Annotated in this window: 29 protein-coding genes (1 of these 29 cut by a window edge); 18 read left to right on the top strand and 11 right to left on the bottom strand. The window is 69.8% G+C overall.

The window, feature by feature from the left end:
• Positions 1–125: 125 nt before the first annotated feature.
• Both COA07_RS10065 and COA07_RS10070 read right to left on the bottom strand, forming a co-directional pair.
• Complete coding sequence (locus tag COA07_RS10065; protein WP_066709305.1) at positions 126–2,687, bottom strand: TonB-dependent receptor; 2,562 nt, start codon at positions 2,685–2,687, stop codon at positions 126–128.
• Positions 2,688–2,832: 145 nt separating this feature from the next.
• On the bottom strand, positions 2,833–3,516 hold the full coding sequence (locus COA07_RS10070; RefSeq protein ID WP_096640931.1) for a Crp/Fnr family transcriptional regulator: 684 nt from the start codon (positions 3,514–3,516) through the stop codon (positions 2,833–2,835).
• A gap of 73 nt (positions 3,517–3,589) precedes the next feature.
• Here COA07_RS10070 and COA07_RS10075 point away from each other — a divergent pair, with 73 nt between their 5' ends.
• Positions 3,590–4,423: a TauD/TfdA dioxygenase family protein gene (locus COA07_RS10075; protein WP_066713537.1), complete on the top strand. Its 834-nt coding sequence runs from the start codon at positions 3,590–3,592 to the stop codon at positions 4,421–4,423.
• Positions 4,424–4,427: 4 nt separating this feature from the next.
• Here COA07_RS10075 and COA07_RS10080 read toward each other — a convergent pair whose 3' ends face one another.
• A complete protein-coding gene (locus tag COA07_RS10080; protein WP_141396505.1) occupies positions 4,428–5,867 on the bottom strand; it encodes a TolC family outer membrane protein in 1,440 nt (479 codons plus the stop codon).
• 83 nt (positions 5,868–5,950) lie between these two features.
• Complete coding sequence (locus COA07_RS10085) at positions 5,951–7,321, bottom strand: HlyD family type I secretion periplasmic adaptor subunit (RefSeq protein ID WP_169924232.1); 1,371 nt, start codon at positions 7,319–7,321, stop codon at positions 5,951–5,953.
• A gap of 221 nt (positions 7,322–7,542) precedes the next feature.
• On the opposite strand from COA07_RS10085, the gene COA07_RS10090 reads away from it, so the two are divergent.
• From COA07_RS10090 to COA07_RS18275, 5 genes are all read left to right on the top strand, one after another.
• Positions 7,543–9,648 (top strand): ATP-binding cassette domain-containing protein, encoded by a 2,106-nt coding sequence (locus COA07_RS10090; protein ID WP_066711398.1) that lies wholly within the window; start codon positions 7,543–7,545, stop codon positions 9,646–9,648.
• Between the two features lie 84 nt (positions 9,649–9,732).
• Positions 9,733–10,491, top strand: coding sequence for a hypothetical protein (locus tag COA07_RS10095; protein WP_066711397.1), 759 nt, complete (start codon positions 9,733–9,735; stop codon positions 10,489–10,491).
• Positions 10,492–10,502: 11 nt separating this feature from the next.
• The gene (locus COA07_RS18265; protein ID WP_066711396.1) at positions 10,503–12,125 is read left to right on the top strand and encodes a coiled-coil domain-containing protein; all 1,623 of its coding nucleotides are present in this window, start codon (positions 10,503–10,505) and stop codon (positions 12,123–12,125) included.
• A 5-nt stretch (positions 12,126–12,130) separates the two neighbouring features.
• Positions 12,131–12,508, top strand: a complete 378-nt coding sequence (locus COA07_RS18270; protein WP_169803537.1) for a PilZ domain-containing protein — start codon at positions 12,131–12,133, stop codon at positions 12,506–12,508.
• A 234-nt stretch (positions 12,509–12,742) separates the two neighbouring features.
• Positions 12,743–33,598, top strand: a complete 20,856-nt coding sequence (locus tag COA07_RS18275; protein WP_096640935.1) for a cadherin domain-containing protein — start codon at positions 12,743–12,745, stop codon at positions 33,596–33,598.
• 25 nt (positions 33,599–33,623) lie between these two features.
• Here the strand turns inward: COA07_RS18275 and COA07_RS10110 are convergent, their stop codons facing one another.
• Both COA07_RS10110 and COA07_RS10115 read right to left on the bottom strand, forming a co-directional pair.
• On the bottom strand, positions 33,624–34,589 hold the full coding sequence (locus tag COA07_RS10110) for a FecR family protein (protein ID WP_096640937.1): 966 nt from the start codon (positions 34,587–34,589) through the stop codon (positions 33,624–33,626).
• Positions 34,586–35,140: an RNA polymerase sigma factor gene (locus tag COA07_RS10115; RefSeq protein WP_066710197.1), complete on the bottom strand. Its 555-nt coding sequence runs from the start codon at positions 35,138–35,140 to the stop codon at positions 34,586–34,588. Before COA07_RS10115 ends, COA07_RS10110 begins: the two co-directional genes overlap by 4 nt.
• Before the next feature lie 163 nt (positions 35,141–35,303).
• Here COA07_RS10115 and COA07_RS10120 point away from each other — a divergent pair, with 163 nt between their 5' ends.
• The 9 genes from COA07_RS10120 (at position 35,304) to COA07_RS10160 (ending at position 47,893) form a co-directional block, all read left to right on the top strand.
• Positions 35,304–38,714, top strand: coding sequence for a TonB-dependent receptor (locus COA07_RS10120; protein ID WP_245842107.1), 3,411 nt, complete (start codon positions 35,304–35,306; stop codon positions 38,712–38,714).
• 15 nt (positions 38,715–38,729) lie between these two features.
• Positions 38,730–40,478 carry a gamma-glutamyltransferase gene (ggt, locus tag COA07_RS10125; protein ID WP_066710190.1) on the top strand — a complete coding sequence of 583 codons (1,749 nt, stop codon included), beginning with the start codon at positions 38,730–38,732 and terminating at the stop codon, positions 40,476–40,478.
• A 49-nt stretch (positions 40,479–40,527) separates the two neighbouring features.
• The gene (locus COA07_RS10130; protein ID WP_083956828.1) at positions 40,528–41,322 is read left to right on the top strand and encodes a thymidylate synthase; all 795 of its coding nucleotides are present in this window, start codon (positions 40,528–40,530) and stop codon (positions 41,320–41,322) included.
• A gap of 224 nt (positions 41,323–41,546) precedes the next feature.
• Positions 41,547–42,014, top strand: coding sequence for a dihydrofolate reductase (locus COA07_RS10135; protein ID WP_066710185.1), 468 nt, complete (start codon positions 41,547–41,549; stop codon positions 42,012–42,014).
• A gap of 34 nt (positions 42,015–42,048) precedes the next feature.
• Complete coding sequence (locus COA07_RS10140; RefSeq protein ID WP_066710182.1) at positions 42,049–43,200, top strand: dipeptidase; 1,152 nt, start codon at positions 42,049–42,051, stop codon at positions 43,198–43,200.
• Between the two features lie 10 nt (positions 43,201–43,210).
• Positions 43,211–44,137 carry a bifunctional riboflavin kinase/FAD synthetase gene (locus tag COA07_RS10145; RefSeq protein ID WP_066710180.1) on the top strand — a complete coding sequence of 309 codons (927 nt, stop codon included), beginning with the start codon at positions 43,211–43,213 and terminating at the stop codon, positions 44,135–44,137.
• Positions 44,138–44,161: 24 nt separating this feature from the next.
• Complete coding sequence (gene ileS / locus COA07_RS10150) at positions 44,162–46,936, top strand: isoleucine--tRNA ligase (protein ID WP_066710178.1); 2,775 nt, start codon at positions 44,162–44,164, stop codon at positions 46,934–46,936.
• Positions 46,933–47,442 carry a signal peptidase II gene (gene lspA, locus COA07_RS10155; protein WP_066710174.1) on the top strand — a complete coding sequence of 170 codons (510 nt, stop codon included), beginning with the start codon at positions 46,933–46,935 and terminating at the stop codon, positions 47,440–47,442. Before ileS ends, lspA begins: the two co-directional genes overlap by 4 nt.
• Positions 47,435–47,893: a DUF3035 domain-containing protein gene (locus COA07_RS10160; RefSeq protein WP_096640939.1), complete on the top strand. Its 459-nt coding sequence runs from the start codon at positions 47,435–47,437 to the stop codon at positions 47,891–47,893. Before lspA ends, COA07_RS10160 begins: the two co-directional genes overlap by 8 nt.
• 333 nt (positions 47,894–48,226) lie before the next feature.
• On the opposite strand, the gene COA07_RS10165 is transcribed toward COA07_RS10160, so the two are convergent.
• Genes COA07_RS10165 through COA07_RS10175 form a run of 3 tightly spaced genes read right to left on the bottom strand, consistent with a single transcriptional unit; the run spans position 48,227 to position 51,554 of the window.
• The gene (locus tag COA07_RS10165; protein WP_245842108.1) at positions 48,227–49,507 is read right to left on the bottom strand and encodes a mechanosensitive ion channel family protein; all 1,281 of its coding nucleotides are present in this window, start codon (positions 49,505–49,507) and stop codon (positions 48,227–48,229) included.
• Positions 49,504–50,709: a cystathionine beta-lyase gene (gene metC / locus COA07_RS10170; RefSeq protein WP_066711523.1), complete on the bottom strand. Its 1,206-nt coding sequence runs from the start codon at positions 50,707–50,709 to the stop codon at positions 49,504–49,506. The genes COA07_RS10165 and metC overlap by 4 nt, the downstream gene beginning before the upstream one ends.
• Positions 50,706–51,554: a sulfurtransferase gene (locus COA07_RS10175; protein ID WP_066711522.1), complete on the bottom strand. Its 849-nt coding sequence runs from the start codon at positions 51,552–51,554 to the stop codon at positions 50,706–50,708. The genes metC and COA07_RS10175 overlap by 4 nt, the downstream gene beginning before the upstream one ends.
• A gap of 74 nt (positions 51,555–51,628) precedes the next feature.
• On the opposite strand from COA07_RS10175, the gene queF reads away from it, so the two are divergent.
• The 3 genes from queF (at position 51,629) to COA07_RS10190 (ending at position 55,853) form a co-directional block, all read left to right on the top strand.
• Positions 51,629–52,075, top strand: a complete 447-nt coding sequence (gene queF / locus COA07_RS10180) for a preQ(1) synthase (protein ID WP_066711521.1) — start codon at positions 51,629–51,631, stop codon at positions 52,073–52,075.
• A gap of 169 nt (positions 52,076–52,244) precedes the next feature.
• A complete protein-coding gene (locus COA07_RS10185) occupies positions 52,245–54,521 on the top strand; it encodes a glycosyltransferase family 4 protein (protein ID WP_066711520.1) in 2,277 nt (758 codons plus the stop codon).
• A gap of 48 nt (positions 54,522–54,569) precedes the next feature.
• A complete protein-coding gene (locus COA07_RS10190; protein ID WP_066711519.1) occupies positions 54,570–55,853 on the top strand; it encodes a glycoside hydrolase family 130 protein in 1,284 nt (427 codons plus the stop codon).
• Here COA07_RS10190 and COA07_RS10195 read toward each other — a convergent pair.
• Together COA07_RS10195 and COA07_RS10200 are read right to left on the bottom strand one after the other, a co-directional pair.
• Entirely contained in the window at positions 55,825–57,135 is a 1,311-nt protein-coding gene (locus COA07_RS10195) for a hypothetical protein (protein WP_096640941.1), read from the bottom strand. The two genes, COA07_RS10190 and COA07_RS10195, sit on opposite strands and share 29 nt — an antisense overlap.
• Positions 57,132–57,671, bottom strand: the end of a protein-coding gene (locus tag COA07_RS10200; RefSeq protein ID WP_066711453.1) for an OPT family oligopeptide transporter. 1,422 nt of this gene lie beyond the right edge of the window; only the last 540 of its 1,962 coding nucleotides appear in the window; its start codon lies off the right edge, out of view; its stop codon occupies positions 57,132–57,134. Before COA07_RS10200 ends, COA07_RS10195 begins: the two co-directional genes overlap by 4 nt.

A 57,671-nucleotide genomic window follows, 5' to 3' on the forward strand; every position in this document is an offset into this window, starting at 1 on the left:
GTCGGGCAGGGCAGGCTAATGTCACCGCAGCGGCCGGGCCGCGAGGAATGCGGGCATGTGCTCCGGCGCCATCATGGCCGGACCGGCGGCCCCGATCGCGTCGCGACCGGGGCGCGCCTGGTTGGTCAATAGGCCGCGGACAGCGTCAGGAACCATTGCCGCGGCGGGATCGGATAGGCCGAATAGTTGTTCGTGGCCGATCCGATCGACAGCGTCGACTGCCCCTTGCGGTCGGCCAGGTTGGTGACGTTGAGCGCCAGTTCGGTCTTGCGGAGCGGCAGGATATCGTCGGGCACGCGCGCCGCGATGCGCAGCGAGGCCAGGAAGTAGGACGGCACGCGCACGTCGTTGCTGAACGTGGCGAAGCGCGCGCCGACATAATCGCCGATCACTTGCGTTTCGACCGGCCCCAGCGACAGGGTGGCGACCGTCTTGTTCATCCACTTCGGGATGCCGGGCAGCTGCTTGCCGCAGGTGGGGACGATGCCGCCGGTGACGAGATAGCCGCCGATGCACGTATCCGTCGCCGCGCCGATCCCGCTGGCGGTCGAGGTATAGTCGCGCTGGTATTTCGACAGATTGTACGACGTGGCGTTGTAGAGCGAGAAGATCCGCCCGGCGCGCAACGTGAAGGCGGCGTCGACGCCATCGGTCTTCACGTTGCCCACGTTGACCAGGATCGAGGTGCCGCCGGTGATCGCGCCGCCGGCGATGCCGCCGGGGTTGGTGGAGATCGCCAGCAACCGGTCCTGGAAATCGACGTGATAGTAATTGACCTGCGCGTTTAGCGTCACGCCGCCGCCCAGCTCGCGCCGCGAACGCACGCCCGCTTCGTAAGTCCAGCTGCTTTCGGGGCGGCCGCTCTGCGCGAAGGCGTTGAACGCGGCCTGGCTGCCGGTGAACCACGGGCCGCCGCCGCCGGCGAGATAGGCCTGATACTGGCGCAGGTTCTTCTGCGCGTTGGCGTACAGTTGCTCATGGCCGTTCACGTCGAACGTCGCGCCGACCGCCGGCAGGAACCAGCGCAGCGTGTCGATCCGCCCTTCAGGCAGCCCGCCCGCCAGCCCGGACAGCGACCCGGCCCGCGGCTGCACCGGGTAGCGGCCGGTGGCCCATTGCGCGCTGGTCTTGAACCCGGCCTGGATCAGCAGCCGGTCGAGCGCCTGCCAGCTGTCCTGCAGGTGAAGCTGCAGCTGCTCGATCGTGGCCTCGCCCTGATATTGCGTGAACAGCGGCTGCGCAACCTCCAGCGGGCGGATGTACGGCGTGCTGTTGCCCGGGTTGTTGACGTCGACCGCATACCAGCGGCGCCATTGCGTGGTGCTGTTGTGTTCGAACCAGCCGCCCAGCTCGATCTTGTGCGCACCCAGTTCGACGTCGAGCGCGGAGATCACGCCCCAGCGGTCGATGCGATATTCGGTGGTGCGGGTAATCAGCCCCGACCCGCCCGTCGCCGTCACCAGCGCCGCGCCGGCCGCCGCGGCCTGATCCGCGGTCAGCGCGGTGCACGCCGACGGCCGCACGCCGTTGTTGTTCGCCGAGAAGCGGCAGTTGGTCGGCAGGGTGGCGTACGCCGGGTCGAGATACGGCTGCGCCGTGGCGATCGACTGGCCGAGCGGGCCGGCGACCACGCCGACGCCGTCGTTGTGGTGATAATAAGCGGTGTTCGACCACGTCGCGTTCGGCGTCAGCCGCGCGTCGTACCGGCCGTACGCCAGATAATCGGTCCGCTGCGCGTCGGAATAGTAATTGCGATAATTGCCGCCCTGCGCCGCCGGCGAATTGCCGAGCGTGCTGAGGTAATTGCCGCGGTAGCCGTTGAAATCGGGGTAGAAGAACGGCTTGGTATAGGGCGTGTAGAGCTGCACCGCACTGGCGGTGCCGCCGGCGGAAGGCTTGAAGAAGGTGGTCGCGTCCTCGTTCGGCTGGGTCATGTCGTTATAGTCGAAGTACAGCGTCAGCTTGCCGATGCTGTCGTCGTGGACGAACTTGGCATTCGCCTGCCACCCGCCCTGGATGCCGTTGAAGTCCCACGCGCGCGCACGCTGGCGGACGCCGGACACATAGGCGGTGTTGTTCCCGCCGAACGTGCCGGTATCCACCCGCACGAAGGTGCGCGACGTGTCGTAGCTGCCGACGGTCTGCGCCGCCTGGATCCCCGGCACGGCAAGCGGGTTCGACGAATAGGTTTCGACGGTGCCGCCCAGGTTGCTGTTCGATGCGGTGGCCAGGTCGCCCGCGCCGGTGGCGACGATCACGCGGCTGACGTTTTCCGAGATGACCGCGCGTTGCGGCGACAGGCCGTTGTAATTGCCGTAGCTCTGGTCGCCCAGCGGGATGCCGTCCATCGTATAGCCGAGCTGGTTCGCGGCGAAGCCGTGGATGAACAGCTGGGCGTTCTGCTCGTTGTTCCCCCACGGATCGGCGGTGATGTAGAGCACGCCGGGCAGCGTCTGGATCGCCTTCAGCGGGCTGACGCCGGGCAGGATCTTCTGCATTTCGGTGCCGGGCAGTTCGACGGCGGTACGCGTCTGCCCGCCGGTCACGACGATCGTCGGCGCCTCCGCGCCGCCGTCGGTGGCAGGTTCGGATGCGACCGCGGGGGTGCCGGCCTGCTGAGCGGCGGCGGCGGCGGGCGTCAGCGCGGCGAGTGTCACGGCGATCAGCGACACGGACGGTTGGATCATTTCTGCTTCTTTCCCCGGCGCGGCAACGATGGTTGCGGCTGCGCACGCCCTAGGCGGGGTTGGCAGCAGATTGGTGACGGTCGGGTCACGGTTTCATGACCGGTTCGGGTCGGTTCGATGACGCGCGACGCCGGGCGTGCGCGGATCAATATCGCCCCTGCGCGCGGGCCGCGTCGGCGGCGCCGAAGGACGCCAGCACCCCGGCGTCGATCAGACGGATGCATCCGTAGCCGCGCGCGATCGCGCCGGCCGCCTCCAGCGTCGCCAAGTGCGCGTTGGTGGTCTTGCGCGACAGGCCGCACAGCTCGGCGAGGTCCGCCTGCGACAGCGGCGCGACGCCGCTTTCCGCGAACGGGCGCAGCCGCGCGGCGATGCGCGCGACCGGCGGCAGCGCCAGCATCTCCGCCAGGCCGTGGACGCTGGCGTCGAGCTGGGCGTAGACCAGCGTGCTGACCGCGTGCCAGATCGCGGGCTGTTCCACCGCGATCCGCCCCAGCGCGCTGTCGCCGACGGTCGCGACCCGGCTGGGCGGCCCGGCGCGCGCGGTGACGATGCGCGGGCCGCCGCCGTGCCGGCGCGACTGGCCGAACGCGGCGCCGGCGCGCGCGACGCCGATCAGGACCAAGCGGTCGCCGACCATCGTTTCCAGCCGCAACATCCCATCCAGCACCATGACGACGCCGGTATCCTCATCGCCCTGGCCGTACACCCACTGACCGGCCGCCAGCGCGCGGGGCGACGCCGCGGCGGCGACCGCGCCGCGCAGCGCGGCGGGCAGGGCGGCGAACCAGCGGTTCCCGGCAAGGTGATCGGCGACGTCCACCGCCACAATGTAACGATGGTGGCATTTGCTGGCGAGGGCGCCTGCTACATCCGCGACATCAAGAACGAGGAGAAAGTGGATGGCCGCAGTGACATGGCACCCGTTGTCGGAGCATGTCGGCGTCGAGGCGCGCGACGTCGATCTGAACGCGCTGGACGACGACACGTTCGGCGCGTTGCGCGCGGCGGTCGCGGACCATGGCGTCCTGTTCATCCGCGACCAGTCGCTGACCCCCGAACAGCATATCGCCTTCGCGCGGCGCTGGGGTCCTATCGACATCAACCGCTATTTCCCGGCCAATGGCGGCCACCCCGAAATCGCCGAGGTGCGCAAGGCGGAGAACCAGCAGACCAATATCGGCGGCGGCTGGCATACCGACCACAGTTACGACCCGGTCCCTGCGATGGGGTCGATCCTGCTGGCGCGCGAGACGCCGCCGACCGGCGGCGACACGCTGTTCGCCGGATTGGGCGCGGCGTTCGACAGCCTGTCGGAGGGGATGAAGGCGACGCTGCGCGGCCTGCGCGCGGTCCATTCGGCGGACCATATCTACAGCGCCGACGGCATCTATGCGAAGACCGACCAGGCCGCCGACCTGAAGGGGCATGACGAACGCACCCATGCCGAACATCCGGTGGTGATCCGCCACCCGGCGACCGGGCGCGAGATATTGTACGTCAACCCCGCCTTCACGCTGCACTTCGCCGGCTGGACGCGCGCGGAAAGCCTGCCGCTGCTGACCTATCTGTATCAGGTGGCGATGCAGGAGCGGTTCCACTGCCGCGTCAGCTGGGCGCCGGGGTCGATCGCAATCTGGGACAATCGGTCGACCTGGCATTGCGCGATGAACGACTATCAGGGCCACCGGCGCCTGATGCATCGCATCACGATCGCCGGCGAGCCGCTGGTGTAGGGGCTTACAGGTTCGGGCCGACGCGGGCGGGCGGGCGGGGCACGACGATCTCGCGCCCGTATTTGGTCAGCGGCTGTCCCCCGCTGACGAAATCGAACAGCCCGGCCAGCTTCTGCAGCACGCGCAGCCCGCTGACCTGTTTCTGCGTATAGTTGGTCAGCCGGTTCAGCCGCGCCTGGAACAGTGCCTGCTGCGTGTCGAGCAGGTCGAAGACCGAGCGATTGCCCGAGCGGAATTGCTCGCGGTACAGCGTCACCACCTTTTCCGCGGCGGCGACCTGCGATTCGATCGTCGCCATCTTGTCGTTGGCGGCGGCGAGCGACTGGAAGTCGATGCGCAGATCCTGCTCGACGTTGCGGCGCACGCGATCCACCTCATAGTCCGATTCGCGCACGCGTGCCTCGATCCGGCGCATCAGCGCATAGTCGGCGCCGCCGCGCAGGATGTTGTAGGACAGCGTGACGACGACGCGCGCATCCTCGTTGCGGCCGGTGCGGCCCATCACCTCGTTGCGAAGGTTCGCCTGTGCGTCCAGCCCGATGCGCGGGTAGAAGCTGGCCTTCTGGCTGAGCAGCTGCCTTTCGATCGAACGGCGGTTCTGCACCGCCTGCGCCAGTTCGGGGTTGTGATCCTCGATCATCTGCACCGCCGCATCGGCATCGGCCGGCAGCGCGGTGTCGACCGCGGGCAGGTCGGTGGCGCGCCCGGGCAGGTGCCCGGTCAGGCGGCGATAGGCCTCGCGCTGCTGCTGCAACTGGCTCTGCGCGTCCAGCAGCTGCGCCTGAAGGTTGTCCTGCCGCACCTGTGCGCGGCTGACGTCGGCGGCGGTGGTGAGGCCCAGGTCCTTCTGCACCTGGATCGTGCGCGACATCTTCGCCTGGGTGGCGATCTCCTCCTCGATCAGTTCGACGGTGCGCTGCTTTTCCAGCAGGCTGAGATACGCTGCGGTGGTTTCGAACGCGATCCGCTCGATCTGTTCGCGCGTGTTCCATTCCGCGCTGGAGAAGGCGGCGCGCGCGCGCTTCACGTCGTTGATCGTCGCGCCGAAGTCCCAGATGTTCTGGTGGAGCGTCAGCACCCCTTCGCTACGGCGCAGCATCGTATTGTCGGTCGCCTGATAGGGCAGGACATATTCCGGCCCGCTGGCCAGCGACAGGTCGACGCGCGGCAGATAGGCGGCGCGCGCCTCGCCGATCGCGTAGCGCGCGTCGTCCTGGCGGGCGAGCGCGATCTGGATGTCCGGGTTCTTGCGCAGCAACTCGACGATCGCGGCGCGCAGCGGCTCGCTCTCGCCCGGTCGGGCGAGCGCCGCGGGGTCGGCGGGCGCGGCCACGACGGGCGCGTCCTGCGCGACGGCGGCGGATGCGCCGCACAGCACGGCACCGGCGAGCAGCACCGCGCCCAGGCGATGCCCCGCGCGCGCGGGGCGTGACGGACTGGACATCAAAATTCCCCCGGTCTTCGTTCGATGGGCCATGCGGCGACCGCACGGGGCGGCCGGCGGGGCGGCTGGGACGGGCGGCGCGGTCATTCGCGCAGCGCCCCGTCGCGGATGCGGATGAATGGCCCCAGGATATAGTCGAGGATGCTCTGGTGGCCCGAGCGGATGTCGACCTCCGCGGTCATGCCCGGCAGCACCGGCTTTTCCGGGCCGAACCGGCCGGTGTCCGCGCGCAGGCGCACGCGATAGTATAGCTCGCCCTTGGGATCCTGGATCGCGTCGGGCGAAATGTCGTCGACGGTGGCGTCCAGGCCGCCGTAGATCGCCGAATCATAGGCGGAGATCTTCGCCACCGCGGGCAACCCCGGCCAGATGTTGCCGCGGTCGCGCGGCGCGACGCGCGCCTCGATCACCACCAGCTTGTCCGCGGGAACGATCTCCACCAGCGGATCGCCCGGCTTGGCGACGCCGCCGACGGTCTGCACCAGGATCTTGTTGACGTAGCCGTCCATCGGCGCGCGCACCTCCTCGCGGAAGTTGCGGTCCTGATAGGCGTTGAGCGCCTGACCGGCCTTCGACACCTCCAGCCGCAGCGTCGCGGCCTTCTCGCGCGTGTCGGTCAGGTACCGGGTCCATGCCTCTCCGCGCTTGGCGACGGTTTCCGACAGATCCGCCTGCGATTTGGGGATCGAGGTCATCGCGTCGGAAATGCGCGTGCGCAGCTGTTGCAGGTCGGTCTGCTTTTCCAGCACCGCGGTTTCCGACACGGCTTCCGCCAGCAACGCCTTTTGCAGGCGGTCGAGCTGGTTCTGGACCATCCGCTCCTCCGCGCGCAGGCTCGCGATGCGCGACTGCGCGCTGCCGATCTCGGCGCGATAGCCCTGGATCTGGCGATCGAAGACGCTCATCTGCTGCTGGATGTCGGCATGGCGCGATCGGAAGAACGCTTCTTCCGATGCGGCGATCTCCGGCGCCAGCCGCGCCAATTCCCTGGGCGTCGTGAAGGACGAGGCGCCGGCGGCCTCCGCCTCCAGCCGGGCCAGCGCGATATGGCGCGCGGCGACGTCGGTCTGGGCGTTGTTCAGCTCCGCGCTCGACTGCTGGTTCGACAGTTTGAGCAGGACGTCGCCCTTGCGGACGCGCTGCCCCTCACGCACCAGTATCTGTTTGACGATGCCACCTTCCAGATGCTGGACGACCTGGTTCTGCACCGACGGCAGCACGCGGCCCGCGCCGCGCGTGACCTTGTCGATCTGGAAGAAGGTGGCCCAAGCGATCGCGATCACCAGCAGCACGCCCATGACCTTCAGCAGGCGGCGCGACGGTTCGGTGCGCACCCGCGCGCTCCACGGATGCAGCCCGTCGATCACCGCGGTGCGCGCATCGCTGTCCGAAAAGGATTGCCGGTTCTGGACTATATGCTTGAAAGAATCCGTCCAGCGGATGCTCCCTGGCATGTCGGCAGAGCTGCTCATCATCATTCCCGTCGAAGTTACGGTCCATGTAATCGGCAGCTGTTTACGAAGTGTTATCCTTAAAAAGGCTTAAACCATCCCACGTTTGTGGAGAAACGCACGTGGCGGTTCGGTGGGATAACGTCGGTCGGATAGTAAAGCGCCGTGTCGACAGCCTTCGCGGCAAGTCGACGGGGCAGTGGAAATCCGATGATTTCAATGGGATGCTGCTAGTCGAGGCGCTGGTCGGCATCGCATCTTCGGCGGGCAAGGCGATCGACGCCGCCGGGCTGACAGCGGCGCTGCCGACCGCGCACGGCGATCTCGATCCGCGATTCGCACCGATCGCGATGGCGCGGATCGACCTGGACGCACGCTGGGTGGCGCGGCCGATCCGCGAACTGGCGCCGGTCGACCTGCCCGCGATCGTGCGGCTGCCGGACGACCGGTTCGTGATGATCACCGCGATGCCCGCGCCGGGTGTCGTGACGCTGATCGACGGCGACGGCGAGCGCAGCGTGCTGCTGGAGGAATTCGCCCCCGCCGTGACCGGCGACCTGTTGATGATCGGGCATATCGATCCTGCCAACGGCAGCCTGGTCGGCGACGAGCGCGAGCGTATCCGCGCCAACCCGCGGCTGTGGCTGATCTCCAGCTTCCTGACGGAACGGCGCAATTTCATCCAGCTGTTGGGCGCGGCGCTGTTCCTGAACCTGTGCGGTTTCGCGATCCCGCTGTACATGCGCGCGATCTACGACCGCGTGGTGCCCAACCTGGCGCTGGAATCGCTGTGGGCGCTGTCGTCGGGGATCGTGCTGGTGCTGATCTTCGAATGCCTGTTCAAGCAGATCCGATCGACCTTCATCGACGCGATCGGGCTGCGCATCGGGCAGGCGATCCAGCATCGCGCGATGTCGTCGATCCTGCAGGCGCGGATCGACAAGTCCAACTGGACCGTCGGCAGCATGATGACCGCGCTGCGCGATATCGAATCCATGGCGATGCTGGTGCCGACCGCGATCGTGACCTTCTGCATCGACATTCCGTTCTTCTTCCTGTTCCTGGCGCTGATCGCGATGATCGGCGGCTGGACGGTGCTGGCGCCGGTACTGGGCGCGCTGGCGATGCTGGCGGCGGGCGCGGTGTCCGCCTATGCGCTGAAGTTCGGGGCGAAGCGCAGCAACAAGCTGCTCCAGGCGCGCAACAACCTGGTCGCCGACGTCGTCGCCAGCCTGCACACGATCAAGAGCAACCAGGCCGAGGGGCGTTTCCTGCGCCGCTGGGACAATCTGTCCGACCATGTCGGCATGACCGGCAAGGCGACGCGCGCGTGGGTGGACCTGCCGTCCACCGCCTCCGCGTTCATCGTGCAGGCGGTGACGGTGGTGATCGTTGTCATCAGCATCTACCAGATCCAGGCCGGCGTGATGACCGCGGGCGCGCTGATCGCGTGCAACATGCTGGCGGGACGGGCGATGGGACCGATCTCGGCCGCGATCATGGTGGTGTCGAAAAGCTACCAGAGCCTGGGGCAGTTCGCCGCGCTGGCCGAGCTGCTGGCGCTGGAGCCGGAGAGCGAGACGTCCGACGCGGCGGTGCAGGGGCGCCCGTTCCAGGGGCGGATCGCGTTCCAGGAAGTCGGCTACGTCTATCCCGACACCAACGTGTCGGTGCTGCGCGACATCGATGTCGAGGTAAAGCCGGGCGAGAAGATCGGCATCATCGGTGCGGCCGGATCGGGCAAGTCGACGCTGCTGAAGCTGATGGGCGGGCTGATCGCGCCGGGCGCGGGACGCGTGCTGGTCGACGGCCATGCGATCGAGCAATTCTCCGCCGCGCAGCTGCGCGAGAACATCGCCTTCGCCACGCAGGAGGCCGTGCTGTTCGACGACAGCATCTACGAGAATATCGTGCTGGGCGCGCCCAGCCCCGACCCGGCGCTGCTGGAGCGTGCGGTGCATACCGCGGGCGTCCACCATTTCGCCGCACGGTCGAAGGAAGGGCTGAGCCGCTCCGTCGGCGTCGGCGGCTGCCGCCTGTCGGGCGGGCAGCGGCAGGCGGTGGTGCTGGCGCGCGCGTTCATGCGCGACCCGCGCATCCTGCTGCTGGACGAACCGACCGCGGCGATGGACGTCGACGGCGAACATGCGGTGATCCGCGGGCTGCGTGAATTCGGCGCGGGCCGAACGATGATCATCGCCACGCACCGGTTCGCGGTGCTCGAACTGGTCGATCGCGTCATCTGGATGGAGGACGGGCGGATCATGAGCGATCTGCCGCGCCGGGAGATGCTGGAGAGCCTGCGCCAGCAGAAGGCGAAGGCGGCCTGACCCGCGCGCATCGCAAACACGGTTATCGGAACGTTAGCGAAATGTTCGTAAGAGGCGGCATGACGCTCGGGGCGGAGGCATAAGGTGGCAGGCGCATCGGAAGACGGCGAGGCAAATCACTGGCCGGCGTTCGTCGACGTGCTGACGGCCGTCATCATGGTCGTCACCTTCCTGCTGGTCATCATGAGCGCGGCGATCATGCACCTGTCCAAGCGCACCGTGGAGGTGATGCAGCAGAAGATCGAACTGTTGCAGGACAGCCGCCGCGCCGCCGAGGCGGTGCGGACCGGAAAATCGCCCGCCGACGGCGGTGGCACGCAGGACACCGGGGCGATCGGGCTGAAGCCGATATCGTCGCCGCGCGACGCGGCGGCCGGCTCCTCGATCGCGCAGCTCGGGTCGCCGCTGGTGTCCGAAACGATCGTCAACGGCAAGGACAGCCTGTCGATCCTGACGCGCGACACGCCGGACACGCAGCGCATCCGCGTGAAGTCCGCCGAACAGCCCAAGGAGACGCGCGGCGCGCAGGTCACGTCGTCGTCCACGCTGCTGCGGGTCGATTTCGATGCCGACGCGATCCGCTACACCGACGAGGATGCCAGGAAGGTGCTCGACTTCCTGAAGGGGTCGGTGCGGCCGGGCACCAAGTACGAGGTCTGGTCGATGGTCGGCGGCGCCGGATCGGTGTCCGAACCGATGCGCATCGCCTTCTACCGCGCGGCGACCACGCGCAACCTGCTGATCCAGGCGGGCATCAAGCCGGGCGACATCGTCACGCAGAGCCGCGTGGTCGATCCGACGTCGGGCGACGGCAACAGCGTGCGTATCGTGGTGAAGAACTGAGGGCGACCGGGATGGAACGAAAGATACGCTCCGAACTGATCAAGATGATCGTCATCATGACGATCCTCCTGTCGATCGGCGCCTATGCCCACGAGTTCGTCATCGCCGGCATCAAGGCAAAGGCGGCGCTGAACCTGTCGATCTTCGCGCTGTTCGGCGTGGCGGCGGGGCTGGCGTTCCGCAACGTCCTGGGGCTGCGCAACGAAGTGACCGCGCTGCACGCGTTGCAGACCGATTTCGACAGCGGCCGGCGCCGCGACGACGAGCGAATCTATACCCAGCCGGCGATCATCTTCCGCGAACCCGTCCTGCTGGGGCAGGGATACCGGCTGATCACCGAGCAATTGTCCAAGCAGGACGATTTCCAGATGCCCTCGGGCGTCGTGGAATCGCTGGTGCACAGCGTCGACCAGCGGATCGGCGACCGCAAGTCGGTGGTCGCCTATTTCGCGGGGCTGATGGTCTTCATGGGCCTGATCGGCGCGTTCATGGGGCTGATGCACACGGTCGGGTCGGTCGGCGACCTGATCGGCGGCATGGACATGTCGGGCAAGGGCGGCGACGACGCGATCGCCAAGATGATCGAGGGCATGAAGGCACCGCTGCGCGGCATGTCGGTGGGGTTCAGCTCGTCGCTGTTCGGCCTGTCGACGTCGATGGTGCTGGGCGCGCTCGAACGCTGCATGACCACCGCGGCCAAGGCGCTGCGCGACGAATACGAACACTGGCTGTCGAACCTGGCCAAGCTGGAAAGCACCGAGGCGGGCGAGGGCGATGCCGGCGGCATGGCGCGCGTGACGCAGGCGATTGAGGTGGCGGCGCGCCAGCTGGCGACGCTGCACACCACTGTCGAGGACAATCGCCGGCGCGAGGCGGCGACGCAGGCGTCGCTGGCCGAATTGGGCGAGGCGATGGTCGCGCTGACCCGGACGGTCGATCGCGTCGGCGATCCCGCGCCGCTGGTGGAACCGATCGCGCGGACCGTGACCGAGGTCGTGCGCCAGCAGACGCGGCTGGTCGCCGAGATGGAATTGCTGTTCGAACAGGCGCGCGAGGATCGCGCGGTGATCCGCACGACGCTGGACGCGATCGCCCGCGCGACCGCGGCGCAGGCCGAGGCGGCGCGCGACGGTGCGGTGGTGGAGCGGCTCGACCGGCTGATCGCCGCGCAAGAGGTGGCCGCGCAGCAGGATCCGGTGGTGATCGAATGGGGCGGCGGCGGTGCCGCCGACGCGCCGCGTGGCGCCCGATCGTTGCAGGAGCGGCTGCGCCAGGTGTTCGGCGCCCGGCGCGACGATGCCGCCACCAGCCGTGCGCAGCGGCGGATGGCGCAGCGGGTCGAGGCGCTGATCGAGCGGCAGCGGCAACTGGAACACGAATGGCGCGACGAAGCCGTGCGGCTGCGGCGCGGGGCGGAGGCGGACAGCGCCGCGGCGGCCGAACTGCGCCGCGCGCTGGAAAGCGAGCGCGAGCGGCTGGCCGTGCTGGCCGAACTGGTGGAGCAGGACGACGCGCCGGTCGACATCGACGCCGCGCTGGAAAGGGCGCGGCTGCAGATGGAGTTGCTGGCGATCAAGTCCGGCCGGTTGCGCGACGCGCGCGCGCCGATGGCCCAGAAGACCGCGAAGGGGTGACCGACATGCCGCTTTCCCACGACATCGCCGCGCCCGCGGGCGCCCCGGAGGTCGTCCGCGCGCCCGTCGCGATGCGCCGCGGCCTGTTCCGGCGCAACAAGCCGAGCCGTTACTACCGGCGCGTCGACTGCTATGCCGAAGCATCGCTGCTGATGATCAGCAGCCGCGTGACCGTGGACGGGCGCGTGCTGGACATTTCGCAGAAGGGTTGCCTGTTTCGCCCCGGCCTGCGGTATCTGCTGCATCGGATGGACACCCCGATCCGCCTGATGATCGGCGACGTCGAGATCGACGGCCGGATCGTCAATACCATCACGCGCGGCTACGGCGTCGTTTTCGACATGGAGATTTCGGACGATCTGTTGCGTACCATTGTCGACTGACGGGTCGCTGCTGCGGCGCGCCCGGCGCATTACTATTCTGAAATTGCTTGAAATTAGTCCCGCAAGGATCAATTAACCACGTTTGGCTATCCTCTACCCTCGAACAGAGGTGGAAGAACCGGCGTCATGGCAGGCAACGCGACGAAATCTCCCGCAGGGCCGGCAGGCGGAAAGGCCAACCCGCTTGCCCCCGCACATGCCGCCGTCGAGGGACCGTCCGGGATCGACACCGCCATGGCCGCGTCCGTGGGCGCGGAGATCAAGTCGCTGTCCGCGCTGAAGGTCGTCCAGCTCGGTCCGGACGGGCATGCCAGGCTCGACATTCCCTATTCGCCGTTCAAGGCGCAGATCGTCGACGTCGATATCGTGCTGGTGTTCGCCGACGGCAGCCGCATCGTCATTCCGGGCATGGCGCTGACGTCCTTTTCGGGCCAGGCGGTCGCGATCGACTTCCTCGACAAGAGCTTCACCGCCACCGACCTGATCGGCACGGTCGGCGAGATCAAGGAACAGAGCCAGCTGTTCAAGCTGAACCTGTCGTCCGAAGATGCGGACACGCCGAAGAAGGAAGCGCCCGACGACAAGGCAAAGTCGCCCGAGGTCCAGCCGCAGGACGCCACGCAGGCGCAGGAAGCCGAGCAGAAGCAGGAGAACGAGCGGCACACGTCCGACGAGCAGGGCAAGCGGCTGACCGAGAAGCTCAGCGATACGCTGGCGTCCTCCGCGCCGCCGCCCAGCGCGGCCCCGGTGCCCAGCTCGCCCACCCCGTCAGATGGCAAGAACAACGGATCGGGTTCGGGCATCGGGCTGGGCAAGCTGGTGCCCACGCTGAGTTTCGAGCTTTTCAACAAGGAAGGCGTCCACACCGCCACCGAGGGCAAGGTCAACGTCGTCACCGGATCGACCGGCGGCACCGGATCGTCGACCAGCGTCAATTACACCGCGCAGTCCGCGCGCGAGACGATCACCGGCACCGGCAGCGCCGACCGTATCTACGCCGACAGCCCGGCGCAGGCGCCGTCGGGTACGTCGCTGCGCACGCTGCACGTCAGCGCGATGGTGCCGGCCAAGGGGCTGTCGCTGCTCCAGGTGCTCGTCCCTTCGCTGCCTGAAGGCTATGCGGTCGAGAATGCGAAGCTGACCGACAAGGGCTGGGTCATCACGGCCGAGCAGGGCAATATCAAGGTCGTCACCAGCTACACCGACGCCAATGGCGTCGTCGTCACCTATCCGCCCGGCGAGACGCATTTCAGCTTCGACATCCAGCTGACCTATGCGCTGCCCGACGCGGGGAAGACTCCGGCGGCGAACGGCTTCCAGTCGGAATTCTTCCTGCCCGTCGACCTGGGGCTGTCGACGGACGGCACCAATTACACCTATGCGGTCGAGGTATCGTCGCGCTTCGGCATCAAGGTCGTCACCGGCGATGCCGACATGAAGGCGACCGACCCGGTCACGGGCGCGCCGATCTACGTGCTGTTTTCCAACCCGCCGGGTAACGTCATCGACGCGGGCGATGGCGACGACGTGGTGATCGCGGGCGCCGGTGCCGACCAGATCGAGGGCGGCGGCGGGACCGACACGGTCAGCTATGAGATGTCCAACGTCGCGGTCACGGCGGACCTGAAGGCGGGCACCGGCAAGGGCGGCTATGCCGAGGGTGATACCTATGCCCATGTCGAGAACCTGACCGGATCGGCGTTCGACGACACGCTGACCGGCGCCGACGGCGACAATGTCATCGACGGCGGCGCGGGCGCTGACACGATCGACGGCGGGGCGGGGACCGACACAATATCCTATGCCGCCGCCTTCGCGAACGAGAAGGGCACGCCGAAGGACCCGCTGGCGGGGGTGGAGATCCACCTGGACGGCACCGCGTCGCACGGCGGCGCTGCCGAGGGCGACCGGCTGACCAGCATCGAACATGTCATCGGTTCGGACCGCAACGATGCGCTGTACGGCGCCGCGGCGGCGGAAATGCTGGAAGGCGGCAAGGGCGACGACCTGCTGGTCGGCGGTGGCGGCGCGGACGCGCTGAAGGGCGGCGAGGGGACCGACACCGCCAGCTATGCGACATCGGCCGCGGCCGTCACCGCCTATCTGGACGGGACCGCCGGCAGCGGCGGCGACGCGCAGGGCGATACGCTGTCGGGGATCGAGAATCTGGTCGGGTCGGCGTTCGACGACACCCTGGTGGGCGACGATCGGGACAATGTGCTGACCGGCGGGGCCGGGGCCGACAGGATCGACGGCGGCGCGGGCATCGACAGCGCGACCTTCGCCGCCAGCAAGGTGGGGGTGACCGTCTATCTCGACGGGCGCGCGGGCGCGGGCGGGGATGCCGAGGGCGATACCTATGTCCGGGTCGAGCGGTTGACCGGATCGGCGTTCGGCGACCGGCTGGTCGGCGATGCAGGCGCGAACGTGCTGACGGGCGGCGCGGGCGACGACGTGCTGGAGGGCGCAGGCGGCGCCGACGTGCTGGACGGCGGCGAGGGCTTCGACATCGCCAGCTATGCCGGCGCGGGCGCGGGGGTGCGCGCGGCGCTGGACGGATCGGCGATGACCGGCGACGCGGCGGGCGACACGCTGACCGCGATCGAGGGGCTGGAAGGCTCCGCCTTCGACGACATGCTTATCGGCGGTGAGGGCGACAACCGGCTGAGCGGCGGGGCGGGCGACGACATGCTGGTCGGCGGCGGCGGCACGGACCGGCTGGACGGCGGCGACGGCGTCGACGTGGCCGATTACTCGGGGTCGCGCGCGGCGGTGACCGTCCGGCTGGACGGCACGGCGGGCAGCGGCGGCGATGCGCAGGGCGACATGCTGACCCGTGTCGAGAACCTGACCGGATCGGCGTTCGACGACACGCTGTCGGGCGATGCCGCTGCGAACGTGCTGAGCGGCGGGGCGGGCGACGACACGCTGGTCGGCGGCGGCGGGGCGGACGTGCTGGACGGCGGGCGCGGGCGCGACATCGCGGATTATAGCGCGTCGGCCGCGGGCGTCGTCGTCGGGCTGGACGGGCAGACCGGGCGCGGCGGCGATGCCGAGGGCGACCGGCTGGCCGGTATCGAGGAACTGCGCGGCTCGTCCTTTGCCGACGTGCTGACCGGCAGCAGTGGCGACGACACGCTGCGCGGCGGCGCGGGCGACGACCTGCTGGTCGGCGGGCTGGGGGCGGACACGCTGGACGGCGGCGCGGGGTTCGACACCGCCGATTATTCGGACGCGACCGCCGGTATCCAGGTCTATCTGGACGGACGCGAATCGACCGGCAACGCCGCGGGCGATCACCTGATCGCGATCGAGCGGGTGCTGGGCGGCAGCTTCGATGACCTGCTGGTCGGCGATGCCGGCGACAATGTGCTGGCCGGCGGGGCCGGCGACGACGTGCTGGCGGGCGGCGGCGGTGCGGACACGCTGGACGGCGGCGCGGGCCGCGACATGGCGGATTACGGCGCCTCCGCGGCCGGGGTGACGGTCGACCTGTCGACCGGCATGGGCAGCGGCGGCGATGCCGTGGGCGACCGGTTGACCGGGATCGAGGATCTGCGCGGGTCGGCGTTCGACGACGTGCTGACCGGTGACGCGCTCGACAACCGGCTGGCGGGCGGCGCCGGCGCCGATACGCTGGTCGGCGGCGCGGGCAACGACACTGCGGATTACGCGACCTCCGCCAGCGGCGTCACGGTGGCGCTGGACGGCACCGTTGGGCGCGGTGGCGACGCGCAGGGCGATACGCTGACCGGGATCGAAACGCTGGTCGGTTCGGCGTTCGACGACGTGCTGGGCGGCGATGCGGGCGCGAACACGCTGTCGGGTGGCGCGGGCGACGACCGTCTGTCGGGCGGCGGCGGGGCCGACCGGCTGATCGGCGGCGCGGGCATCGACATTGCCGATTATGCCGGTTCGGGCGCGGGGGTCGATATCGGGCTGGACGGCGGCGCCAATCGCGGCGGCGATGCCGAAGGCGATGTATATGACGGGATCGAGGGGCTGTCGGGATCGGCCTTTGCCGACCGGCTGCGCGGCTCCGACGGGGCCGATGTGCTGTCCGGGCAGGGCGGCGACGATCGCATCCAGGGGTCGCTGGGCGCCGACCGGATCGATGGGGGCACCGGGTTCGACACCGTCGATTATTCGGCCTCGACCGTGGCGGTCGGCGTCGACCTGACGACCGGCGTGGGCGCCGGCGGGCTGGCGGGCGGCGATACGTTGTCGTCGATCGAGGAAGTGATCGCTACCGCGTTCGACGACCAGCTGCGCGGATCGGGCGCGGACGAGCTGCTGTCCGGCGGCGCGGGCGACGACCAGCTGGCGGGGTTGGGCGGTGCCGATACGCTGGACGGCGGCGCGGGCTATGACACCGTCAGCTATGCCGAATCGGGCGCCGGCGTGCGGATCGCGATGGACGGCAGCGTCGGCAGCGGCGGCGATGCGGAGGGCGACCGCCTGATCGCGATCGAGCGCGTCGTCGGTTCGGCGTTCGACGACGCGATCACGGGGACCGCCGCGGGCGACACGATCCTGGGCGGCGCCGGCGCGGACGTGCTGTCGGGCCAGGACGGCGACGACGTGCTGGAGGGCGGCAGCGGCGACGACCGGTTGCTGGGCGGCGCGGGCGTCGACACGCTGCGCGGCGGCGAGGGCAACGACACGCTGGCCGGCGGGGCCGACGCGGACGTGCTGGTCGGCGGCAGCGGGCTGGACACCGCCGACTATTCGGCATCGGCGGGCGCGGTGCGCATCGACCTGAACGATGGCGTCGGCCATGGCGGCGACGCCGAGGGTGACGCCTTGTCGGGGATCGAGAACCTGACCGGATCGGCGGGGAACGACCGGCTGACCGGCGACGGCAACGCCAACGTCCTCACCGGCGGGGCGGGCGACGATTACCTGACCGGCGGTGCGGGCGCCGACACGCTGGCGGGCGGCGCCGGCGTCGACACCGCCGATTATTCGACGTCCCGATCGGGCGTGTCGGTCGACCTGGCGACCGGCTTCGCGCAGTTCGGCGATGCCGAAGGCGACCGGCTGTCGGACATCGAGAATGTCGTCGGCTCGGCCTATGGCGACCAGCTGCGCGCCGGGGCGACCGGCAGCATCCTGACCGGCGGCGCGGGCGACGACATGCTGATCGCCGGGCGCGGCGCCGACGTGATCGCGGGCGGCACCGGCATCGACACCGCCAGCTTCGCCGGTTCCGCGGCGGGGGTGACCGTCAACCTGGCGACCGGGCTTGCCGATGGCGGCGACGCGACCGGCGATGTGCTGATCGCAGTGGAGAACCTCAGCGGTTCGTCGTTCGACGACGTGCTGACCGGCACCGGGGCGGGCAGCACGATCGACGGCGGCGCGGGCGACGACCGGCTGGCCGGCGGCGCCGGCGACGACACGCTGATCGGCGGCGCCGACGACGACACGCTGGACGGCGGCGCGGGGGCGGACACCCTGCAGGGCGGGTCCGGGTTCGACACCGCCGACTATCACCGCTCGACCGTGGCGGTGGACGTCGATCTGGTGACCGGCGTCGGCCGGGGCGGCGATGCCGAGGGGGACCGGCTGACCGGGATCGAGGCGGTGACCGGCAGCGCGCTGGGCGACACGCTGACCGGCAATGCGGGCGCCAACGCGCTGGACGGCGGTGCGGGCGACGACATGCTGGCGGGCGGCGCCGGCGCGGATACCCTGCGCGGCGGCGACGGGTTCGACACCGCCGACTACCGCGCATCGGGCGCGGCGGTGGTCGTCAACCTGACCACCGGGGCGAATGCGGGCGGCGACGCGCTGGGCGATATCCTGGACGGGATCGAGCAGGTGCTCGGCTCCGCGTTCGACGACGTGCTGACCGGTGCCGCGGGTCGGGAGACGCTGCGCGGCGGGCAGGGCAACGATACGCTGGCCGGCGGCGTGGGGGCCGACGTACTGGACGGCGGCGACGGCACCGACACCGCGGACTATTCCGCGTCGCTGGACGCGGTGCAGGTCGACCTGTCCGTCGGCCTTGCGCATTTCGGCGATGCCGAGGGCGATACGCTGGTCGATATCGAGAACGTGACCGGTTCGGCCGAGGACGACATCCTGATCGGCGACGGCGGCGGCAACGTCCTGATCGGCGGTGCGGGCGACGACCAGCTCGTTGGTGCGGCAGGCGACGACACGCTGCGCGGCGGGTCGGGCGACGACGTCCTGAACGGCGGCGCGGGCGCGGACATCATCCAGGGCGGCGACGGTTTCGACACCGCCGACTATTCCGGTTCGCGGGGCGGCGTGACCGTCAACCTGACCAGCCAGCGTGGCACCGGCGGCGATGCCGACGGCGACATGCTGACGGGGATCGAGGCAGTGACCGGCAGCGCGTACGACGACGTGCTGACCGGCACGGCGGGCATCAACACGCTGACCGGCGGCGCGGGCGACGACGTGATCCTGGGCGGCGCCGGCGCCGACGTGCTGGACGGCGGGGCAGGCAACGACACGCTGGACTATGCGACGTCCGCAGCCGCGGTCACCGTCAATCTGGCGACCGGGCTGGCGCAGGGTGGCGACGCGCAGGGCGACCTGATCGCCCGGTTCGAAAACCTGATGGGGTCCGACTTCGACGACGTGCTGACCGGCGATGCCGGTGCCAACCGGCTGCGTGGCGGGGCGGGCGACGACCGGCTGGCCGGCGGCGCCGGGGCCGACGTGCTGGACGGCGGCGCGGGCAGCGATACCGCGGACTATGCGGCGTCAGGCGCGGCGGTGACGATCGACCTGGCGGCGGGTACCGCAGCCGGCGGCGATGCGACTGGCGATACATTGGTGTCGATCGAGAACGCGATCGGTTCGGCACATGACGATATCATCAAGGCCGCCGCTGCCGGTTCGGTGATCGCGGGCGGGGCGGGCGACGACGCCATCACCGCCGGTGCCGGTGCGGATACGCTCGACGGCGGGCAGGGTGAGGATCGCGTCGACTATTCGGCGTCGTCCGCCGGGGTCACCGTCAATCTGGCGACCGGCATCGGCGCGGCCGGCGATGCCGCGGGCGACCGCTATACCGCGATCGAGGACGTCACCGGCAGCGCCTTCGCCGACCGGCTGACCGGCGATGCCGGGGTCAACCGGCTGAGCGGCGGCGCGGGCGACGACGTGATCGCCGGCGGCGGCGGCGCGGACGAGATCGACGGCGGCAGCGGGTTCGACACGCTGGACTATGGCGCGTCGGTACAGGGCGTGACGATCGACTTCGCCAGCGGCACCGGGCAGGGCGGCGACGCGCAGGGCGACAGCTTCACCGGGATCGAGGCGGTGATCGGCAGCGGTTCGGCCGACCGCTTCGTCGGCGATGCGCACACGCATGTCATTCGCGCGCAGGGCGGCGACGACATGCTGGTGGCGGGCGCGGGCGCGGAGACGTTCGACGGCGGATCGGGCAGCGACACGGTCGATTATTCGGCGTCGACCGCCGGGGTGACGATCGACCTGGCCAGCGGCGCGGCCGGTGGCGGGTTCGCGCAGGGCGACGTGCTGACCGCGGTCGAAGGGGTGATCGGCAGCGCGTTCGACGACGTGCTGACCGGATCGGCCAGCGCCAATGCGATCGCCGGCGGCGCGGGCAATGACGTCATCCGTGGCGGCGCGGGCGCGGACGCGCTGGACGGCGGCGCGGGGATCGACCTGCTCGACTATTCCGCCTCGTCCAGCGGGGTGACCGTCAACCTGACGACGGGCGTCGCGGCGGGCGGCGATGCGGCGGGCGACCAGATCAGCGGGTTCGAGGATATCCTGGGTTCCGCGCAGGCGGACAATCTGACCGGTGACGGCGGCGCGAACCGGCTGACCGGCGGGGCGGGCGGCGACGTGCTGGCCGGGCTGGGCGGCGCGGACGTGCTGGACGGCGGCGCGGGCGACGATACCGCCGATTATTCGGCATCCGGGGCGGGCGTGACGGTCGACCTGGCGGCCGGTACCGGCGCGGGCGGCGATGCGGCCGGCGACACGCTGATCTCGATCGAGAAGGTGATCGGCTCCGCGTTCGCCGACCGGCTGGGCGGCAGCGCTGGCGCCGACACGCTGGTGGCGGGCGCGGGCGACGACATGCTGCTCGGCAGCCTGGGGGCGGACAGCCTGGTCGGCGGCGACGGCGTCGACACGGTCGACTATTCGGCGTCCACGGCCGGCGTCCGCGTCGATCTGGGCAGCGGCACCGGCGTCGGCGGGTTGGCCGATGGCGACACGCTGCGCGAGATCGAGAATGCGATCGGCACCGCCGGCGACGACGTGCTGGTCGGCAACGGCGGCGCCAACACGCTGACCGGCGGCGCGGGCGCGGACATGCTGGACGGCGGCGCGGGTGCCGACACGCTGGACGGCGGCCTGGGCGACGACGTGCTGCGCGGCGGTTCGGGGGCTGACGTGCTGCGCGGCGGCGCCGGGTTCGACACGATCGACTATGCGACGTCGGGCGCGGGCGTCACCATCGACCTGCAGGCCGGCACCGCGATCGGCGGTGATGCGACCGGCGACGTCATCTCCGACATCGAGCGTGCCGTCGGCTCGGCCTATGACGACCTGTTGCAGGCCGCGGCGGCCGGATCGACGCTGGAAGGCAATGCGGGCGCGGACACGCTGCGCGGCAACGTCGGCAACGACGTGCTGCGCGGCGGCGATGGCGACGACGTCATGGTCGGCAATGCCGGCGCGGACGAACTGGACGGCGGCAGCGGCGTCGATACCGCCGACTATTCCGCATCGGTACAGGGCGTGACGGTCGATCTGGCGCTGGGCACCGGCATCGGCGGCGATGCCGACGGCGATATCCTGCGCGGGATCGAGCGGGTGATCGGTTCGGCCGGCAACGATACGCTGACGGGTGACGCGGCGGTCAACGCGCTGCTGGCCGGGGCCGGCGACGATATGCTGACCGGCGGCGCGGGGGCCGACGTGCTGGACGGCGGCGCGGGCAGCGACACCGCCAGCTACGCCGGATCGGCCGCGGGCGTCACGGTCAGCCTGGCGGCCGGCACCGGCACGGGCGGCGATGCGCAGGGCGACACGCTGACCCGGATCGAACATCTGGTCGGATCGGCCCTCGCCGATACGCTGACGGGCGATGCGGGGGGCAACCGGCTGACCGGCGGGGCGGGCGACGACGTCCTCGCCGGGCTGGGCGGGGCGGACGTGCTGGACGGCGGCACCGGCAGCGACACGGTCGATTATTCCGCGTCGACCGGTGGCGTCACGATCGACCTGGCGACCGGCACGGCGGCCGGCGGCGATGCGCAGGGCGATACGCTGATCTCGATCGAGAACGCGATCGGTACCGCCTTTGCCGATGTGATCCAGGCCACCATGGCGGGCAGCACGATGCTGGGCGGCGGTGGCGACGACCGCCTGATCGCGGGCGACGGTGCGGACGTGCTGGACGGCGGCACCGGTGCCGACGTTGCGGATTATTCCGGGTCGACCACGCGGGTGACCGTCAATCTGGCCACCGGCGCCAACAGCGGCGGCTATGCGCAGGGCGACGTGCTGCGTTCGATCGAACAGGTCGTCGGTTCCGATTTCGATGACGCGCTGACCGGCGATGCCGGCGCCAACGTGCTGACCGCCGGTGCGGGCGACGACGTGCTGGAGGGCGGCGCGGGCGCCGACCGGCTGGACGGCGGCGCGGGCACCGACACTGCCAGCTACGCTGGTGCGACCGGCGCGGTCACGGTCAGCCTGGCGACCGGGACCGGCACGGCAGGGGACGCGACCGGCGACGTGCTGGTCGATATCGAGAATTTGGCCGGTTCGGCCTACGCCGACCGGCTGACCGGCAATGCGGGCGTCAACGTCGTAAGCGGCGGCGCGGGCGACGACGTGCTGGCCGGTCTGGGCGGCGCGGACGTGCTGGACGGCGGCACCGGCAGCAACACCGCCGATTATTCGGCGTCGGCGGCGGCGGTGCAGGTCAACCTGAGCACCGGGGCGCTTTCCGCCAGCCAGATCGCCGGCGGCACGATCCAGGCCGGTACCGGGCTGGGCGGCGACGCGCAGGGCGACACGCTGGCCAATATCCAGAACCTGATCGGTTCGGCGTACGCCGACTATCTGATCGCCGGCACCGGGGGGCGGATCACCGCAGGTGCGGGCGCGGACATCGTCGTGGCCGGCGCGGGTGCCGATGCGATCGACGGCGGCGCCGATACCGATGTGATCAACTACGCGCGATCGACCGCGGGCGTGACGGTGAATCTGACGCTCGGCACCGGCACCGGCGGTTTCGCGCAGGGCGATACGCTGGTGTCGATCGAGGGTATCTATGGGTCGAACTTCGCCGACGTCCTGACCGGGACGGCCGGGGTCAACAACATCCAGGGCGCGAACGGCGACGACATCATCGAAGGGCTTGGCGGCGCTGACACGCTGGCGGGGGGCAGCGGGTTCGACACGGTGAGCTATGCCGGTTCGGGCAGCGGCGTCACTGTCGACCTCAACCTGACCACGGCGCAGGTATCGAGCGGCGATGCGTCGGGCGACGTGCTGAGCGGGTTCGAGAAGGTCACCGGATCGGCCTATGCCGACCGGCTGGTCGCGGCGGCTGCGGGCAGCACGCTGGCCGGCGGTGCGGGCAATGACGTGCTGGTCGCCGGTGCGGGGGCCGACACGATCGACGGCGGGCTGGACAACGACACGGTCGATTATGCCGCGTCGACCGCCGGCGTCGTCGTCAACTTGGGCACCGGCGCCGTATCGGGCGGCTATGCACAGGGCGACCGCGTGAGCGCCGTCGAGAATGCGATCGGTTCCGCCTATGCCGATCAGCTGACCGGGGACAGCGGCGCGAACGTGCTGACCGGCGGCGCGGGCGACGATGCGCTGGACGGCGGCGCGGGCGCCGACACGCTGGACGGCGGCGACGGCATCGACACCGCGGACTATTCGGCCTCCACCGGCGCGGTCGCGGTCAACCTGACGACCGGGGTCGGTGCGGGCGGCCATGCCGATGGCGACATGCTGATCGCGATCGAGAACCTGACGGGCAGCGCCGGGAACGACGTGCTGACCGGCAGCGCGGCGGCCAACGTCCTGCGCGGCGGGGCGGGCGACGACGTGTTGGCCGGGCTGGCCGGGGCGGACACGATCGACGGCGGTTCGGGCAACAACACCGCGGATTACGGCGCATCCGCTTCCGCCGTCTATGTCGACCTGGCGTCCTTCGCGATCGCGACGCCGGCGGGGTCGGTCACCAGCGCGATGGCGCGCGGCGGCGATGCCGAGGGTGACGTGCTGACCAACATCCAGAACGTCATCGGTTCCGCCCATGACGACATTCTGGCGGCGTCCGCCGCGGGCGGGAAACTGTCCGGCGGTGCGGGCGACGACAATCTCGTCGCCAATGCCGGGGGCGATCAGTTCGACGGCGGCGCGGGTTCCGGCGACGTCGTCAACTACGTCATGAGCAATGCGGCCGTGACCGTGAACCTGGGCACCGGGCTGGGTTCGGGCGGTTTCGCGCAGGGCGACAGCTATGTCGGGGTGGAGGGCGTATACGGATCGAATTCCGGCGACACGCTGACCGGCGACGGCGGAGCGAACCTCATCAAGGGCAATGGCGGCAACGACGTCATCGAGGGCGGGGGCGGCGCCGACCGGCTGCAGGGCGGCGACGGCGTCGACACGATATCCTACGCCGGTTCGAACGCGGGCGTGACGGTCGACCTGACGCTGGCGACGGCGCAGCTGTCCGCCGGCGATGCGGCGGGCGACATCCTGTCGGAGTTCGAGAATATCCTGGGATCGGGGCTCAACGACCGGCTGACCGGCGATGCGAACGCCAATATGCTGTCGGGCGGGGCGGGCAACGACGTGCTGCAGGGCGGCGGCGGGGCCGATACGCTGGATGGCGGCGCGGGCGCGGACACCGCCAGCTATGCCGCGTCGACCGCGGCGGTGACGGTCGACCTGCGCATGACGACCGCGCAGGTTTCCACCGGCGACGCGTCGGGCGACGTGCTGACCGCGATCGAGAATCTGACCGGTTCGGCGTTCGGCGACGTGCTGACCGGCGATGCGGGCGACAACATGCTGGCCGGCGGCGACGGAGACGATCTGCTGGCCGGGCTGGACGGCGCGGACACGATCGACGGCGGCGCGGGCGTCGACGTCGTCAGCTACGCCGGGTCGCAGGCCGGGGTCACGGTCAACCTGACCACCAACGTCAACACCGGCGGCGATGCCGAGGGCGACCTATTGTCCAATATCGAGCAGGTCACCGGTTCGTCGTTCAACGATGTGCTGACCGGCGATGCCGGCGCCAATACGCTGCTGGGCGACGATGGCGACGACGTGCTGGCGGGTATGGCGGGCGCGGACGTGATCGACGGGGGTGCGGGCAACAATACCGCGGACTATTCCGCATCCGGCGCGGCGGTGTACGTCAACATCAACGCATCGTGGAACGGCACGGCGTCGTCGGGCAATAACGTCACCTTCACCGTCAACCCGAACACCGGCGTCGGCGGCGATGCCGAAGGCGACACGCTGACCAATATCCAGAACGTCATCGGATCGGCGTTCAACGACTATTTCTATGCCAACGACACCGGCGGGAAGCTGGATGCCGGCGCCGGCGACGATTATCTGGTCGCGGGCAGCGGCGCGGACAATCTGGTCGGCGGCGCGGGCAGCGATACCGTTTCCTACGGCCGTTCGAACGCGGCGGTGACGGTCAACCTGGCGACGGGCGCGGCGTCCGGCGGCTTTGCCGCGGGCGACGTTCTGACCGGGATCGAGAACGTCAACGGATCGAACCTCAACGACACGCTGACCGGCGATGCCAACGCCAACACCATCAAGGGGAACGACGGCAACGACACGATCGACGGCGGGATGGGCAATGACACGCTCGACGGCGGCAACGGCACCGATACGCTGAGCTACATCACCGCCGCCGCGGGCGTGCGCACGGTCGTCAACTACTACACCTGGGTGTCGGGCGTCCTGACCTATACCGCGGTCAACACGGTGGGCGCGGGAACCGACATCACCTCCGGCTTCGAGAATGTCGTCGGTTCCAATTTCAGCGACATCCTGAAGGGATGGCAGTCGCTGACGGCGTTCTTCGCGGGATCCGGCAACGACCAGCTGATCGGCAATTCCAACGCCGGGACGATGCACGGCGGAGCGGGCGTCGATACGCTGAACTATGGCGAAACCAACACCTGGGGCGGCATCACCGTCGATCTGGCGATCAACGGCAATGTCGCGACCAAGGCATGGGGCGGGTTCGCGGGTGCGGATCTGATCCAGAATATCGAGAATGTCGTCGGCAGCAACGCCCACGATTATATCGCGGGCGACAGCGGGGCGAATGCGCTGGACGGCGGACGCGGCAACGACATGCTGCTGGGCGCCGCGGGCAATGACGTGCTGTACGGCGGTATCGGCGACGACACGCTGATCGGCGGCGCCGGTGCCGACGCGCTGATCGGCGGGATGGGCGTGGATACGGCCAGCTGGGCGGGATCGGGCGCCGCGGTCAACGCGAACCTGGCGACCGGCATCGCCTATGGCGGGGATGCCGGGACGCAGGGCGCCGCGGGCGTCTATACCAACGCCAGCCTGGTCGCGGGGTGGAGCTTTTCCGAAGGCAATGGCACGGCTTCCACCTCGATCAGCGGGTCGCAGCGCGTCACGCTGAGCAACGTGGGCTGGGTGGCGGACGCGCACGGCGGCCAGGCGCTGGACTTCGCGGGCAACAACAGCAGCGTCGCGACGATCGGTTCGCTGACGTTCGGCGAAAGCTTCACCGTCGCCGCCAAGGTCAATTTCGATCGCGCGGCGGGCGCGAACGAAGGCATCTTCCGGTTCGGCATCAACGGCGCGGCCAGCAGCGCGGGCCAGATCTTCGTTTCCCGGACGAACGCCGGCGGCCTCTATTTCGAGATCCGCGACGGGACGACGGCAACCGCCTTCGGCACCGCGACGGCCGGCGGGCTGACCGCGGCCGGAACGTGGTACGACGTCGCGGTCACGTATCAGGCCGGCCGGATGATGATCTATCTCAACGGCGAGCTGGTGGCCTCCACCGACCATAACGTCACGCTGAGCAGCAGCACGTACAGCACGAACTATCTGGGCCGCGATTGGGACGCCAGCCGCGCGCTGGACGGGAAGATCGACGATTTCGCGGTGTTCAGCACCGCGCTGACCCAGGCCGAGATCCAGCAGCTGGCGACCCAGACCAAAGGGCTGGAAGGGGCGGGCCTGGTGACCGATACGCTGGCGGGCATCGAGAATCTGGCCGGCACCGATTATGCCGATACGCTGACCGGCGACGGCGGCGCCAACACGCTGGACGGCGGGCTGGGCAACGACACGCTGTCCGGCGGTGCGGGCGACGACGTGCTGATCGGCGGCGCGGGGGCCGACCGGCTGGACGGCGGCGCGGGCAGCGACGTGGTGTCCTATGCGCTGTCGGCGGCGGCGGTGACGGTCAATCTGGCCACCTCCACCGTCAGCGGCGGGGATGCGCAGGGCGATACGCTGATCGGGATCGAGGGCGTCATCGGCTCGATCGGCAACGATATGCTGACGGGCGATGCGGGCGACAACGTCCTGACCGGCGGGCTGGGCAACGACACGGTGGCGGGCGGCGACGGCAACGACGCCATCTACGGCGACGCGAGCGCCGCGATCGATCTGCGCAATCTCGTCACCTATGGCACCGCCGCCAACCTGCTGGTGAACGGGTCGTTCGAGGCCTATGCCGGGATCGCGCGGAACGGCAACGCATGGATCGCCACCGGCAGCGGCACGGCCGGGTGGCAGACGGCCGACGGCCGTATCCAGATCTTCAACAGCCAGGTCATCGCCGATGGCGCGGCGACGAACCAGTCGCTGAAGATGGGAAGCAGCGGCACCGCCGATGTGTGGCAGAACGTGACGACGGTCGCGGGCGAGACCTATGTCCTGAAGTTCGATCTGGGAAGCTGGACCGCCACCGATACCGGTCCGGTGCAGGTCCTGTTCAACGGGACCGTGATCGACACGATCAATACCGGCGGCACGTCCAACAGCTGGTCCAGCTATGCCTATACCGTCACCGGAACCGGCGGCAGCGACAAGATCGAATTCATGCACAACGGCGGCGGCGTGTCGCTGGACAAGGTCGTGTTCGCCGCCGCGGGCGGCAACGACACGCTGTCGGGGGGCGCCGGCGACGACACGATCAGCGGCGGGTTCGGCAACGACGCGATCGACGGCGGCGACGGCAACGATCTTATCAGCGGTGACGGCAACGCCTTTGCCGCGGTGGCGACGGACACGTTCGAAACCGGCGCGTCCGGGTGGCGCGTGCCGGGCGGTGCGCCGGTCGCCACGTCCCAGCTGCTCACCGGCGCGATGGTGCTGGGGCCGGTGGGCGGTTCGGGCAGCAATGCCAGTTTCGTGCAGCAGGTCGTCAAGAGCTATGATCTGGAGGATAGCTCGGCGGCGACGACGACGGTCAGCTTCGACGTCTACCTGCTGGATTCGTTCGACGCGAACGAAGGCGTCAACGTCTACGTCAACGGCGCGGTGGCCCTTTCGATCATCTCGCAGCGGGGTTTCGGCAGTTCGTCACTTTCCGACATCGCGATAACGCCGCAGGGGGGCGCGACCTACACTGCCGCGCTGGCGGCAGGCAATTATTCGAGCGCCTGGTCGGGCAACGACCTCAAGCTGACGGTCACGCTGACATTGCCGACGCCGTCCAACGGGACGCTGACGCTCGGCTTCGGTTCGAACATGAACGAAGCGGCCAGTAACGAAAGCTATGCCATCGACAACGTCAACGTCCCCGGTCGCCCGACGGATACCGTCCTCACAGGGGGCGACGACGTCATCCGCGGCGGCGCGGGGGACGACCAGATCGACGGCGGGATCGGCACCGACACGGCGATCTTCGGCGGGGATCGCAGCGGCTATTCGGTCAGCTACGCCACCGGTTCGCGCACCTTTACGCTCGATGGCGGGGACGGGCACGATACCGTCCGCAATGTCGAGAAATTCCAGTTCGCCGACGGCACGCTGACCGCGGCGCGCCTGCTGACGGGCATGTCGATCAGCCAGTCCGGCAGCATCGCGGAAAACAGCGCCGGCGGCACCGTCGCGGCGACGCTGGCGCTGGCGGATGGCGGGGCGGCGACCTATGCCATCACCGGGGGCGCGAACGCATCGCTGTTCACGATCTCCGGCAACCAAATCCTGCTCGCGAACGGGGCGGCGCTGGATTACGAGGCGGGTGCGACGCGCACGGTGCAGGTCACCGCGACGGCGACGGACGGCTCGACGCATATCCAGACGATCACCGTCAACGTCACCAACGTCAACGAAGCGCCGACGATCACCTCCGCGGCGTCGCCGACCCGCGGCGAGAACGGCACCGCGATCGGCACGCTGACCGCGACCGATCCCGACGCGGGCACCACGCTGACGTGGTCGATCGCGGGCGGCGCGGATGCGGCGAAGTTCACGATCGGCGCGGGCGGCGCGCTGTCGTTCGCGGCCGCGCCCGATTATGAACATCCCGCCGATGCCGGCGGCGACAACGTCTACAACGTCACCGTGCAGGTATCGGACGGCACCAACGTCACGACGCAGAACCTGGCCGTCGCGGTGACCAACGTCAACGAAGCGCCGACGCTGGCGCTGACCGGCGTCGGCACGGTCAACGAAAACGCGATCGCCGCGACCGTCGCCACCTTCACGGCGGGCGATCCCGATGCGGGCGATACGCTGACCTATACGCTGGGCGGGGCGGATGCGAACCTGTTCGTCGTCGACGGTACGACCGTGCGGCTGCGCGACGGCGTCGGCCTGGACTATGAACAGGCCGCGACGCGCGACCTCACGCTGACCGTCACCGATGCGCAGGGCCTGTCGCAGACGCGCGCGCTCACCGTCAACGTCGGCAACGTCAACGAAGCGCCGGCCTTCACCTCGCCAGCGACGGTGTCGGTGGCGGAAAACGGCGTCGCCGTGGTCACCGCCCGCGCGGCCGATCCGGATGCCGGCGCGACCGTCACCTATTCGATTTCCGGCACCGATGCGGCGCTGTTCACCATCGACAGCGCGACGGGCGTGCTGCGCTTCGCCGCGGCGCCGAATTTCGAGGCGCCGGGCGATAATGGCGCCGACAACGTCTACAATCTGGTCGTCAGCGCCAGCGACGGGACGAACACCGTCAACCAGGCGATGGCGGTGACGCTGACGAACGTCAACGAAGCGCCGGTGCTGACCGTCGCGGCATCCTATACGCTGGCGGAGAACGGCACCGCGGTCGCCACCGCCACCGCGAGCGACGTGGATGGTGGCACGACGCTGACCTATTCGCTGTCGGGTGCGGATGCGGCGCTGTTCACCATCGACAGTGCGACAGGCGCGATCGCGTTCCGCACTGCGCCCGATTATGACGCGCCCGCCGATCAGGGGCAGAACAACGTCTACGACCTCACCGTCTCGGTCAGCGATGGGGCGATCACCACGTCGCGCACGACCGCCGTGACGGTGACCAACGTCAACGAGGCACCGGTGTTCACCTCCCCCGCGGCGGTTTCGGTGGCGGAGAACGCCGCCGCCGTGGTCACCGTGCGCGCCAGCGATCAGGACGCGGGGACGACGCTGACCTATTCGATTTCGGGCACGGATGCGTCGCTGTTCACCATCGACAGCGCGACCGGCGCGCTGCGCTTCGCCGCCGCACCGAACTTCGAGGCACCCGGCGATGACGACGCGGACAACGTCTACAATCTGGTCGTCAGCGCCAACGACGGGACGAACACCGTCAACCAGGCGATGGCGGTGACCATTGCCAACGTCAACGAGGCGCCGGTGCTGGCGCTGTCGGGCGTCGGCACGGTCATGGAAAATGCCGCCGCCGCCACGGTCGCGACCTTCACCGCGAGCGATGTCGATGCCGGCGATACGCTGACCTATACGCTGGGCGGGGCCGATGCGGCGCTGTTCGTGGTCGACGGCAACAGCGTGCGGCTGAAGAACGGGGTCAGCCTGGACTATGAAGCGGCGCAGACCCGGTCGCTGACGCTGACCGCGACCGATTCGCATGGCGCATCGCAGACGCAGGCACTGACGATCAACGTCGGCAACGTGAACGAAGCGCCGACGATCACGACCGGTGCGGCGCTGTCGCGCTCGGAGAACGGGACGGCGGTGGCCACCCTGTCGGCAAGCGATCCGGATGCGGGGACGACGCTGACCTGGTCGATCAGCGGCGGTGCCGATGCCGCGAAGTTCGCGGTCGATCCGGCCACCGGCGTCCTCACCTTCGTCGCCGGCCCCGATTATGAGGCGCCGGCTGATGCCGACGGCAACAACGCCTATCAGGTGACGGTCACCGTCAGCGACGGGACCAACAGCGTCGACAAGGCGCTGACCGTGACGGTGACCAACGTCAACGAGGCGGCGGTGTTCACCTCCGCCACGACCGCGACGGTGGTGGAAGGAACTACGGCGGTGCTGACCGCCGCGGCGACCGATCCCGAAGGGCAGACGCTGCAATACGGTCTGTCGGGCACCGATGCGGCGCTGTTCACGATCGACAGCGCGACCGGCGCGCTGCGCTTCGTCACCGCGCCCAGCTACGACAATCCGGCCGATCAGGGGCATGACAATCGCTACAATGTCGTCGTCACGGCCAGCGACGGCGCGAACACCACGCAGCAGGCGGTGACGGTCGACGTCGCGCGCGACCAGCGACCGCCCGCGATCACCTCCCCCGCGACGGCCACGATCAACGAGAACACCACTGCGGTGATGACCGCGACGGCCAGCGATCCGAACAGCGGCGATACGGTCAGCTGGTCGATCGCGGGCGGTGCGGATGCGGCGCGCTTCACGATCGACGCGGCCACTGGCGCGCTGGCGTTCGTGGCCGCCCCCGACCGCGAGGCACCTGCCGACGCGGGCGCGAACAACATCTATGACGTGGTCCTGCGCGCCACCGATCAGACCGGGCGGTCGTCGGACAAGGCGGTGGCGGTGACCGTCGCCGACGTCAACGAGGCGGCGGCCTTCCAGGGCGGCAGCGCGCTGAGCGTCGCGGAAAACAGCCTGGCGGTGGCCACCATCTCCGCACTGGACCCAGAACGGGCGGCGGTGACCTATTCGATCACCGGCGGGGCGGATGCGAACCGCTTCACGATCGACGGCAATACCGGCGCGCTCTCGCTGGTGACGGCGCAGGATTACGAGACGGTCGGCGCGGGCAATTTCCAGGTGACGATCGGCGCGTCGGACGGCACGCAGACCGCGACCCGCACCTTCACCGTCACCGTCACCAACGTGAACGAGGCGCCGGTGCTGGCGCCGACCGCCAGCGTCGCGATCGACGAAAACCAGACCGCGGTCACGACGATCGCCGCGACCGATCCGGATGCCGGACAGACGCTGGTCTATGCCATCGCTGGCGGTGCGGACGGCGGGCGCTTCACGATCGACGCGGCCACCGGGCAACTGGCGTTCCGTTCCGCCCCCGATTACGAATCGGGGCAGACCAGCTACCAGGTGCAGGTGCTGGCATCGGACGGATCGCTGGCGACGACGCAGACGGTAACCGTCACCGTTCGCAACGTCGACGAGGCGCCGCGCATCACCGCGCCGTCGGCCGTGACCGTGGCGGAAAACGGCACCACCGTGATGACCGTCGCCGCCAGCGATCCGGAAGGGGCCGCGCTGACCTATTCGATCACCGGCGGCGCGGATGCGAACCGCTTCACGATCTCGGCGGCGGGCGTCCTGTCGTTCGCCAGTGCGCCCGACTACGAAACCGGCAATCGCGACAACCAGGTGCAGGTGAGCGTCTCCGACGGCACCAACACCAGCGTGCAGATGATCCAGGTGACGGTCAGCGACGTCAACGAGGCGCCGGTCGTCACCACATCCGCTTTCTCGGTCAACGAAAACGCGACCGCGGTCGGCACGGTGCAGGCCCGCGACCCGGAGGGCGCGGCGCTGGTCTATGCCATCGCGGGCGGCGCCGATGCGTCGCTGTTCAACATCGATTCGGCGACCGGGGCGCTCACGTTCCGCACGGCGCCGGATTTCGAGACGCCGGGCGATGCCGGGCGCGACAATGTCTACAACCTCAACGTGATGGTATCCGACGGGACGCTGGTGACGATGCAGGCCACGACCGTCAGCGTGATGGACGTGGTGGGCGAGGTGCTGACCGGCACCAGCGGCGCGGACCGGCTGGTCGGCGGCGCGGGGGCCGACACGCTGTCGGGCATGGCCGGCGACGACATGCTGATCGGCGGCGCGGGCGCCGATACGCTGCGCGGCGGCGACGGGATCGACACGGTCGATTATTCCGGGTCGTCCGCCGCCGTGACCGTCCATTTGGACGGATCGGCCAACACCGGCGGCGATGCGCAGGGCGACACGATCGACGGCGTCGAGCAGGTGATCGGTTCGGCCCATGCCGATTCGATCTTCGGCGATGCGCTGGCCAATGCGCTGAGCGGCGGGGCCGGGAACGACGATCTGCACGGCGGCGGCGGCAACGACTGGCTGATGGGCGGGCTGGGCGCGGATACGCTGGACGGCGGGGCGGGCGACGATACCGCCAGCTACGCCGATGCGACGGCGGGCATATCGCTCAACCTGTCGGCCGCCAACGGATCGGGCACCGGCGGCGAGGCGAACGGCGATACGCTGACCGGGATCGAACATGTGCTGGGCAGCGCGTTCGACGACCAGATCCTGCTCAACCTCAACACCGGGATCAGCTTCGACGGGCTGGGCGGGCGCGACACGGTGACGCTGACCGACATCGGCCGCGCGATCACCGCGGGCGACCTGTCGAGGCTGAGCCATGTGGAGGAGATTTCGTTCACCGGCAACAACGTCCAGGCGAACATGACGATCGACGCCGATTTCATCCGCAACATGGCCGGGCAGGGCAACGATTCCTACCTGACCATCACCAAGGATGCGAACGACACGATCAACATCGCCGCCGGCGCGGAGGTGGTCCACAACGGCAATACCTGGGAATTCTACAGCGATTCCAGCCACACGGTGAAGATCGCGACGCTCGCGATGACCGGCTGATCCCCGGCGCCGGCCGGCGTGTCGGTCAGGACGCCGCCGGCGGGGCCGGGGCGGGGGCGGCGCGCGAGATGGTGAGCGCGTCCGGGTCGTCGATCAGGTCGCGCACCGCCGCCACGTCGCCCTGGTCCACCACGCCGAACACCGGCGTGGCGGCGCGGCGCGGATCGCTGACGTGCAACTGCTCGGTGGCATAGCGGTTCACCGTCGCGACGACGTCGGACAGCGGCTCGCCGCGGAACACCAGCTTGCCGCGCGTCCAGGCGGTGATCGTCTCGGGATCGGCGGCGACCGACTGGCTGATGAAGCCGACGTCCTGCCCGTCGCGGCGCGCGGTGCCGAACGCCACGCGCTCCCCGCGGGAAGCGAGCTTCACGATCGGTTCGGCCGCCCCCGGACCGGTACCGTGCAGGGCGATGCGGATCGTCCCGTCCACCACCGCCACGGACGCATCGCCCGCGCGCAACGCCACGTCGAACGCGGTGCCGACCGCCCGCACCTCGCCATGCGGCGTCGCCACGACGAACGGGCGCGCGGTGTCGTGCGCGACCTGGAACAGCGCCTCGCCCGCGATCAGCCGCAGGTCGCGGCGTGTCGGCGTCAGCCGCACCGCCACCCGGCTGTCGGCGGCCAGCGTGACCGTCGACCCGTCCGCCAGCCGGACGACGCGGCGTTCGGCGTGGCCGGCGGCATATTCGGTCGCGGTCGGTGCGGCGGCGGGGCCGGGCGCGGTGTAGAGGTGACGTCCCCCCACGGTCAGCGCGAGCGCCGCCGCCGCGGCGGTCGCCGCCAGCCACCATCCGCGCCGGCGCGGCGGGGCGGGCGCCTCCTCGACCGCGGGCGCGTCCTGCCGGCCCAGCCAGTTCCAGAAGGCCTCCGCCTCGGCCCGGTCGTCGGGATGCAGGTCGGCACCGCGCCCGTCGTGCAGTGCCTCGAACACCGCTTCGGCGCGCACGCCCAGCGGCGCGGGCGGGCGGGGCGACGGGCCGGTCATGCGCCGCGCTCCATCAGATGGTGGAGCCGGCGATAGAGGTGCGCGGTCGCCTTCGTCAGGTGTTTCTGCACCATTCGCGGGCTGATCCCCAGGTCGCGGGCGATCTCCCCGGTGCTGCGTTCCTCGAACCGGCGCAGGACGAAGACGTCGCGGACCCGCGGCGACAGTTCCGCCAGCGCATCGGCCAGCGCCACGCGTACGTCGGCGGCGCGGCGGCGTTCCTCCTGCTCGGCGGCGACGGCGGGGTGATGCTCCTCGGCCAACGGGACGGTCGGCAGGTTGCGGCGATGCCGGTCGGCGATCAGGTTGGCGGCGATGCGGAACAGATAGGCCTGCGGCGTCTCCACCGCGCGTTCGCGCACGCTGGACATCAGCCGGGCGCAGGCTTCCTGCACCAGGTCGTCGACCTCGTGCGGATCGGCGACGCGGCGCGCGACGAACGAGCGCAGCGCGGCGCGATAGGTGGCGAGCGCCCCGTCGCTCCACGCCGGTGCCTGGCCGCTCCGGGCCTCGGGCGGGTCGCCCGGTCCGGGCGCGCTTTCCTGTCTCATGCGATGGTCACCCCCGCGGACATGACGCGAAAGCGCGGACAATGCGAACAGGTAATAGGGTGCGCGCAAAAAAATTATCCCCGCGGCGGTTCGCGATCGCCAGATCGTGCGTCATCAGCATGGAGGACAGGTGCAGGGAGCCTGTCGACGGTCGGGGGACCCAATGAAGAAGACGATGCATTTCCTGTTGCTGTCCGCGTGCGCCGTGGCGCTGGCCACACCCGCCCAGGCGGCTTCGGGCGACCGCGCGGTGGCGGTCGACGTGGCGGCGGGGCGGCTGGACAGCGCGCTGTTGCAGGTGGCGCAGCAGACCGGGGTGCAGCTGGTCTTCACCGATCCGGCGATCGGGACGAAGATCGCGCCGCGGCTGGCCGGGCGCTTCACAACCGGCGGCGCGCTCGACCGGTTGCTGGCGAACAGCGGCTACACCTGGCGCTATACCGGCCCGAACCGCGTCCGCGTGATCGCCCGGCCGGTCGCCGCCGCGCTGCGTCCCGCCGCGCTGGTGCAGGAGGCGCCGGCCGCGTCGCCCGCATCGGACGAAGGGCGCATCGTCCCGTCGAACGACCAGGTCGAGGCGGCGCTGACGGCGGATGACGCCGCCGCCGCCCCTGCCGCGGCCGACGATATCGTCGTCGTGGGCAGCCAGATCCGCGGGGCGAAGACCACCGCGGCGCTGCCGGTGACGGTGGTCGACGAACGGCAGATCGCCAATACCGGCGCGGTCACCGGCGACGAGCTGTTCCGCTCGATCCCGCAGCTGGGCGACGTCACCTTCAATAGCTCGTACCTGCCCAACAGCTCGAACGCGGCGCGCGGCGACGTGGGGTCGGTGAACCTGCGCAACCTGGGCGTCGGCAACACGCTGGTGCTGCTCAACGGGCGGCGCGTGGTCAACCACCCGACCAGCCGCGCGGACGAGAATCTGGTGCCGGTGCTGACGTACAACACCAATGCGATCCCCGTGTTCGGGCTGGAGCGGCTGGAGGTGCTGCGCGACGGTGCCGCCGCCATCTACGGATCCGACGCGGTGGCCGGCGTCGTCAACACCGTGCTGCGCACCGATTACGACGGCGTGCAGATCGAGGGGCAGACCGGCTATCCCGAAGGCACCAGCCTGACCGAGAGCAACCTCAACCTGCTGCTGGGCAAGAACCTGGGCGGCGGGCGCGGCAACGTGACGCTGTTCGCCAGCTACGCCACGCGGTCGGGGCTGCGCAGTTCGGAACAGGATTACACCGCCTCCGACGACAAGCGCCCGCTGTTCGTCGGCACCCGCTTCGAAGGGGTCAATGCGCTCGACGGGCGCGCGGCGATCACGCCATGGGGATCGTTCCAGACCGTCGGCAACGTGCAGGTCCGCCAGAACGGCACCGTGCTGACCAATGCGTCCGGCCAGTTCCATATCCAGCCGTCGACCAACACCGGTTGTCAGACGAACGCGACGACCGGGCTGAAGAACGGGCTGTGCATCGACGATGGCACCAACACCGCCGCCGCCGATCGCAACCTGCGCTTCGATCCGCGCGTCGCCTATGACACGTACATCCAGCCGAAGGTGAAGCGGATCAACCTGTTCCTGAACGGCCATTACGACCTGACCGACGGGCTGGAGCTGTTTGGGGAAGCGGGCTATTATTCGGCGACGACCGACAGCATCCAGTCGTCGTCGGGCACGCTCAGCTCGCTGCCGATCGTCATCCCTGCGACCAATTACTACAATCCGTTCGGCCCGACCGTGCTGAACGGCGCCGCCAACCCCAACCGCCTGCCCGGGATCAACGCGCCAGCGGCCGGGCTGCCGGTGACGCTGTCGAGCTACAATATCGCCGACGCCGGCCCCAATCTGGTGCATGTGAAGAACGACCAGTGGCGCGCGCTGGCCGGGCTGCGCTGGGAATGGCTGGGCTTCCGCTGGGAAAGCGCGGCGCTGTATTCGCAGGCGACGGTGCGCGACACGTCGGACGGGATCAGCGCCACCGCGCTGCAGCGCCAGCTGGGCCTGTCGACGCCCGATGCCTATAATCCGTTCAACGGCAGCGATCTGGCCAACCCCAGCGGCGCCGACACGACGCTCAGCAATGCCGCCGCGCTGAACGCGATCCGCATCACGACCACGCGCTTCAGCAAGTCGACGCTGGCGCTGGCCGACATCAAGGCATCGCGCGCGGACCTGCTGACGCTGCCGGGCGGCAATCTGGGCATCGCGTTCGGGGCGGAAGTGCGCCGCGAAACGCAGCTGGACGACCGCGACCCGCGCGTCGACGGCACGATCACTTTCACCGACAGCGTCACCGGGACGAAGCTGGGCTCCGACCTGGTCGGCACCAGCCCGTCGCCCGACACCAGCGGGCGGCGCACCGTCGCCGCTGCCTTCGTCGAACTGGCGGTGCCGGTGGTGGCGCCGGACATGAACGTGCCGCTGATGCGCAGCCTGGAGGTGCAGCTGGCGGGCCGGTTCGAACATTACAGCGACGTCGGATCGGTGGCCAAGCCCAAGATCGCGGGTGCGTGGGAAGTGGTGCGCGGGCTGCGCCTGCGCGGTTCCTATGCCGAAGGGTTCAAGGCGCCGAACCTGGAACAGATCAACGCCCGCGTCGTGACGCGGTCGAACACGCGCACCGACTGGATCCGGTGCGAGGCGCAGCTGCGCACCGGCGCGATCAACAGCTTCGCCAATTGCGCGCAGGGCTTCGCGATCCAGGCGCAGCGCGCCGGCAATCCGGACCTGAAGCCGGAAACGTCGAACACCTGGAGCGCGGGCGTGGTGCTGGAACCCCGCTTCCTGGAAGGATCGCTGGGCCGCGTCACCTTCACCGCCGACTACTGGCACGTCCAGCAGAAGGGCATCGTCGGCATCTTCGGGGAGGGCAATGCGCTGATCGCCGACTATCTGGCGCGCGTGTCGGGGACGACCAACCCCAATGTGATCCGCGCCGCGCCGACCGCGGACGATATCGCGCTGTTCGCCGGATCGGGGATCGCGCCGGTCGGCCGCGTCGATTACGTGCGCGACCAGTACGTCAACCTGCTGCCGCAGGAGGCGGCGGGCGTCGATCTGGGCGCGACCTGGGAATTGCCGGACTTCGGGGCGGGGCGCTTCTCGTTCGCGGCCAACGCCGCCTATCTCGACAAGTTCTTCCTCGAACCGTCGCCGCCGATCCAGGAGCTGATCGACGCGCGCGCATCGGGGAAGATCAACGCCGGCACCAACATCGCCGACGCCGGCAGCCTGGTGCGCCAGAACGGCAAGCCGCGCTGGCGCGTCACCGGATCGGCCAACTGGCGGTACGAGAAGTTCGAGCTGGGCGCGTTCACGCAATATACCGGCGATGTCGAGGACACCGGGCTGATCGACAGCGCGGGCGTGCCGTGGCTGATCGACAGCCAGATGACCTACAATCTGTATGGCCAGATCACCGTCGGCAACAAGCGCGAGGGCCGCTATCGGATGCGCATCGGCGTGCGCAACCTGACCGATGCGAAGCCGCCGCTGTCGTCGAACGGCTTCCTGGGTTCGCTCTACACCCCCTATGGCCGCTACTGGTACGCCAATCTGCGCGCCTCGTTCTAAGGAAGGACGATCCCGATGCTTCGCCGCCTGTCCGCCGCCGCGCTGATCGCTGCCGTCCCGTCGATGCCGGTGGCGGCGGCGCAGGAGGAGCCGCCGGCGCGGGCGGCGACGCCGTCGGGGGGCGACATCGTCGCCTATGACCAGATCCACAAGCCGGTGGTGGGGCGCGGCGGGATGGTCGTCAGCCAGAACGTGCTGGCGGCGCAGGTCGGCGCGCAGATCCTGCGCAAGGGCGGCAACGCCGTCGACGCGGCGGTCGCCACCGGCTTTGCGCTGGCGGTGACGCTGCCGCGCGCGGGCAATGTCGGCGGCGGCGGCTATATGCTGGTGCACATGGCGGCGCGGGGCGGGCGGCCGGCGCAGACGATCGCGATCGACTATTACGGCCAGGCATCGCGCCACACCACGCCCGACCTGCTGCTGGACGCGGCGGGCAAACTGGACCAGGCGAAGGTGATGTCGATGAAGGGCGTCGCCATCCCCGGCACGGTCGCCGGGCTGTGGGAGGCGCATCGCCGCTTCGGGTCGCTGCCGTGGGGCACGTTGCTGGCGCCGGCGATCGCGATGGCGGACAAAGGCGTGCCGCTGTCGGAGGACGAGGCGAAGGCCAATGCCGAGCAGCGGCGGCTGATGGCCGACGATCCGGCGGCGATGGCGATGTTCTTCAAGCCGGGCGGCACGGCCTATGCTCCCGGCGAGACGTTCCGCCAGCCCGATCTGGCCGCCACGCTGCGGGCGATCGCGGCGGGCGGGGCGGACGCCTTCTACCGTGGGCCGCTGGCGCAGAAGCTGGCGGCGGGCATCCGCGCGGGCGGCGGGATCATCGATGCTGTCGACCTGGCGGGGTATCGCGCGATCGTTTCCGAGCCGATCTGGTCCAGCTATCGCGGGCGGCGCATCGCGTACATGCCGCCGACCGCATCGGGGGTGAGCGTCGCGGAGGCGATGAATATCCTGGAACGCTTCCCGGTGGCGGAGGCGAAATGGGGCAGCGTCGCCAACCTGCACCTGCTGTCGGAAACGATGAAGATCGTGTCCGCCGACCGCCGGCTGGTGGGCGGCGCGCCCGACTGGCAGACCCCGGCGCGCGGGTTGGCGAGCAAGGATTATGCGACGCAGCGGGCCGGGCTGATCCGCCCCGACCGTTCGCTCGACGCGCGGACGCTGCCGGACGGGAATCCCTATCCGTTCGAAAGCAAGGACACGACGCACTTCTCGGTGGTGGATGCGCAGGGCAATGCCGTCAGCAACACCTATACGCTGTCCGCTTCCTATGGCGCGCATGTCGTCGCGCCGGGGACGGGGGTGCTGCTCAACAATTCGCTGGGCAACCTGTCGTGGTCGCGGCGCGGCGGCGGGGCGACGCGCGATGCGACGCGGCCGGTGCCGGGCAAGCGCGTCGGATCGACGATCACGCCGCTGATCGTGTTCCGGGACGATCGCCCGTGGCTGGTCACCGGGACGCCCGGCGGCGGCTATATCATCGCGACGATGGTGCAGCTGCTGTCGAACGTCATCGACCACGGGCTGAACGTGGCGGAGGCCGCCGAGCGGCCGCGCATCAACCAGGGCGGCGGCGATGCGCCGCTGGAGCTGGAGGGCGGATTTTCCCCCGATATCGTGCCGTTGCTGGAGGCGAAGGGGCATCGCGTGCGCCCGTCGAACACGATGGGCAGCATCCAGAGCATCATGGTGGAGGGCGATGCCTTCCTGGGCGCGGCGGACACGCGGCGCCCCGATGCGGCGGCGGTGCCCGCGCGCTGATCGCTGACGCGGGCTTGGCGGCGCGGGGGCGGGGGGCTATCCCGGCGGGGTGCAGCAATATCTCGATCTGATGCGCCGCGTGCTCGATTCGGGCGCGCGGCAGATGGACCGGACCGGTACGGGCACGCTCAGCGTGTTCGGCCACCAGATGCGCTTCGATCTGGCGCAGGGGTTTCCGGTGCTGACCACCAAGAAGCTCCACCTGCGATCGATCATCGTCGAGCTGCTGTGGTTCCTGCGCGGCGACACCAACGTGCGCTGGCTGCAGGACCGCAAGGTGAGCATCTGGGACGAATGGGCCGACGAGAACGGCGATCTCGGCCCGGTCTACGGCAAGCAATGGCGCGACTGGGAGACGGCGGACGGCCGCCATATCGACCAAATCAAGGGATTGATCGCGGATATCCGCACCAATCCGGCGTCGCGGCGGCAGATCGTGACGGCGTGGAACCCGGGCGAGCTGCACGCGATGGCGCTGGCGCCGTGCCATTGCCTGTTCCAGACGCATGTCGCGAACGGCAAACTGTCGCTGCAATTGTACCAGAGGTCGGCGGATATCTTCCTGGGGGTGCCGTTCAACATCGCCAGTTACGCGCTGCTGACGCACATGCTGGCGCAGCAATGCGGGCTGGACGTGGGCGACTTCATCTGGACCGGGGGCGATTGCCACCTGTATTCGAACCATCTGGAGCAGGCGCGCACGCAGCTGGAGCGCGCGCCCGGAACGCTGCCGCGGTTGGAGATCACGCGGTGCGCGCCGGCGATCGACGCCTACGAAGCGGAGGATTTCGTCCTCCACGGGTATGAAGCGCAGCCACATATCAAGGCGCCGGTCGCCGTCTGAGCGCGTTCAGGCGCGGTTCAGCACGTCGATTACACATGTAAACGCATGGTTCGGAAGGGAGCGGACGATGCGGGAATATGTATTCGTGGCGGTGATCGCGACCTTGTGCGCGCTGGCGCTGCAATGGAGCGCGACGCTGGGTGCCGCCGCCGCCCCGCCCGCTGCGACGGCGCGGCCCGCGGGCTGACTTTACGCCGCGCGCGCGCCGCGATAGCCGGGGCGGCATGATCTTCTTCGTCCTGGCGCGCGCCGACAATGGCGTGATCGGCGTCGACGGCCGGCTGCCGTGGCGGCTGCCCGCCGACCTGAAACGCTTCAAGGCGCTGACCATGGGGCGCCCGATGGTGATGGGGCGCAAGACGTTCGACAGCTTCCCCGCGCCGCTGCCGGGACGCCGGCATATCGTGCTGACCCGTGACGCGACATGGCACGCCCCCGGCGCGGAGGTGGCGCATGACGTCGACGCGGCGCTGGCGCTCGCCGGCGCGGGCGAGGTGGCGGTGATCGGCGGCGCGGAAATCTATGCGCTGATGCTGCCCCGCGCCGACCGGATCGAACTGACCGAGGTGCATTGCACGCCCGACGGCGATGCGCGCGTGCCCGCGTTCGACGGCTGGCGCGAGATCGCGCGCGAGGCGCATCCGGCGGACGGCGATCGCCCGGCCTATGACTTCGTGACGCTGGTGCGCTAACCTCCGTCCCGGCAACGGGCGGGGGAGAATCGTCGTGCGCACATGGCTGATCGGCGGGGCGGCGTTGCTGATGCTGGCGGCGGCCGGCTTCTTCCTGTTCGCGCCGGCCTGGGTCGAAGGGTCGATGAACAAGGTGGTGCCGGTGCCGCTGCGGATCACCGCCGCCGCGCGCGGTTTCCCGGTCGCCGACATGCACGCCGATACGCTGATGTGGCAGCGCAACCTGCTGCTGCGGTCCGACCGCGGGCAGGTGGACCTGCCGCGGCTGATCGCGGGCGGCTATGCGCTGCAGGTCTTCTCATCGGTGACGAAGACGCCGCGCGGGCAGAATTACGACGCCAACGGCGCCGACAGCGACAATATCACCGCGCTGGTGATCGCGCAGCGCCAGCCGCGGCGCACCTGGGGATCGTTGCTGGAACGATCGCTGTTCCATGCCGAGAAGCTGGGCCGCTATGCCGCGGCGTCGGGCGGGCGGTTGCGGGTGGTGCACCTTCCCGCCGATCTGGATGGGGCGGGACAGCGCGGCGCGCCGGTGCTGGCGATGCTGTCGATCGAGGGGTTGCAGGCGATGGAGGGCGATATCGCCAACCTGGACCGGCTGTACGTCGCGGGGTTCCGCATGGCCGGCCTCGCGCATTTCTTCGACACCGACGTCGCCGGTTCGATGCATGGCGAGCACAAGGGCGGGCTGACCCCGCTCGGCCGGCAGGTGGTGCGGCGGATGGAGGCGCTGGGGATGATCGTCGACGTCGCGCATGCCAGCCATGCGGCGGTGGCGGACATTCTGGCGATGGCGCGCCGCCCGGTGGTGTCGAGCCATGGCGGCGTGCAGGCGACGTGCGGGGTCAACCGCAACCTGAGCGATGCGGAGATCCGCGGGATCGCGCGCACCGGCGGGGTGATCGGCATCGGTTACTGGGAGGCCGCGATCTGCGGCACCACGCCGGACAGGGTCGCCGCCGCGATCCTGCACGTGCGCGATGTGGCCGGGATCGACCATGTCGGGCTGGGATCGGATTTCGACGGCGCGGTGACGACCGGGTTCGACGCGGCGGGCGTGCCGGCGGTGGCGCAGGCGCTGCTGGACCGCGGGCTGTCGCGCGACGACGTGGCGAAGGTGATGGGCGGCAACGTCTTGCGTGTCGTGCGCGCCGGGATTGCCCCGGAGGAAGCACGCCCCTAGAGCGCGGGGCATGGAGCGGCTCGACGGCGGCTCGGCGGTGCCCGCCCATCTGGCGGGCGGGATCGTCGCGCTCGGCAATTTCGACGGCGTGCACCTGGGCCATCAGGCGGTGGTGGGCCGGGCGGTGGCGCGTGCGCGCGCCGAAGGGCGCCCGGCGCTGGTCGCCACGTTCGATCCGCACCCGGTCCGCTATTTCCGCCCCGATGCGCCGTGGTTCCGGCTGACCACGCTGGACCAGCGCGCGCGGCTGTTCGCGCAGGCGGGCGCGGATGCGATGGTGGTGTTCCGGTTCGACGCCGCGCTGGCGGCGCTGAGCGCGGAGGATTTCATCGCCGAGCGGCTGGAGCGCGCGTTGCAGGTGGCCGGCGTGGTGACCGGCGAGGATTTCACCTTCGGCCACGCAAAGCGCGGCACGGTCGCGATGCTGCGCGCGGCGGGTGCGCGCGGCGGCTATGCGGTGGACACCGTCGGCCCGGTGATGCTGGACGGGGCGCCGGTATCGTCCACCCGCATCCGCGAGGCGCTGCGCGCGGGCGACATGCGCGGCGCGGCGCGGCTGTTGACGCGCCCGTTCGCGATTCGCGGGACGGTGCAGCATGGCGACAAGCTGGGCCGGACGATCGGCTATCCCACCGCCAATGTCGACATGGGCGATTACCTGCGCCCTGCCTATGGCATCTATGCGGTGCGCGGATACCTGCCCGACGGACGGGTCGTGCCCGGGGCCGCAAACCTGGGCGTGCGCCCGACGTTCGAGCCGCCCAAGGAATTGCTGGAGCCGTATTTCTTCGACTTTTCGGGCGACCTGTACGGGCAGGAGATCGAGGTCGCGCTAATCGACTATCTGCGCCCGGAAGCGAAATTCTCAGGGCTGGACGAACTGGTCGCGCAGATGGACCGCGACTGCGCGCGCGCACGTGAGTTGCTGGCGGAATAACGGCGCGCTAAGGCCTGACATTCCATGGCCGATGCATCCGACACGCCGCGCGACTGGCGCGAAACCGTCTTCCTGCCGAAGACCGATTTTCCCATGAAGGCGGGGCTGCCGCAGAAGGAGCCGGCGATCCTGGCGCGATGGCAGGACATGGACCTGTACCGCCGCCTGCGCCAGGAGCGCGCGGGGCGCGAGACGTTCATCCTCCACGACGGCCCGCCTTATGCCAATGGCGACATGCACATCGGCCATGCGCTGAACCATATCCTGAAGGACATGGTGGTGCGCACCCAGACGCTGCTGGGCAAGAACGCGCCCTATGTCCCCGGCTGGGATTGCCACGGCCTGCCGATCGAATGGAAGGTCGAGGAGGAATATCGCAAGAAGAAGCGCAACAAGGATGAGGTGCCGCCGCGCGAGTTCCGCGCCGAGTGCCGCGCCTATGCGCAGCATTGGGTGGACACCCAGCGCGAGCAGCTGAAGCGGCTGGGCATCAACGGCGACTGGGACAAGCCGTATCTGACGATGGATTTCGCCGCGGAGGCGACGATCGTCGCCGAGCTGATGAAGTTCGCCGAGACGGGCCAGCTGTATCGCGGCGCGAAGCCGGTGATGTGGTCCCCGGTCGAAAAGACCGCCTTGGCCGAAGCCGAAATCGAATATGAGGACATCACCTCCACCCAGATCGACGTCGGGTTCGAGGTGATCCAATGCCCCGAATATCCGGGGCTGGCGGGCACGATCGCGCCGATCTGGACCACCACGCCGTGGACGATCCCGGTCAACCAGGCGATCGCCTACGGTTCGGCGATCGACTACCTCCAGTTCGAAAGCGGCGGGAAGAAGTATCTGGTCGCCGAGCCGCTGTTCCCGGCCTTCTCCCAGCGCACCGGCCTGAAGCTGGAAGGGATCGTCGCGCTCATCAAGGGGCCGGTGCTGGAAGGCGCGACGGTGCGCCATCCGATGCATCATCTGGGCGGCTTCTACGCCACGCCGCGCCCGTTCCTGGAGGGCGACTTCGTCACCATCGACGCGGGCACGGGGCTGGTCCACATGGCGCCCGACCATGGCGAGGACGATTTCGAACTGTGCAAGAAGCACGGGATCGAGCCGGTGTTCGCGGTGGATGCCGCGGGCATGTACCGCGACGACTGGGCGTGGCTGGGGGGGCAGGGCAGCGTCATCAACAAGAAGTTCGTCGCCAGCGACGGGCCGATCTGCACCGACCTGCGCGACACCGGCCTGCTGCTGTCCGCCAGCGACGATTTCCAGCACACCTACCCGCATTCGTGGCGGTCCAAGGCGAAGGTGATCTATCGCTGTACCCCGCAGTGGTTCATCGCGGTCGACCGGCCGATCGACGGAGAGGCCGACACGCTGCGCAACCGCGCGATCGCGGCGATCGCGGCGACGCGGTTCGTGCCGGAAAAGGGCCGCAACCGCATCGGCGCGATGGTGGAGGGGCGGCCCGACTGGGTGATCTCGCGCCAGCGCGCGTGGGGCGTGCCGATCGCGCTGTTCGTCGACCGGCGCACCGGCCAGTATCTGGTCGATCCGCAGGTCAACGCGCGGATCGTCGCGGCCTTCCGCGAAGAGGGCGTCGATGCGTGGAGCGACGCGGCAATGCCCGCGCTGCTCGGCCCCGATCGCGACCCGGCGGATTACGAGCGGGTCACCGACATCCTGGACGTGTGGTTCGATTCGGGCTGCACCCATGCCTTCGTGCTCGACAGCGGGCGCTGGCCGGAACTGAGCTGGCCCGCCGATCTGTATCTGGAAGGGTCGGACCAGCATCGCGGCTGGTTCCAGTCGTCGCTGCTGGAAAGCTGCGGGACGCGCGGGCGGGCGCCCTATGACGCGGTGCTGACGCACGGCTTCACGATGGACGCCAAGGGCATGAAGATGTCCAAGTCGCTGGGCAACACCATCAACCCGCTGGACCTGATGCGCGATTACGGCGCGGATATCCTGCGGCTGTGGGCGCTGTCGGTCGATTTCACCGAGGACCATCGCATCGGCAAGGAGATCCTGGCCGGGGTGGCGGACCAGTATCGCAAGCTGCGCAACACGTTCCGCTACCTGCTGGGCGCGCTGGACGGGTTCGACGAGGCGGAGCGGCTGGCGGTGGGCGAATGGCCGGAGCTGGAGCGGTACATGCTCCACCTCACCCATGCGCTGGACGCGCAGCTGCGCCGCGCGGTCGAGGCGTATGACTTCAACGGCTACGTCCGGCTGCTGAGCGATTTCGCGAACGAGGACCTGTCGGCGTTCTTCTTCGATATCCGCAAGGATTCGCTCTATTGCGATGCCGCGGGCGATGTGACGCGGCGCGCCTATCGCACGATGCTGGACGTGCTGTTCCACGCGATGGTGCGCTGGGCCGCGCCGGTGCTGGTGTTCACCGCCGAGGAGGTGTGGCAGGCGCGCTTCGCCGATGCGGACGGATCGGTCCACCTGCTCGACTGGCCCGAACTGCCCCCGGAAACCGGAGAGGACGTCGCCGCGCGCTGGGGGGCAGTGCGTGAGCTGCGCGCGCGCGTGACCGAGGCGATCGAGCCGCTGCGCCGTGAAAAGACCGTCCGCTCCAGCCTGGAGGCGGAGGTGACGGTACCCGAGCTGCCGCTGGATGCCGCCGCGCTGGCGGAGGCGTTCATCGTCGCCAAGGTGACGCCGGGCGATACGGTGTCGGTGACGCGCACCGATTACCGCAAGTGCGGCCGCTGCTGGCGCCACCTGCCCGACGTGGCGGCGGACGACGGGCTGTGCGGGCGCTGCGCCGACGTCGTCGGGGCCGGCGCGTGAGCAAGGTGCCGCGTGCGGGGCTGGCGGTGGCGGCGGCGGTGTTCGTCGTCGACCAGGCGGTGAAATGGCTGGTCACCGGGCCGCTGGGCGTCGATTTCCTGGGCGCGTACAAGACGATTCTGCCGATCTTCGACCTGCGCTTCACGAAGAACGAGGGCGTGTCGCTGGGGATGCTGCGCGCCGAGACCGAGCTGACCCGCTGGCTGCTGGTGGCGTTCACCGCCGCGATCGCCACTGGCGTCGCGATCTGGATGACGCGCGAGGACAAAAGCGCCGACCGGCTGGCGCTGGGGCTGGTGCTGGGCGGTGCGCTGGGCAATATCCTCGACCGCATCCGGCTGGGCTATGTCGTCGATTTCGCCGACCTGCATTTCGGCGAATGGCGCCCGTTCCTGATCTTCAACGTCGCGGATGCGGCGATTACCATCGGCGTGCTGATTCTGCTGGCACGCGCGCTCCTGATCCGCGAGAAGCGGCCCGATCCTTCGGAGAATGTCCATGCGTAAGTCTGTCGTCGTGGTGGCCTCGCTCACGGCGCTTGCCCTTGTCTCGGGCTGCGGGAAGAGCGGTTACGACCGTGCGCGTCCCGACGAATTCGCCGTCGCGCGCCAGCCCCCGCTGGTGATCCCGCCCGATTTCGCGCTGGTCCCGCCGCAGCCGGGCGCCGCGCGGACGCAGGGCGTGAACACCCAGGCGCAGACGCTGGAGGCGCTGTTCGGCGGCCCGGCGCAGCGCACCGGCACGCAGGGCGCGGTGATCGACGAAGCCGGCGGCACCGGCGCGGCGCAGGCGGGCATCCGCTCCGCCGTCGGCGATCCGCAGACCAACGTGATCGACAAGGGGCAGACGACCCGCGACATCATCGCCGCGCCGCAGGGCGACGGGCAGGGCGCCCGCGCCTCCGCAGGGGCGACCGCCGCGCCGGCCGCCAGCGCGACGCCCGCGCCGCAACAGTAAGCGACCGGGGGCGCGCGACCGAGCGCGGGCGAACGTTCGCGTCGTCATGCCGGACCTGTTCCGGCATCCACCCACCCGCAAACATGCCAGGTCGGGACTCGCGGAGCAGTGGACCCCGGAACAGGTCCGGGGTGACGGGTTCCACGGGGCGGGCGGCACGCATTCCACGAAGGCCGCAGCCTTCGCCGGGGTGACGATTGCCCGATGCCCGTCGCCCCAGCGCAGGCTGGGGCCTTTGCGAAGCGGGCGTCGCGCCAGTCGCGGGAGATCCCAGCTTTCGCTGGGATGACGGAGTGGGGGCGCGCGGCAAACGCTCGCTTCCTCCCTCCGCTATTAGCCCCGCTGTTCCGGCCAGCTGCGGATGTAGACGTCCTGCTGGGCGAAGGGGATGGCGATGCCGGCGTCCTTGAACATCCACCACAATCGGTTGAGCACGTCGGAGCGGACGTTGCCGACGCCGCTTTCGGGGTCGCTGATCCACGCCAGTATCTCATGCTCCACCCCGTCGTTGCCGAACGCGGTCAGCCAGACGTTCGGCTTGGGGCTGGCGAGCACGCGCGGGCTGGCCAGCGCGGCCTTCAGCATCAGGTCCTGCGCCAGTTTCAGGTCGCTGTCATAGGCGACGCTGACGGGGATGCGCACGCGCACGTTGCGGTCGGAATAGGACCAGTTCTCCACCTCGCGCGTCATCAGATCCTCGTTCGGGATCAGATGTTCCTTGCCGTCGCGGGTGACGACCGACACCGCGCGCACGCCGATCTTGTTCACCCAGCCGAAGCTTTCGCCGACGACGATCACGTCGCCGGGCTTGATCGAACGATCCATCAGCAGGATGATCCCGGCGATCAGGTTGCCGATCGTCTTCTGCATCCCGAAACCGACCGCCAGGCCGAACGCGCCGGAAAACACCGCGAAGGCGGTCAGGTCGATCCCGATCAGGTCGATCCCGAACAGGAAGGCGACGACCACCGCGGCGATGCCCGCGATCTTCTGCGCCAGGATCTTCTGCGTCGGGTCGAGCGCGGGGGTGCGGTCGATCGCATGCGCGACGACGCGATTGACGACCCGCACCAGCGCGATCAGCACCACCACCGTCACCAGCGCGGAAATGAGCGCCAGCAGCGACAGGCGCCGCGACCCGATGGTGACCGCGATCGCATCCAGCGTCGCGGTGATCGGCTCCAGCCCGCCGACCGCGCGGCTGAACAGCGCGACGAACACGATCGCCTCCACCGTCCACGACGCCCAGCGCGGGATGCCGACGCCGCGCATCAGCTGGTGCGTCGTCAGCGCGGCGGCGCTGCCCAGCGCCAGCCCGACCGGCGCGCCCGCCCAGGGCGACCAGCGATGCGCGACCAGCACCACCGCCAGCAGCAGCGCGGCGGTGCCGTGGCGCACGATCAGCCCGAGCCGCGGGCGCAGCCCCTCACCGGTCTGGCCGGCGACATGATCCTTCCACCAGTCCGCCAGCCGCGGGCCGAGTGCACGCCCCGCCGCCACCCCGATGGCGAGCGCCAGCAGCACCAGTGCGCCGGCCACCGCCGCCTCCACCGCCTGCGCACGGCCGGGCAGCGGGATGCCGTAGCGCGCCAGCACGGTGACCCATTCGTTCACCCGCGCGCGGCCCGGAACGCCGCCAGCCCGCGGTCGAGATCGGCGATCAGGTCGCCCGGATCCTCCAGCCCGATCTGCAACCGCACCAGCGGCCCGGCGACATCGGGGGTGGTGGCGGTGCGATAGCGGTGCGGATCGACCGGCAGCGCCAGGCTTTCATAGCCGCCCCAGCTGTAGCCGATGCCGAAATGCGCCAGCGTGTTGATCAGCGCGGCGCGCGCGCGTTCGTCCCCGCCATCCAGCACGAAGGAGAACAGCCCGGACGATCCCGCGAAATCGCGCGCCCACACGTCATGGCCGGGGCAGGAGGGTAGCGCGGGGTGCAGCACGCGCGCGACGCCCGGCTGCGCGTCCAGCCAGCGCGCGATCGCCAGCGCGCTGTCCTGATGCTGTTTCAGCCGCACCGCCATGGTGCGCAGCCCGCGCGACGCCAGCCAGGCATCGTCGGGGCCGGTCACCTGCCCCAGCTGGAACGCGGTGTCGCGCAGCGCCGCGAACCGCCCCGGCGCGGCGGTGACCGAACCCAGCATGACGTCGGAATGGCCGACGACATATTTGGTGCACGCCAGGATCGTGTAGTCGACGCCGTGCGCGATCGCGGGGAACAGCAATGGCGTGGCCCAGGTATTGTCCAGCACCGTCGCCACCCCGCGCGCCCGCGCGGCGGCGGCGATGGCGGGGACGTCCTGCACCTCGAACGTCAGGCTGCCGGGGCTTTCCATCACGATCGCGCGCGTCGCCGGGCCGATCAGGTCGGCGATGCCGGCGCCGATCAGCGGATCGTAGAAGCGCGTGGTGATCCCCATCCGCCGCAACAGCCCGCCGGCCATCGACCGCGTCGGGTCATAGGCGCTGTCGGTCACCAGCAGTTCGTCGCCGGGCGACAGGATCGCCAGCAGGCATCCGGCGATCGCGGCGACGCCGGAGGGGTAGAGGAACGTCCCCTCCGCCCCCGGTTCCAGCTGCGTCAGCGCGTCAGCCAGGCTCCATTGCGTCGGCGTGCCGCGCCGGCCGTAGAACAGCCGGTGGTGCGTGTCCTTCCCCGCCGCGGCCCGCAGGTCGGCGACATCGTCGTACAGGATCGTCGAGGCGCGCCACACGGGGGTGTTGACGATGCCGCGGGTCCATTCGTCGCGCCGCCCGGCGGTGACGACGCGCGTGGCGGGTGCGATGTCGTGCCCGTGATCGGTGTCGTCGCTCATGCCGCCCCCGTCGCCTTGGGGGTGGAAGGGTCGGCGCCCCATTCGGTCCAGCTGCCGTCATATACCGCGGCGTCGCGGCCCAGCAGATGCGCGCCGAACGCCAGCACGCTGGCGGTGATCCCCGATCCGCAGGTCATCGTCATCGGCCGGTCGAGGTCGACGCCCGCGTCGGTGAAGGCGGCGGCTAGGTCCGCGCCGCGCTTCCACGTGCCGTCGGCGTTGAACAGCCGGTTATACGGCAGGTTGCGCGCGCCCGGCATGTGCCCCGCGGCGATGCCGGGGCGCGGATCGGCTTCCTCGCCGGTGAAGCGCGCGGGCGAGCGGGCATCTACCAGCTGTTCGCCGCCGTCAGCGACGATCGCGCGCACCGCGGCCATGTCGCGGATGCCGACGCCGATCTCGCGCGGGGTGGCGTGGCGCGGGGCGGAGGCGCCGGGGCCGGTTTCCAGCGTGCGGCCCTCCGCGCGCCATTTCGCCAGCCCGCCGTCCAGGATCGCGACCTCGGTGAAGCCGAACGCGCGCAGCATCACCCAGGCGCGCGCCGCGGTGTGGTGCGCGGCATCGTCGTACAGGACGATGCGCGTGCCGTCGCCCAGCCCCAGCTTTCCCATGCGGCTGGCGAATTGCGCGGGGCCGGGCAGGGTGGAGGGCAGCGGGCTGGCGGCATCCGAAAAGCCGTCAAGGTCCATGAACACCGCGCCGGGGATATGCCCGGCGGCGAATTCGGCCGCGGCATCGCGCGGCGGCGCGCCCGGCAGCTTCACGTGATAGGTGGCGTCGGCGACGCGCAGGTCGCGCGCGCCCAGCTGGCCGGCGAGCCATTCGGTGGAGACAAGGGGTTCCATGTCCCCTCCATAGCCGCGCGGGATGGCGAGGGAACAGGTCGCAATTGCGCGCGCGCGGGACTATGTGCGCGAACATGACACCGAAGTTCCTTGGCCAGGCCAGCACGCTTCCCGCATCGCCGGAGGAAGCGGCGCTCGATTACGTTCCCAACCCGCGCCCCGGCACCGCGTATCTGGTGCGGTTCGTGCAGCCGGAATTCACCTCGCTCTGCCCGGTGACCGGCCAGCCCGATTTCGCGCATCTGGTGATCGATTACGTGCCCGGCGACACGATCGTCGAATCGAAGTCGCTGAAGCTGTTCCTGGGATCGTTCCGCAACCACGCCGCCTTTCACGAGGATTGCACCGTGGGCATCGGCGACCGGCTGTTCCGCGAAATGGCACCGCGCTGGCTGCGCATCGGCGGTTACTGGTATCCGCGCGGGGGGATGCCGATCGACGTCTTCTGGCAGTCCGGCCCGCCGCCGGAGGGGGTGTGGCTGCCCGATCAGGGCGTCGCGCCGTACCGCGGCCGCGGCTGACCGGGCGGGCCGCGTCGGTCCGCCGCGCCCCGCTTTCGATTGATCGCGATCAACACGATCGGGCGTGGTTGCAGTGCAACATTCCTGCAACCATCTGCTTCATGACGGGTTCATCGCCCTATGCGCGCGGGTGTATCGCCCGTCGTGCTGCATCAGCGAAGGCAGAGGAATGAAGCAGTCGGCTATCCCGCAGGACGTCACGCATATCGCGCTCGTCGGCAATTTCCTTCCGCGCAAATGCGGTATCGCGACGTTCACCACCGATACCTATACCGCGCTCAAGCGGCGCTTCCCGGACATGTCGGTCGACGTCTACGCGATGGACGACCACCCCGGGCGCTACGACTATCCCGACGCCGTCACCGGCACGATCCCGCAGCATGACCGCGCCGCCTATCTGGCGACCGCGCGCGCGATCGAGGCGAGCGGCGCGCAGGCGCTTTGGGTGCAGCACGAATACGGCATCTTCGGCGGGGAAGCGGGCGCGCATATCCTGTCGCTGATCGACCGCGTGTCGATCCCGCTGGTGGTGACGCTGCACACCATCCTCGAAAAGCCGAGCGCGGCCGAGCGCACCGTTCTGGAAGGGCTGCTGCGCCGCGCGGCGAAGGTCATCGTCATGGCCGAGCGCGGGCGCGAGATCCTGGAGCGCGTCTATGGCGCGAATGCCAAGGCGATCGCGGTGATCCCGCATGGCGTGCCCGATCGCGCGTTCGTGGAGCCGGATTCGCTCAAGGACCGCTTCGGCTGGACCGGGCATCGCGTGATCCTGACGTTCGGGCTGCTGGCGCCGGGCAAGGGGATCGAGACGATGATCGAGGCGATGCCCGCGGTCGTCGAGAAGCACCCGGATGCGATGTACGTCGTGCTCGGTGCGACGCACCCCAATCTGGTCGCGCACGAAGGCGAGCGGTATCGCGATTCGCTGAAGGAGCAGGCCGACCGGCTGGGCGTGGGCGCCAATGTCGCGTTCATCGACGCGTTCGTCGATCATGACGACCTGATCGACTATCTCCAGGCGTCCGACATCTATGCCACGCCGTATCTGAACCCGGCGCAGATCACGAGCGGGACGCTGAGCTACGCTGTGGGCGTGGGCAAGGCGGTGATTTCCACGCCCTACGTGCACGCGACCGAGATCCTGGCGGACGGGCACGGCGTGCTGGTCGATTTCCGCGACGCAGCGGCCTTCGCGCGCGAGATCAACGACCTGCTGGGCAGCAAGCGCAACATCGCGCGGCTATCGGCGCGCGCCTATGCCCGCGGGCGGACGATGATCTGGTCGCAGATGGCCGAAACCGCGATGGCGGAGATCGTCGGCGGCATCGCGGCGCGGCCCGCGCGGCTGCGCGGTGCGGCCTCGACGCGCAAGGTGCTTCCCGTAGACCTCACCGCGGTCGAGCGGATGAGCGACGCGACGGGGATGCTCCAGCATTCGATCTTCTCGGTCCCCGATCGTCGCCACGGCTATTGCATCGACGACAACGCCCGCGCGCTGATGCTGATGAGCGCGGTCGAGGATTGCGACCCGGCGACGCGCGACAAGTGGACCACGGTCTATGCCGCGTTCGTGCAATATGCTTGGAACCCGGACGCACGGCGGTTCCGCAACTTCATGAACTTCGACCGGACGTGGTGCGAGGATATCGGGTCGGAGGATTCGAACGGCCGTGCGCTGTGGGCGTTGGGCGTGACCGCGCGCGATGCGCACGAGATGAAGCACCGCGACTGGGCGCAGGCGATGTTCGATTCCACCGCCAGCCTGGCGCTGGAGCTGGAAAGCCCGCGCGCGCAGGCGTTTGCGATGCTGGGTGCGGCGGCGATGTTGCAGGCGTCGCCCGGCCACCAGCTGGCGTCGCGGATCCTGCGGCGCTTTCCGGACGAGCATCTGGCGCTGCTGGACGCCGCGCGGCGCCCCGAATGGGGCTGGTTTGAAATCGTGCTGGCCTATGACAACGCCCGCCTGCCGGAGGCGATGATCCGCGCCGGCGTGGCGCTCGACCGCCGCGACCTGATCGACTGCGGGCTGGATACGCTGGCGTGGATCGTCACCAAGCAGACCGCGCCGGAGGGCCATTTCCGCGCGGTGGGATCGGAAAGCTTCGGCCGCGTCTATGCCGAGCCGCTGCCCTTCGACCAGCAGCCGCTGGAGGCGCAGGCGACCATCGACGCGTGCGCCGCGGCGTTCGACGCGACCGGCGACCGTCGCTGGTTCGACGAGGCGAAGCGCGCTTACGACTGGTATCTGGGCGCCAACGACCTCGACCTGCCGCTCGCCTCGTTGGGGGACGGTGGGTGTTTCGACGGGCTGATGCCCAGCGGGCTGAACCGCAACCAGGGCGCCGAATCGATCCTGGCGCTGCAAATGGCGTCGTGTGCGATTTCGGGGCTTTCAAAGCGCCTGGGAAAAGTGGCAGGGACACAGGTGCACGAACGGTCGGCGTAACGCCGGCTGCGCGCGCAAGCGTTACGTCCATAACGACGAGGCTGGTCCTTGAAGCTGTTCAACCATCGGCTGCGTCTGCATGCCGATCCGTCGCGAGTGGTGGTCCGACCCTTTCATATCGGGTGGATGGCGCCGCAGAATGGCGGCCCCAGCCGGTCGCAACGGCTCATCAGCGAAGTGGTCAGCATGTCGCCGCAGGAAGCGCGCGACCAGCTGGAACTGGTGCTCAAGGATTTCGAGGCGCGCCACTGGCAGACGCGCCGCGTGTTCATGACCCGCTACGACGAGATCGCATCGGCGCACGGGCTGGACGGCAGCCGCATCTCCGATGAGAAGCGGCAACTGATCGGCGCCTATTTCTGCCACGAATACAGCTACGCCGCCGCCGCGCTGATGAACCCCAGCGTGGTGCCGCATCCGGACCAGAGCGGGATGGAGGATGGCGCGCAGCGCATCCTGATGTCGCTGCGCGCGGTGGGGGAGGGGCATATCTCCTCGGTCGCGTTCCGCGAAGGCATCATCACCAGCGACAACGAGTTGAAGCTGGCGCCCGAGCCGCCGTTCGCCACCGCCACCGACGCGGTCGGCAGCGACGAGGAACAGATGCCGAGCGGCCCGGTGACTGTCTATCGTCACCGCGACAGTACGCTGTCGGGCACGGTGATCTTCCCGATCACCGAGGCGCAGTCGAAGGGGCTGGAGGATCTGCGGCTGGTGCAGTTCCACCATGACGACGGCAGCGTCGAATGGCTGGGCACCTATACCGCCTATAACGGCAGCGCGATCCAGTCGGAGCTGCTGCGGACCAAGGATTTCCGCGCCTTCGATCTGGTGCCGATGACCGGCAGCGCCTCGCGCAACAAGGGGATCGCGCTGTTCCCGCGCAAGGTCGGCGACCAGTATATGGCGATCGGCCGGCAGGACGGCGAGAATCTGTACCTGCTCAAGACCGACGATCTGACGGTGTGGGACGGGGGCGAGCTGATCCTGAAGCCCGTGTTCCCGTGGGAGTTCGTGCAGATCGGCAATTGCGGCCCGCCGATCGAGATCGACGAGGGCTGGCTGCTGCTGACGCACGGCGTCGGCGCGATGCGCAAATATTCGATCGGCGCGGTGCTGCTGGACAAGGACAATCCGGCGCGGGTGCTGGGCCGCACGCGCTCGCCGATCCTGGCGGCGGCAGACCAGGACCGCGAAGGCTATGTCCCCAACGTCGTCTACACCTGCGGCGCGATGAAGCACGGCGACAAACTGTTCATGCCCTATGGCATCGCCGACAGCTCGGTCGGCTTCGCGTTCGTGTCTATCGCGGAGCTGCTGTCGAAGATGTAAGCCCGGGCAGCACGGCGGGGTCGATCGTCTCCAGCGCGGGCGCCTGATCGTCGACGCGCAGCCCCGCCCGCCCCGCCACCGCGGCGGACAGCGCGACCGCGCGTAGCGCGCCCGCGGGCTGGCGCCGCGCGAGCGGGTCGGCTGCGTCGACATCGCCTGCGGCGGCCAGCAGCTGGATAAGGTAGAACCGGCGGCCGGTATCCCCCGGACGTTCGTGGTCGCGATAGGACGGCAGCGCGGTGGCGGCCTCGCGCAGCAGCAGGCGTGCGGCGGCGGGGTCGCCGGCATGCAGCCGGTCGCGCGTGATCTGAATCGCGGTGTCGATCAACAGGAACGGCGTGGCGGTTTCGCGACGCGCACGGGCGAGCGCGGCGTCGGCGCGACCGGCCGCGAGCGAGAGCGCAACCGCGGTTTCGGCATCGAGGCCGGCGGGGCACAGTCGGCGGAACAGCGGCGTGGTGCCGATGCGGTCGAGGAACGTGCCGATCGCGGGCGCAGGGGCGCCGACATGGCCGAGCTCCGTGAGCGCCAGGCCGCCGATCGGGCCGAACCAGCCGAAGCAATCGTCCGCCAGTTCGGGCGGGGTCGTGGCCAGCGTGTCGAAGACCGCCACGGCCGCGTCCACGTCGTTCACGGCCAGCATCAGCCGGATCGCCGCGGCCTTGTCGTCGAAGGTGCGCGCGGCGCGGGCGGCGGCCAGCGCGGCGGCGCGGTCGCCCAGCCGGTAGCGCGCCTGCGGCGTCGCCAGCAGGTCGGCGATCACCGGGTCGGGCCGGCGCGCCTGTTCGGCGGCGATGAAGCGCAGCGTGTCCGCATCGCCATATTCGCGCACCAGCATCGCCAGCACGCCGCGCCGCACCCCGGCATCGCGCAGCCGCGGCACCACGCCGCGCAGCACTTCGGCGTCGGGCAGGCCGGTCCAATGGTGGTCGCGATCCAGCAGGCAGGCGCGCGCCCAGTCGTCGGCCGCATCGGCGGGTGCGCGGTCGCAGCGCGCATCGGGGAAGGCGGTGCGCAGCGGGACATAGCGCGGCGGTGCGGGGCGCGTGCCGGGCGGTATCTCGTCCGTGCCGCCATCGGTCATCGCGCGGGCGGCGCGCAGCCCGGCGTCGGGGTGCCCCGACCAGCGCAGGCTGCGCGACACCGCGCGCAGCACCGCATCGCGGGGGTAGCCGGGCGGAAGCGTCAGCGCCTCATCGACCGCCGCATCGGCGGGCGCGGCGTCGGGGGGCGGCGCGGCGCCGAGCAGCGCCAGCGCCGCCAGCACCGCGCGCCACGTCACGCCGCCAGCCGCCGCGTGCCGTGGTAGAGCCACGCGGCGACCGCCGCGAACAGCAGCGTGCCGGCGACCAGCGCCGGCGTCTCGAACCCGTCGACCAGCGCCAGCGGGGCGTCGTTGCCCGCTTCGTAGACGATGCCGGCGAAGACCACGTTCCACAGGCTTTCGCCCACGATCATCCCCGTCGCGGTCAGCACGCCCAGCCGCTTGACGCCCTCCACATCCGCGCGGCCGTCCGCCCAGCGGTCGTAGAAATGGCCGATCACGGTACCGACGACGACGGTCAGCGTCGCGGACATCGGCAGATAGATGCCCAGCCCGACGCCCAGCGGGGGCAGCCGCATCCGGCCCATCCTCCCCAGCAGTTCGTCGACCGCGATGATCCCGGCGCCGACCGCGGCGCCCCAGCCGATCATCGTCCAGTTGAGGTCGCCGCCCAGCACCCCCTGCGCCAGTGCGGAGATCAGCGCGGCCTGCGGCGCGGCCAGCGCGTTGGGGCCGGCGCCGGGCATCCCCGCGAACCCGAACGAGGTGTAGAG

Source organism: Sphingomonas adhaesiva, from assembly GCF_002374855.1.
Lineage (GTDB): Bacteria > Pseudomonadota > Alphaproteobacteria > Sphingomonadales > Sphingomonadaceae > Sphingomonas > Sphingomonas adhaesiva.

Excerpts from the sequence above, each read along its gene's own strand:
- COA07_RS10065 (WP_066709305.1), bottom strand. The coding sequence starts at position 2,687 with ATGATCCAACCGTCCGTGTCGCTGATCGCCGTGACACTCGCCGCGCTG.
- COA07_RS10075 (WP_066713537.1), top strand. The coding sequence starts at position 3,590 with ATGGCCGCAGTGACATGGCACCCGTTGTCGGAGCATGTCGGCGTCGAG.
- COA07_RS10080 (WP_141396505.1), bottom strand. The coding sequence starts at position 5,867 with ATGTCCAGTCCGTCACGCCCCGCGCGCGCGGGGCATCGCCTGGGCGCG.
- COA07_RS10085 (WP_169924232.1), bottom strand. The coding sequence starts at position 7,321 with ATGCCAGGGAGCATCCGCTGGACGGATTCTTTCAAGCATATAGTCCAG.
- COA07_RS10090 (WP_066711398.1), top strand. The coding sequence starts at position 7,543 with ATGCTGCTAGTCGAGGCGCTGGTCGGCATCGCATCTTCGGCGGGCAAG.
- COA07_RS18265 (WP_066711396.1), top strand. The coding sequence starts at position 10,503 with ATGGAACGAAAGATACGCTCCGAACTGATCAAGATGATCGTCATCATG.
- COA07_RS18270 (WP_169803537.1), top strand. The coding sequence starts at position 12,131 with ATGCCGCTTTCCCACGACATCGCCGCGCCCGCGGGCGCCCCGGAGGTC.
- COA07_RS18275 (WP_096640935.1), top strand. The coding sequence starts at position 12,743 with ATGGCCGCGTCCGTGGGCGCGGAGATCAAGTCGCTGTCCGCGCTGAAG.
- COA07_RS10110 (WP_096640937.1), bottom strand. The coding sequence starts at position 34,589 with ATGACCGGCCCGTCGCCCCGCCCGCCCGCGCCGCTGGGCGTGCGCGCC.
- COA07_RS10115 (WP_066710197.1), bottom strand. The coding sequence starts at position 35,140 with ATGAGACAGGAAAGCGCGCCCGGACCGGGCGACCCGCCCGAGGCCCGG.
- COA07_RS10120 (WP_245842107.1), top strand. The coding sequence starts at position 35,304 with ATGAAGAAGACGATGCATTTCCTGTTGCTGTCCGCGTGCGCCGTGGCG.
- ggt (WP_066710190.1), top strand. The coding sequence starts at position 38,730 with ATGCTTCGCCGCCTGTCCGCCGCCGCGCTGATCGCTGCCGTCCCGTCG.
- COA07_RS10135 (WP_066710185.1), top strand. The coding sequence starts at position 41,547 with ATGATCTTCTTCGTCCTGGCGCGCGCCGACAATGGCGTGATCGGCGTC.
- COA07_RS10145 (WP_066710180.1), top strand. The coding sequence starts at position 43,211 with ATGGAGCGGCTCGACGGCGGCTCGGCGGTGCCCGCCCATCTGGCGGGC.
- ileS (WP_066710178.1), top strand. The coding sequence starts at position 44,162 with ATGGCCGATGCATCCGACACGCCGCGCGACTGGCGCGAAACCGTCTTC.
- COA07_RS10160 (WP_096640939.1), top strand. The coding sequence starts at position 47,435 with ATGCGTAAGTCTGTCGTCGTGGTGGCCTCGCTCACGGCGCTTGCCCTT.
- metC (WP_066711523.1), bottom strand. The coding sequence starts at position 50,709 with ATGAGCGACGACACCGATCACGGGCACGACATCGCACCCGCCACGCGC.
- COA07_RS10175 (WP_066711522.1), bottom strand. The coding sequence starts at position 51,554 with ATGGAACCCCTTGTCTCCACCGAATGGCTCGCCGGCCAGCTGGGCGCG.
- queF (WP_066711521.1), top strand. The coding sequence starts at position 51,629 with ATGACACCGAAGTTCCTTGGCCAGGCCAGCACGCTTCCCGCATCGCCG.
- COA07_RS10185 (WP_066711520.1), top strand. The coding sequence starts at position 52,245 with ATGAAGCAGTCGGCTATCCCGCAGGACGTCACGCATATCGCGCTCGTC.